Raw genomic sequence first — 55,967 nt, 5'->3', positions numbered from 1 at the left:
CTTGATGGAGGTCTGGCCGCCGCCCACGTCTTCAAACTCCACCGAACCCGCGTTGGTGGCACCCTCGGTCGCAGCCCAGGCAACCTTCTGGTCCGGCTGCTGCTCGAGGATCCTCGCCTCCCACTTGCGCTTCACGCCCGCGATCTCGGCGACCCATTCGAGGCGGTCGTCGCTGAGTTGGGTCACTTTTTTGACGCCGCCCATGAAGTGCGGAAAGTCTTCGAACTGGGTCCACTGGTTGTATGCCGTGCTGACCGGCACGTTCACCAGAATGCGCTTCTCAACCCTCGTGCTCATAGTGTCTCCTTCGTCGAAGTGAACAGATGATGGTCCGGAATCCGAAGTCATCAGCTTGCTTACTATATCGTCGACGGCGGAGTGTGGCCAGAGCAGGCAGTGCCCGGGAAGTGGTTGGGTGGGGAAAAGGGGAAGCCTCCGCGCGAATCAAAGGACTCCAGCGCGGAGGCTTCCAGCGCTCCGATTTGGGGGGAAAGAGGAGAGCTGGCACTAATGTACAGCCGGATGGACTTCCAGGAAGACGTATTCGGCCGTTTCGTAAATTCTTGACTAAACCTTGAGTTGCCGTGGCGAATCGACCGCGTCGATCAGCCGGACGAGCACATCGGAAGGCTTGCCACCGGCGTCGATCTTCACCATGTCCGCGTACTCGGGAAGTGCGCGGTACGCGTTCCGCAGGGCCGTCAGATCGGCCAGGGACTCCTCGTCCGTGCCCCGCGCCAGGATCCGCCGGTGCGCCTCTTCGGGGCTCACGTCCAGATGGAGGACCCGGTCCGGGGCCGGCAGAGTCCGGAGCAGCCAAGGGAGAAACCGTCCCTGGCGCAGGCCCCTTGCCTCGCGCAGCGCCAGCTGGCAGTGGAGGTGGCGGTCCATGACAACCAGCCCCTCGAAGCGGGTTGCCCGAACAGTGGACACCAGCACGTTGAATACGCGCATGGTGGTTTCCGCCGCGTCGGCCAGCCGGGCGGGCAGGTGGATGCCGAGCCGTGCGCTGAGCAGGGACATGCGCCGCCGGCCTGCATAGTTGCTCAGTAAGAGTGCCTTGCTGCCCTCCGCACGGGCCGCCGCAACCAGGGAACGGGCCGCCGTCGTTTTTCCCGAACCGTCGATTCCAGTCAGAACAATGAGCATCTGGCCTCCTTCCGTCTCCCTGCCCAACGTCTGGGGGCCGGGCAACGTTGCGGCTTGGAGGCGCACATCACGTTGTTAGCAGTTCCGTCCGGCCCACAGCCGGGCCGGCAGCCCTGATCCGACGACGGCGGCACCCGCCGGATCTTGCGGCGATCCTGCCGCAATGTTGCGCCGGGCTTGAGCCTGCGGCGGGACAGTATTCCCAGGGGCCGTGCAGAAGCGCCGCGGCCCCGCAAGAGACCCGCATGAAGATCAGCCAAGAGACACCACCGACTGGGACGGGCAGGTTCAATGGGGCACCGCCCGTCCCCGGCAGTTCTTACCCAACCGGGGATGGAATTACAGGGAGACGCTTCCCCGGATGACGGTGCGGCTGGTGCCGCCCACCCAGATGCTGTCGCCTTCGGTGGTGATGGTCAGCCGGCCGTCGCGGCCCAGGACGGTGCCCTGGCTGACGGTGTAGTCGCCCTCCACCACACCCGAGCCGATGAGCCACTGCGCAAGGCCGGCGTTCAGGCTGCCCGTAACCGGGTCTTCGGGGACGGCGAGGCCGGGAACGAAGCCGCGCACCTCGAAGTCCGCCGGGCCGCCGTCCCCGTAAGCGCCGATGACGCCCACGTTCAGCTTCCCCATGGCCACGAAGTCCGGCGTCAGGTCGAGCACCTGCCGGGCCGAGGCCAGCCGGATGCCGAGCCAGCCTGGGCCGTTGTCCACCCAGTTGCTGTCCAGGACCTGCTCGGGCGTGATGCCCAGGCTGGCGATGGCCAGCTCCAGCACCTCGTCTTCCACCGGACCGGAACGGCGCAGCGGCGGGGCCTCGAAGAACTGTTCGTCGGCCGTTTGGCTGATCTTGACGAGACCCACCCCGCATTCCTGCACGAGTTCTCCCGGGCGCTGCGGTTGGCCGCCGTTCTCCAGCCACGCGTGCGCGGAGCCGAGCGTCGGGTGGCCGGCGAAGGGAAGCTCGGACGCCGGCGTGAAGATCCGGAGCCGGTAGTCCGCCTCCGGTTGCGTCGGCTTCAGCAGGAATGTGGTTTCCGAAAGGTTGGTCCAGTTGGCGAAACTTTGCATTTGCTCGTCGGACAGGCCGTCTGCGTTATGGACGACGCCGACCGGGTTGCCGGGCTTGGGCCCGGGGGCAAAGACGTCGACCTGCGAGAAGGGGTACTCGTTCACGGTGGCGGGCATGCTGGTCTTTCTGTGGAAATCAACGTCGGCTGGAACTCACGTGGAGTCCCCAACTACGGTAGGCAGCCTGCCGCACTGCGCACCAGAGCCAATTCAGGAAAGTGGCCCCGCCGTGTTGGCCGCAGCAGCAGGTACCGGATAGGCAGGATCGCGGCGCAGCAGGAAGAACCGGTTGGACGCGGGCAGCCACATCAGCGTGGCACCCGCCAGCGTCAGCACCAGGCCGGCGAGGATCAAAGCGGTGAGGTCGACCGGTGCGCCTATTGCCGACAGGGCGGCGGCGACGGTCAGGAGAATGCGGGCCCAGCGCGCGCCGTGCAGCAAATGCTGCGCTGCCAATACCTGCAGGGCAGTGAGCGGGACGGCAAAGGCCACGAGATAGGGCACGGCCCAGTCCGGGATCGACTGGCCGAAGTCGATGCCTGCCACCTCCAGGATCACGGGCATCATGCCGGCCACCACGGCGCTGGCCACCCAGCAGGCGGCCGCGAGCCGGACAGGGTGCGGTATGTTTACTGGCGCAATTTTTCCGGGCTCGCGATAGCCCAACTGCTGATCGCTCAATGAAGTCCCCATTCTTCAATTTGCGTTGTTCATTCGCGGTGTTCAACTGCCGCGTTCATTTGCGGTGTTCAATTGAGGTGTTTCCGGGTTCCCGGCGACGGCCTCAGCTTACAGGCTGCCCCAAGCCGCCGGACGTAAACTGGCCTTCCGATCACTTCGAGGACCTGCTGCGAGGGCCTGCATGCTTTGGAAGCTTCTTGTCCGGTACCTGCAGCCGCAACGGCGGCTGCTGATCGCCGTCGTCGTTTTTCAGCTGGCGCAGTCCATTGCGTCCCTCTATCTCCCCACCCTGAACGCGGACATCATTGACCTTGGCGTGGCAACGGGGGACACCGGCTACATCCTGGGTGTCGGCAGCCTGATGCTGTTCATCACCCTGCTGCAGATCGCGTGCGCGGTGACGGCGGTGTACTTCGGGGCCAAGGCGGCGATGGGCATGGGGCGGGACCTGCGCGGGGCGATCTTCACCCGGGTGGGCGGGTTCTCCGAGCAGGAGGTCACCCGGTTCGGCCCGGCCAGCCTCATCACGCGGTCCACCAACGACGTCCAGCAGGTGCAGCAGCTGGTGCTGATGTCCGCCACGCTAATGGTGGCTGCGCCCATGCTCAGCATCGGCGGCGTGGTGATGGCCGTCCGGCAGGATGCCCAGCTGTCCTGGCTGATCGCGGTGAGCGTGCCGGCGCTGCTGCTCGGCGTCGGGGTGATCATCAGCCGGATGGTGCCGCTGTTCCGCCTGATGCAGCTGCGGATCGACGCCGTCAACAGGGTGCTCCGGGAGCAGCTGGCTGGCATCCGGGTGGTGCGGGCATTCGTGCGCGAGGACCTGGAGACCGAGCGGTTCGCGGGCGCCAACTCGGACGTCACGGACACGGCGCTGCGGGCCGGGCGGCTGATGGCGCTCGCGTTTCCTGTGGTGATGCTGGTGCTCAACGTCTCCAGCGTCGCGGTGATCTGGTTCGGGTCGTTCCGGATCGAGGACGGCTCCATGCAGGTGGGCACGCTGGTGGCGTTCCTCAGCTACCTGCTGCAGATCCTGATGTCCGTCATGATGGCCACCTTCATGGCCGTGATGATCCCGCGCGCTGCCGTCTCGGCGGACCGGATCGGGGAGGTGCTGGAGACGGAGTCGTCCGTGCGGCCGCCCGTGAACCCGGTGGTATTCGACGACGACGCTTCCCCGGGCACCGGTAGCCGCACCGCCCGCGGTGAGCTGGAAATGCGCGACGTCGGATTCGCCTACCCGGGTGCCGAGCGGCCGGTCCTGAGCGGCATCAGCTTCACCGCCCCGGCGGGGCAGACGACGGCGGTCATCGGCAGCACGGGCTCGGGGAAGACCACGCTGGTGAACCTCATGCCGCGGCTTTTTGACGCGACGTCCGGATCGGTGATGATGGGCGGCGTGGACGTGCGGGAGCTGCACCCGGACCTGCTGTGGGGGCACATCGGGCTGGTGCCGCAGCGGCCGTACCTGTTCTCCGGGACCGTGCGGAGCAACCTGCTGTACGGCAAGCCCGATGCCACCGAGGAGGAGCTGTGGCACGCGCTGGCCACCGCCCAGGCCGAGGACTTTGTGCGCGAGATGGAGGGCGGCCTGGACGCACCCATCTCGCAGGGCGGCACCAACGTGTCCGGCGGTCAGCGGCAGCGGCTGGCGATCGCCCGGGCACTGGTGAAGCGGCCGGAGCTGTACATCTTTGACGACTCGTTTTCCTCGCTGGACACCGCCACCGATGCAAGGCTCCGGCGGGCGCTGCACCGGGACACCGCCGGTGCCACGCTGGTGATCATCGCGCAGCGCGTCTCCAGCATCGTGGACGCGGACCAGATTCTGGTGCTCGACGGCGGCAGGATTGTCGGGCGCGGAACGCACAGTGAGCTTTTGGAGAGTTCGGAGACGTACCGGGAGATCGTGTCCTCCCAGCTGGCGGCGGAGGAGGCGGCATGAGCACCTCGAGCCGGGCCCAGCGGGCCGAGCAGACCGGCACTGCCCCCGGAACCCGGCGGCCCGACGTCGTACGCATTCCCCGGCCCAGCGGCGGACCGGGACGCGGCGGACCGTTCGCCGGGATGAACGTCCCGGCGGAGAAGGCGCTGAACTTCGGGCCGTCGGCCCGGCGGCTGCTGGGGGAGCTGCGCCCAGAGCGGGCGTGGCTGGCGCTGGTACTTGGGCTCGCCGTCGTAAGCGTGGCGTTCTCGGTGACCGGGCCGCGGCTGCTGGGCGAGGGCACCAACCTGATCTTCGCCGGCGTGGTGTCCAAAAACCTGCCGGCTGGGGTGAGTAAGGAGCAGGTGATTGCCGGGCTGCGGGCGTCCGGGCAGAACGCGCAGGCGGACATGATCGGGGCCATGACGCTGACGCCCGGCGCGGGGATCGACTTCGCGGCGCTGGCGAACGTGCTGCTGTGGGCGCTGGCGCTGTATGTGCTGGCGTCGGCGTTCGGCTGGATCCAGGCGTACTTGCTCAACGGCGTGGTGCAGCGGACCGTGTACCGGCTGCGGGAGCGGATCGAGGCGAAGATCCACCGGCTGCCGCTGCGGTACTTCGACTCGATCCAGCGCGGGGAGCTGCTCAGCCGGGTGACGAACGACGTGGACAACATCTCGCAGAGCCTGCAGCAGTCGATCTCCCAGGCGGTGACCTCGCTGCTCACGGTGGCGGGCGTGCTGGTGATGATGTTCCTGCTCTCACCGGTGCTGGCGCTGATTGCGCTGGTGACGGTGCCGCTGACGCTGGTGACGACGGCGCTGATTGCCAAGCGCTCCCAGAAGCTGTTCGTGGCGCAGTGGAAGCACACGGGGGAGCTGAACGGGCAGATCGAGGAGACGTACACGGGGCACGCACTGGTGAAGGTGTTCGGCCGGCAGCGGGAGGTGGAGGAACGGTTCCGGCAGAAAAACGCGGAACTGTTCGAGGCGAGCTTCGGCGCGCAGTTCATTTCCGGCCTGATCATGCCGGCGCTGACGTTCATCGGGAACCTGGTGTACGTGGGGGTCGCGGTGGTGGGTGCGCTGCAGGTGGCGTCCGGGGCGATGCAGCTGGGCGACGTGCAGGCGTTCATCCAGTACTCACGGCAGTTCACCCAGCCGTTGGCCCAGCTGGGGTCGATGGCCAACCTGCTGCAGTCCGGGGTGGCGTCGGCCGAGCGGGTGTTCGAGCTGCTGGATGAGGAGGAGCAGTCGGCGGAATCTACAGGTGCCGCCGCTTCCGGCGGGCGGGGCCGGCTGGTGTTCGAGAACGTCTCGTTCTCCTATTCACCGGACAAGCCGCTGATTACGGACCTGAGCCTGGTGGCGGAACCGGGGCAGACAGTGGCGATCGTGGGCCCCACCGGGGCCGGCAAGACCACGCTAGTGAACCTGATGATGCGGTTCTACGAGCTGGATGCCGGACGGATAACGCTCGACGGCGTGGACGTCACCTCTGTCCCGCGGCGCGAGCTGCGCTCGCGGATGGGGATGGTGCTGCAGGATACGTGGCTGTTCGGCGGGACCATCCGGGACAATATCGCGTATGGCCGGCCCTCGGCGTCTGAGGCGGAGATTGTGGAGGCAGCGCAGGCGACGTACGTGGACCGGTTCGTGCGTGCCCTGCCGGAGGGGTACGACACGCTGCTCGAGGATGAGGGCTCCAACGTGTCGGCCGGCGAGAAGCAGCTGCTGACGATTGCCCGGGCGTTCCTGTCCCGGCCGTCGGTGCTGATCCTGGATGAGGCGACTTCTTCCGTGGATACGCGGACCGAGCTGCTGGTGCAGAAAGCGATGAGTGCACTGCGGTCCGACCGGACGAGTTTCGTGATCGCGCACCGCCTCTCCACGATTCGCGACGCCGACCTCATCCTGGTGATGGAGTCCGGCCAGATCGTGGAGCAGGGGACTCATGCTTCCCTGCTTTCGGCGGGTGGGGCGTACGCGCGACTGTACGAGGCGCAGTTCGCGGCGCCGGCGGCGGAGGTTTAAGGGTCCTGCTGGTGCGAACGGACACTTGTGGCCCGGGGCCAGCTGGCCCGCAGACTTACCTGTGCGCGAAGCCGCCATTCTCACGCGGTCCCCCCGGCGCCAACCTTTCCTCAAGGAATACGACGCAGAGTTGATGCTGGCCGACGCGAGCGTCACTTCGGATCGAAAGGACGGCAATGAACATCAGACGCACTGCTCTTCCGGCAGCGGCACTGCTTGGGGCCCTGACGGTGGCCGGCTGCGCGGCGTCAGCTCCTTCTTCAGGGCCAGCCGTTACCGCGAACCCGGCACCGGCAGTCACGCCTGCACCCGTAGCCCAGAAATTCACGCCAGCGACCAGCGGCAAGCTCCTGGCGGCCCGGCTCATGGCACGCGCTCAGCCCAAGAGCCCCAGTGTCAAGATCACAGGGGTGCAGTGCAAGAACTTCCCAAATCTAAAGGTAGGCACCCACACCGATTGCCAGGTGTTGGCCAACGGCGCCAAGCGCGGGTACCTCGTCACGTTCACCGAGCGCGACGGCCACTACGTTCTCAAAGCGCAGAAGCTCACTTGGTAGCTGTGCGGCGCAGCCGCAAGCTACCCCCGGGAGGACCTGCCACGGACTAACTGGAGGCAGCCCAGTCTTGGTGCCGCCAAAGGACAGGACGTCGACATCGACGTCGGTGGTGAATGCCGCAAAGGAAACCCAAGATGTATGTGCTGCAGCGTTGGCCAGCCTTGCTCCGTCCAGGTGAGTTTCATGCCCGCGCGTGGACGTGAGCGCGATGCTCGTCTCCCCATCCCCAAGGCTTCGGGTCGTTCAGTTCCGGGGTGAGTTTAGGGCAAGGACATTGGCCCCGGTTCCATTGACGACGGGATATGCGGAAGCAGCTGTCCCGAATGGGCAGTGGACGACCTGTTGAAGCGCCGCCGTGTAATAAACTGCTTCGCCGTATGCGGTGACGTGGCCTTCGTTGACTGCCTGGACTGCTTCGATGATTGCCGGGTGAGCCCCTGCGTAGTCCTCGGAGGCGAAGCCCCGGCAGTTCGCGTCGTGCAGACGCCCCGCCAGTACCTGCGGGACGCCTGCTTTGGTATCGACGCTGACGCTCAGGACAGTGCGCCCACAAGGTGGCCGGCGGTGAGGGGCAAGCGCTGCCCGTTGATCTGTTCTGCCTCCAGGTGGAAGATCCGCTCCACAGCGTCGGCAAGGACACTGACATCGGTGAAGCCCGGAAATTTCCGTTCCGGCTGGGCTGCGCGCATCCGGTCATCGACCAGAGCCTTGACGACAAGGACCAACGCGGCTGAGTGCTGAGCGGTGAGGCTTTCTTTTCCTCCCTGCAGTTGCCGGAACCCGTCGGCCACGGCGAGGGTCCAAGCCTCGGCGGCTGACTTGACGGCAGCATAGGCGGCGCCATCCGCCGTTGGCGCGGAAGCGGACTGCGCGGAAACGATGGCCAGGCGTCCGGCCGGGGAAGCAGCCAAGTCATCGTAAAACGCGCGGCTGGTGTTCCTCAGGGTGGTGAGGACGCTGGTGTGCAGGAAGTCCCAGTCTGCGTCCGCCTGGCCTTTGATGCCTTCACCGCCGCGCCACCCTCCTACGAGATGGATAAGGCCATCCACGGGACCCAGATCGTTTCTGACGGACTTCGCCAAGTCTTCAACGGCTTGCAGATCCGCGAGGTTGCAGACATAGCCCGTGACGTTTTCGTAAGCGGCCGAGAGCTCCTGGACCCGGTCCTCAAGAATGTCCACGGCGGCTACGCGTGCCCCTGCCTGCGAGAGGGTGCGCACCACCGCAACGCCGGCAGCGCTTGTCGAACCGGCGACGACGACCGTGCGCCCCGAGAGGTCCTGGCTCATGCGCCTGCCTCGCCCTCAGTCTTCACAGGGCTCTTACCGGTGATCCCGGCAGTTGATTCAATGATTGGGCGCATCTTCTTCTCCAGTGCTTCGTAGAACATTGACAGGGGGAATTCGTCATCGAGGACCTGGTCGGTCAGTCCCCGGGGAGGGCCGTCGAGCGGAAGGGCGTCCGGTCCCTTGGCCCAGACAGAGGACGGGTTGGGGGTGAGGGTTTCCGAGACGAGCTCATAGGCCGCCAGCCAGTGTGCGGTCTTCGGCCGGTCGATCGAACGCCAGTAGAGTTCCTCGATGCGGAGACTCAGCTCGACGACAACGCCGGCGACGTCCTTCCAGTCGATGCTCAACTTTCCATCGGTCCAGTGCAGGACCCGGTGCTGGTGCATCCAGGCGAACAGCAATTGGCCGCCCACGGCGTCGTAGTTGCGGACCCGATTTCCGGTAATCGCGAAGCGGAAAATGCGATCGAAGATCACGGCGTACTGGACCAACTTGGCGTGCTTGCGGGCGTCCCCGGAAGCCGTTTCGTCCCGCTCGATGAGGACTGATTCGCGGAAGGCGGTCAGGTCACAGCGAAGCTCCTCGAGGGAGTACAGGAAGTACGGCATCCGCTGCTTGATCATGAACGGGTCAAAGGGCAGGTCACCGCGCATGTGGGTCCGGTCATGGATCAGATCCCACATCACGAAGGTCTTCTCCGTGAGGTGTTGGTCCTCGAGCAATTCCTCGGCGTCATCCGGCAGGTCCAGGGAAGTAATGTCGGCAGCAGCTTTTAGGACGCGACGGAACCGGGCAGCTTCCCGGTCCGCGAAAATGCCTCCCCACGTGAACGAGGGGGTGCTCCGCACGGCTACGCTCTCGGGGAAGAGTACTGCGGAGTTCGTGTCATAGCCCGGCGTGAAATCGACGAAGCTGATGGGGACGAACAGCTTGTTGGAGTAGCTACCTGACTCCAGTTCAGCGACGAAGGACGGCCAAATGACCTCGATGAGGACGGCCTCAAAGTAGCGGTTGGTGCTGCCGTTCTGCGTGTACATGGGGAACACAACCAGGTGCGGCAGCCCATCGATGCGCCACTGCTCGGGGTGGAAGGCCACCAAGGAGTCGAGGAAATCAGGTACGACGAAGCCCTCGGACGCCCACCGCTGGAAGTCCTGCACGAGCAGTTCGAGGTATTCCCTGTCGTGGGGAAGGTGCGGACGCAGGTCGTCAATTGAGCCAGTGATGATACTGACTTTCTGGCGGGCCTGGTCGTGGTTGGCGGGTTCCGGAACGGAACCGTCCGGCGCCTGAACCTGCTGCAGTCCAATGACGGCTGTCTTCAAAGCCTGCCATGCCGGGAGTTCCTTGAGGTCTTCTGCCCGGGTGCTTGTCGCTTCGGGGCTTGCGATGACAGACATGTCTTCCTTCCGTTGAGGGGTCCCGAAGAACGTAGCAATGGGTAAGCATGCATGATGACTTTTTTCTCCACACATAAGAAACTCTTGTGCTCGCGCGGTCGCTTGTCCGCCCCATTCGTTAGACATCGAGGATTCGATGGGCAACATTCGCTTCGCAAGAGGGCTCGTTCTTTCCATGTGTTAGCTTGATCACCGTCCTTCCCGGCCGGGCCCGCCGGAAAGTTCAACCCACCGCAGCTACCTTCCCGGAGGCATCATGGGACTCAGCTCCCTCACGCAAACAACTTCCACAGAAATCAACGACGATGCAGTGGCACAACCCGGCTACGCCCCAGCCACAGGGGCAGCTCGCGCCTCCAACGAAACTGCCAACGAACTCAAGCGCGGACTAAGCAGCCGCCACCTGCAGATGATCGCCATAGGCGGTGCGATCGGTACCGGACTGTTCGTGGCCTCGGGCGGCACCATATCCCAGGCGGGGCCCGGCGGTGCGCTGGCCGCCTACGCGCTGGTCGGGCTGATGGTCTTCCTGCTGATGCAGTCACTCGGGGAGATGTCGGCCAAAATTCCGGTCGCCGGTTCCTTCCAGTCCTTTGCCACCCGTTTTGTCTCCCCGTCCTTTGGGTTCGCGATCGGCTGGAACTATTGGTTCAACTGGGCCATCACTGTGGCCGCCGAGCTGGTCGCGGCGGGAATCATCATGGACTTCTGGTTCCCGGGAGTCCCCGGATGGGTCTGGGCCGGGATCTTTCTGCTGGTGCTGGCCGGGCTCAACGCCCTCTCCGCGAAGTCCTTCGGTGAGTCGGAGTTCTGGCTCTCCCTCATCAAGGTCACCGCAGTGGTGCTCTTCCTGATCGCCGGAGTGCTGATGATCTCCGGCATCCTCGGGGGTAACTCCCCGGGACTGAGTAACTGGGAAAACCGCGATGAAGTGTTCCACGGGGGATGGGTCTCGATCATCTCGGTCTTCATGATCGCCGGGTTCTCCTTCCAGGGCACCGAGCTGGTGGGCGTGGCCGCAGGCGAAGCCAAGAACCCGCGTCGCGAAGTGCCGAAAGCTATCCGCACTGTCTTCTGGCGCATCATGCTTTTCTACATTGGTGCCATCTTTATCATCGGCTGCCTGATCCCTTTCAGCGATCCGAGCCTGCTGGCCTCCGGCGAGGCCGATGTTGCGGCATCGCCCTTTACCCTGGTCTTCTCGCGCGCCGGCATCGCCTTCGCGGCGGCCTTGATGAACGCGGTGATCCTGACCGCCATCCTCTCCGCGGGCAACTCCGGACTCTATGCCTCCACCCGGATGCTCTACGCCATGGCACATGACGGCATGGCCCCGAAGATCTTCGGCCGGACCAATGCACGTGGCGTGCCGATCCCGGCGCTGCTGGCGACCGCGGCCGTGGGACTCTTCGGGTTCCTCTCCGCGATCGTCGGTCAGGGCGCGGCCTACTCCTGGCTGCTGAACATGTCAGGCCTGTGCGGCTTCATCGTCTGGGCGGGGATCGCGGTCTCCCACTACCGGTTCAGGCGTGGCTTCCTGGCCCAGGGGAACAAGCTTGGCGACCTGCCGTACAAAGCGTCCCTCTTTCCCATTGGCCCACTGCTGGCCTTCGCCCTGCTGATCCTGGTGATCGCGGGACAGAACTACGAGGCTGTGCTTGCCGGGAGGGTGATGGAGGTACTTTCCTCCTACATCGGGTTGCCGGTCTTCATCGTCCTCTGGCTGGCTCACCGCTTCATTACCAAGTCCAAAGTGGTGCCGCTGCTCGAGATGGATCTCACGGCACCCAAGGACCTCGAGGACGAACTTGGCGGCGGCACCCGGTGACCATGCTGCCGCGGGGCTACCCCACGCATTGATCGGGAGACAGGGAAGCCGGGCAAGAACAGCACCCGGCTCCCCTGTTGCCCGTGGAGGTCAATCGCAGCGGCAAGCTACACCCGCGAGGACCTGCCGCGGACGAAGTGGAAGATCAGGACCACCACGGCTATAACCAAAAGCAGGTGAATCAACCCGCCGCCAATGTTGCCGAGCAGGCCGAGAAGCCAGAGAACCGCGATAATGATGGCTATCCAAAGCAACATGAGAATCTCCCTTGTTAGTTCGCGGATGGAAACGCTAGTTCTGCGTCCCGGCCACTCCATCGGTGGTGCTTCCACATTATGCCTGGATCAGGCGGCCGGAAATAGCCACACCCCGCCTATTTGTTCAGGTAATTCCGGACAAATAAACAGCGGCTCACGACGTCGACCGCGTGTCGAAGGCCGCAGCCGATTCCCGCAAAAGGCGGGCCACGGTGTCCACAGGCAGGCTCGCTGACCGTCGCCGGTCGAACCGCCGCAGAACGATGCGCCGCGTGCCCAGCCCGGGGACGTCCAGGACGTCCACGCCGTCCTGGACGAGGCCGGTCAACGCCAAGGTGGGCACGATGGCGACGCCCTCGCCCGCGGCGACCAGTGCCAGAGCGGTCAGCGTGTCCTGGTACTGATGCACAGTCTCCAACTGGGCACCCGTTGACTCACGGAGCCGGCCGAGGACCGAAGCGTTGGCGGCTGAGGACTCGACGCCGAGCCACGGAAACGGCAGGCGGCCAAGGTCGATGTTCTCGGTGCTGAGCAGTGCACCCGCGGGAACCACCAGTTTCCAGGGCTCGTCCAGGAGGGGCTCCTCGATCATTCCGGCGCCCAGTGGACGCTGCCCGGCCGTCGTCGTCGAATCCAGTTCGATCACAACGGCGTCGAGGGCGCGCTGCCGGAGCAGCCGCATCAGGGCAGGGAAGTCGTCCTCAATCATCCGGATCTGTAATTGCGGGTACTGGACTCGCCACTCGGGCAAGCGCGGGATCACCACCGTGCGGACAAAGCTGGTGAAGCCGCCCACTCGCACCACCCCCGCGATCTTGGCCCCGCCTTCCATCCGGGCGCGGGCGACGCTGAGTGCGCGCTCGATCTCCTCGCCGGCTTCGGCTACAGCCAGGCCGGCGGGGGTCAAAACCGAGCCCTTGGGTGTGCGCACCACTAAGGCGTGCCCCGTCTCGTCCTCCAACTTATTGAGCTGCTGGGACACGGCCGAGGGCGAAATCCCCAGTTCGTCGGCGGCGGCGAGCACTCCGCCCGTGCGGGCAACCGCAAGAAGAACCCGCAGGCGGCGCGGATCGATATCCATGTTAAGTAGTTCTAAACCATGTCTTCAGCGGAATGCAATTGATCTAAAGACCCTTCGTGCTCATAATTGCTGTTAAAACTAAGGGTAAGAGACAGGCCGGACGGCTGAGCACAGGCTGTTCAGCGATGCCTGATCCCGTCGGCAATGGCGCCCCTTACTAAACGAAGACATATGGCCCGTCATCTTCACTCCGTCCAGCGGATGGCAGCCGGGCATCAACCCTGAAAGGACATCATGGAACTGCTGTGGGAAATCTCCGGTTGGGCAGGCGCTGTTGCGATTCTGAGTGCGTACCTGGCTGTGTCCATGGGTTGGCTGAAGGCCGGCAAGGGCTTCCAGACCGCGAATCTCCTCGGTTCGTGCGCTTTCATTGTCAATGGTGCATTCCACGAAGCCTGGCCGTCCGTGGTCACGAACGTTGCCTGGTTCCTCATTTCCGCGGTAGCGCTCGTTCGCATGCGCTCCCGGCAGGAGCCGCCGGTTGCCGCTGCTGACCCCCAGCACGTGCAATTTCCCGGTGTCCCCGAAACCGGCCAGATGGCCATCATTGACACGACCCAGGCTCGCTGCGCCTAAGCGGACGACGGCGGGACGTCCCGCCGTCGTCCGCTTCAGGACAATTCCCCTTATGATTTCGGTACCGCCGCTATCTAGGGAGTGACGTGCGAGGTACAAGGGTCCGGCGGAATTCCGCCGCGTGGCAGGTCTGGCTCTGGCTGATCGGAGCCGGATTCGCTGTGCTCCTTGCCGGGATCGTCTTCGGACTGCAGCAGACCGGCCCGCTCTGTGGCAGCCCGCTTTTACCGGACAGCCGTGCCGCTGAAGCATTCGACGCGCTCCACCGCGGCGCCAAAGCAGCGGCGAACTGCTACCGCAGCATCGAGGCCGCCGCGGTTCCTACCTGGATCCTGATTGCGCTGGGCGTCGTCCTGGTCTTGGCGGGCGTGGCCGTGCGGATCGTCGTTATCAGCCGGACCGCCGCCGCGATTCAGAAGGCAGGCGGGACCGGTTACGGCAGCACGCCGTAAAAGCGCCGTCTACTCATGCAGAGGGTGTCGCAGCCTCCGGGGCGTCCAAGGCTGCCCGCGCATATGATGCCGAAACCCGGCGGTAAACCGGCGTCAGAAAGGCCGCCAACGCGGCGGCGATCATGATGATTCCGGCCACCAGAAACACCAGTGCGATGCCGCGGGAGGTGCCCTCGCCCAGAAGCGGGGCCAGCTGGGCGGCGCCCTCAGCGGACCGCGCATACGGGATGATCCAGAACTGGGCTATCGGGGCAATAAGGAATGCGGTGACCGGCGCCGCGGCGGACTCGAAGGCCATGGCGAATCCGAACACCCGGCCCTGGCGGGACAGGGGGACCACCTGTTGGATGACAGTCTGCTCGGCGGCCTCCACGAACGGTATCAGAACCAGGTACAGCCAGATGCCCGCGACGTACAGCCAGGCCCACTCCCGCAGCGTGAACACTGCGCCGAGGAGCCCCATCACGGCCACGGCGATGAGTAAGGTGCGCAGCGGGTTGGCGCCGAGCCCGAATTTGCCGATCAGTGCGCCGCCCACGATGAACCCGGTGGACCCGAGCGCGAAGACGGCCCCCCACATCTCCACGGAGAACATCTCCAGCCCGTACGGATCCATCAGCGCCATGTAAACGCCGCCGATGAAATTGTTGAACGTGGAAAACAGGATGAGCGCGAACAGCCCGGCGATGGCAAACACGGCGGCGAGTGAACCGCGCAGATCGAATCCGCCTTGCGCATCAGTAGCGGCGGCGCGCAGTTCCTCGGGCATGCGCAGGGTGAGCAGGTGCGCGAACGCCATGGCGGTGAGCACCAGGGCGACGACGATGGTCCACCCCATGCCCAGCAGCCCGACGGACAGCCCGGAGAGCAGGGAGGTGACGATGAACATCAGCCCCTGCACCATGCCCACCAGCCCGTTGGCGTTGGCCCTCCGGTCCGGCTCGATGAGGATGGTTACCGTGGTGGACAGCGCGATGTTGCGCAGGTTTTCCACCACCGCCCCAACCAGGATGATCAGCGTGAACACCCAGAACCAGGGCTGGGCCAGGTCCAGGATCTGGGCTGCGGGCGTCAGGAGGAACATGACCCCGGACACCATGAACATCACCAGGGTGAACCCGGCGGCGAAGCGCATCACCGCCAGCTTGCGGTAGCGGTCCACGAAGGTGCCGAAGCTGATGCTGGAAAGGGCGATCAACAGCATGTACGCGCCGCCGACCACCCCCGTGGCGATCACATTGCGCGTCCCCAGGTACACCCAGAACGTCAGCGCGAACCAGAGGTAGCTGGTGGTGACGTTGGCAAGCGCGGTATTCACCAGGATCCCGGCGAAGGTGCGGGACCGCTGTTCGGGACTGCGCAAGGAAGTATCGACGGCGTCGGGATCGGTGAGAGTCGGAGCCTCGGCGTCCTGGACCGGGGCGGCTTCCTGCTCGGTCATGCGTCCCAGTGTACTGACGGCCGGCGGGCACGGATACGGCCCTTAACGGACGACGGCGGGACGTCCCGCCGTCGTCGGCCTGCCTCAAGTAAAGGTGCCACGGGAGGCAAATGTGGAGGATCCGGGTTCGCACCATCATAGTTAAGCTCTTGGGCTTGCACTTATGCACTTATGGGTACAGTCACCGCATGAATGCAGGACAGAAACGAATAGGGGCTTGAATTGGCAGGGAACGCAACCTTCCGACATAGCAACACCGCGCTGCTTTCGGTAAGCAGTGTCGAGGCTCCGAGGATCGTGAGCTCCACGGATTTCGACCGGAGGCTGGCTTCCACCCTGCAGCGGCTGAAGTTCCCGCCGCGGCTGCTTGAACGCGTCGCCGGCATCACGCACCGCCGCTGGTGGGCCGCCGGGACATCGTTCGATGATGCGGCGGTCGAAGCGGGCGCAAAGGCCCTGGCCGAAGCCGGCGTCGGCGCATCCGAAATCGGCCTGCTGATCAACACCTCGGTCACCCGGCGCAACCTCGAACCGTCCGTCGCGGTGAAGATCCACCACGGACTGAGCCTGCCGTCGTCGGCTATGAACTTCGACCTGGCCAACGCCTGCCTCGGATTCGTCAACGGCATGGCCCTGGCGGCCAACATGATCGACTCCGGCCAGATTAAGTACGCGATGATTGTCAACGGTGAAGATGCCCAGGCCACGCAGGAGGCCACCTTGGCCCGGCTGCAGCGGCCCGAAACCACCCGCGAGGACTTCAACCGCGAGTTCGCCACCCTCACCCTGGGTTCCGGAGCCGCTGCAGCGGTGCTGGGCCCGGCGGACGAGCACCCCGGCGCGCACCGGATCGTCGGCGGCGTGATGCGGGCCGGCACCGAGCACCATGAACTGTGCGTGGGCGGCATCGACGGCATGGCCACCGACACCAGGGGCCTGCTCGACGGTGGCCTGCGGCTCGTGGTGGACGCCTGGCACGAGGCCCAGCCCGAGTGGGACTGGGGCTCCATGGACCGCTACGTCACGCACCAGGTCAGCAATGCCTACACGAAGGCCATCATCGACGCCATCGACCTGGACCCGGACAGGGTGCCCATCACGTTCCCGCACTGGGGCAACGTGGGCCCTGCCTCGCTCCCCATGACCCTCGCCGCCGAAGCGCAAACCCTCGAAACCGGGAACCGCGTGCTGTGCATGGGCGTCGGTTCCGGCCTGAACACCGCCATGATGGAAATCGTTTGGTAGCCGCCGGCTGGCCCGGCGTGGACTGGCCCGGCGTGGACCCCGAATGGTCGCGCGAAGTTGCGGTGGCGTCCACCTCCGCCGCGGATCCGCCGGGAACGGTGCGCCGCTGGCATCTCCTGGACAATGGCGCCCAGCTCTCCCGCCGCGGGCTGACTCCCGCCGGCACACTGCTGTGCGTGCACGGCAACCCGACGTGGTCCTACCTGTGGCGGAGCCTGCTGGCCGCCGGATCCGACCCCGCACGTCCGTGGCGTGTGGTGGCGGTGGACCAGCTGGACATGGGCTACTCGGAGCGCACCGGCACGTTCCGGCGCCTGGCGGACCGGATCAACGACCTGGGCGACCTTACCGATGCACTCGGCCTGGACGGGCCGGTCGTCTCGGTGGGCCACGACTGGGGCGGCGTGATCAGTTTGGGCTGGGCTCTGGCACATCCGGAGCAGCTCGCCGGCGTGGTGCTGACCAACACCGCCGTCCACCAGCCCGCCGGCTCCGGCATCCCGCCGGCGCTGAGGCTTGCCCTGCACCCGGCCGTGCACCGCTGGGGAACGACGACGTCGGACACCTTCCTGCGGGTGACTCATTCCCTGGCCCACCCGCCGCTCGCCGCCGATGTCCGGAGCGCCTTCATGGCCCCTTACCGTGGTGCCGCCCGCCGCGCAGGCGTGGGGAACTTTGTCGCGGACATTCCCGCGGAGCCGTCGCATCCGAGCTTCCCGGCGCTCAGCGGCGTCGCCGAAGGGCTGCGCGGGCTGAAGGTTCCGGCGCTGATGCTCTGGGGGCCGCGGGACCCGATCTTTTCCGACCGGTACCTCAAGGACCTCATCAGCCGGCTTCCGCATGCGAAAGTGCACCGCTTCGAAGGTGCCGGACATCTCGTCGCGGAAGACAGGGACATCGCCACTCCTGTCTTCGAGTGGCTTGCCGAGCTGGGGCGCGACAGCGGACCTGGTCTTCAACGGACAAACGCCCCGGCCGACGGCGTCCCGCCGCTTTGGGCGCCGCTCACCGAGCTGGCGGCAGGAGCCGCCGGCGGGTCCACCGCCGTCGCGGAAATGGCCGCGAACGGCAGCGTCGCCCGCTCGCTCAGCTGGCGGGAGCTTGAACAGAGCATTGCCGCCCTCGCGGCTGGCCTGAAGGAAGGCGGCGTAGAGCACGGCAGCCGGGTGAGCCTGATGGTTCCGCCGGGCGTCGACCTGACCGTGGCCCTCTACGCCTGCCTGCGGCTGGGTGCCGTGGTGGTCGTGGCCGACGCCGGCCTTGGCCGCCGTGGACTAAGCCGGGCCGTTAAGGGTGCCACCCCGGATTTCCTCATCGGAATCGACAGGGCGCTGGCGGCTGCCGCTGTGCTCGGCTGGCCGGGACGGCGCATCAGTGTGCAGGACCTGCCGGCTGCCCGCCGGCGCCTTCTCGGCGTCGAAACCTCCCTGGCCGCCCTCGGCCGGCGCGGATCCGGCGTCAGCCCGACCCTCTCTTGCCGGGGTCCGGCCCAAGCTCCGGACCCGGATGCCGACGCTGCCGTGCTCTTCACGTCCGGCTCCACCGGTCCCGCCAAAGGCGTGCTTTACACGCACCGGCAGCTGGCCGCGATGCGGGATACGGTGGCCGAAACCTTCGGGATCAGCCCGGGCGCACGTCTGGTGGCGGGCTTCGCCCCGTTCGCCTTGCTGGGACCGGCGCTCGGTGCCGTTTCGGTAACGCCGGACATGGACGTCACTGCGCCCCGCACCCTGACGGCCCGCGCGCTGGCGGACGCCGCCGCGGCCATAGACGCCACCGTGGTCTTCGCCTCGCCGGCGGCCTTGCGCAACGTTCTTGCCACCCGGGATGGCGTGAGCGGGGGAGGGCGTCAAGCTTTGGAGGCTGTCGAATTGCTTCTGTCTGCCGGCGCGCCCATCCCCGAACCGCTCCTGGCGGAGGTGCAGCGGCTGCTGCCCCGGGCCTCGCTGCATACCCCGTACGGCATGACTGAGGCGTTGCCGGTCACCGACATCAGCCTCGAACAGATCCAGACCGCCGATGCCGAAGCTGCTGCCGGCACCGTGGCGGGAGCGGGCAATGGCGTGTGCGTGGGTAGGCCCGTGCATGACGCCCGCGTGGCCGTCGTTCCCTTGGCGGCGGATGGCACCGCACCCGGGACCGATTTCATGACAGAAGCCGGGGTTACCGGCGAGATCATCGTCAGTTCCCCGCACGTCAAGGAAGCCTACGACAGGCTCTGGCTGACCCAGCGGGAGAGCACCAGCCTGCCCGGATGGCACCGCACCGGCGACGTCGGGCACTTCGACGCCGCCGGCCGGCTCTGGGTGGAGGGACGCCTCGCGCACGTCGTGACGGCGCCCGCTGCCGTCGTCACGCCCGTGGGCGCCGAACAGGCCATCGAACGCCTGGACGACGTCGGGCTGGCCGCCGTCGTCGGGGTCGGTCCGTCCGGGACGCAGGCCGTCGTCGCCGTCGTCGAGACCGTGCCTCCCGCACGCAAGGCGGGCCCTGCTTCGCCGCAGCTTGCCGGGCGTGTCCGCGGGGCAGCCCTTGCGGCTGGCGTCAACGTCTCCGCTGTTCTCGCTGTCACCGCACAGCCCACCGACATCCGGCACAACGCCAAGATCGACAGGACCCGACTGTCCCGCTGGGCTTCACGGGTGCTGGCCGGCGGCCGTCCGGGCCAGCCATGAAGGTTCTCGTCACCGGCGCCAGCGGGCTGCTGGGGCGGGAAGTGGCCCGGCTGCTGGTCCGCCAGGGCCACGAGGTCACCACGTTCCAGCGCCGTCCGTCAGGGGTCGACAGCGCTGCGGACTTCCGCGGGTCCGTCAGGGACGATGTCGCCGTTGGTCGCGCCGTCGCCGGCGCCGAGGGCGTTATCCACTTGGCCGCAAAAGTTTCGTTCACGGGCCGTGCGGCGGAATTCGACGAGGTGAATGTCGAAGGCACGCGCCGCCTGCTCCGGGCCGCCCGTTCGGCAGGCGTGCGCGACCTGGTGCTAGTGTCGTCGCCGTCCGTGGCCAACTCGGGCGCCGCCATTGCCGGGCTGGGCGCGGAACCGGCTGACCCGGAGCATGCGCACGGCGACTACTCCCGCACCAAGGCCGAGGCGGAGCTGTTGGCACTGGCAGCGGACGCTCCGGAATTCCGGGTCGCGGCGGTGCGCCCGCACATCGTCTGGGGCCCCGGCGACACCCAGCTGGTGGAACGGGTCCTGGCACGTGCCGGCCACGGCCGCCTGCCGCTGCTCGACGCCGGGGCGGCCCTGATCGACACCACCTACGTGGATAACGCCTCCTCGGCCATCGTGGCCGCGCTGCACCGCATGGAGCACATCCACGGCCGGGCCCTCGTCGTCAGCAACGGCGAGCCCCGCCCGGTCGGCGAGCTGCTGGCAGGCATCTGCGCTGCGGGGGGCGTCCCCGCGCCGTCGTGGTCTGTGCCGGGCGGGGTTGCACGGGCGGCGGGAGCGGTGGTGGAAAAGCTCTGGACCTGGGCCGGCCGGAAAGAGGAGCCACCGATGACCAGGTTCCTTGCTGAGCAACTCTCCACCGCCCACTGGTTCGACCAGCGCGAGACCCAAGAACTCCTCGACTGGACGCCTGCCGTCTCGCTGGACGAGGGCCTGGCGAAACTGGCCGAGCACTACGGTTCCGGGTTCGCGGCGCGGGTTCACCGATCCTGAGCGTCAAGCGCACGGCTGCTCAGGAAGCTGAGGGGGAATCGGGCGAGCCAGCCGAGCTTGCTCCCGTCATTCCATGATTACCGTAGATCCCTTCAATAGGCACCCGAGGGCGGCGGACCCGTTCCCTTGGACCGTGAGGTCCTGCTCGTTGTTGGATTCCCGGGCGTAGCCGACGAGGTGCGCGTTCATGCCCGCCGGTGTAGCGCTTGAGGCACCACCAGCGGGCAGTTTCTCGGGCAGGGCATACGCCCATCGGGAAGGCAGCATTCACGCGAAATTCTTATGGCAAGGGTGCGATCTAGAGGTGTCGCGCTGGAGGACCGGCTTACGCGACTGAATGTGTCAGGTTGAGATCTGGGACCTTGGCGTGAGCGCGTCAGGTAACCAGGAAGCGGATCCTATTCTGACGCCTATTGAGCGGTGTAGCTGACGTCGGGTTGGGGGGTGCTCCAACCCGACCTCAGCCCCGCAGAGCCTCCCGCACGAGCGGCGAAGCGTTCCTCGCCGCTCGTGCCCGCCGTGCACGGCGGATGCCGACAGACTATTCGCCCCAAGGTCGTGTCTAGAAAAGCGCTTTCCATACCTCACCTATGACAGGGATAGCTGTAGTGACAATAAAGTAAATGAGTGCGGCCACCATAACCGCCGCGAGCGGGATCATCACAACCCAAAGCAGCACGCTCGATGGATGTCGCTCTGCGTTTTTTTCAACCATGGCTGTTCCCTCAACTTTCAGTCTTGGGCTACTCCGGATCTGGAGTCGTAGTAGTACTTATGGTGCTGGGCGAATCTGGGAATGTCGTGGAAATTTCCCATGTAATCACCCATTGTTTAGGCCGAGCGCCGACAGGACGGAGCGGCCCAAAAGAGGTTTTGGCTTTCCGAGTGGCTCCGAGTTTCAGCTATCGGTCAATTCGCATCCCTGCACGCCATTGCCAACACCCGCTCTTCGAATACGACACCTCAGCCCGTCCCTTCAAGACAGCCTCGGTCGATAAGCCGCTACAGCACATCGACGGCTGGCTGTCTCTCCCTGAGCAGGACTGGGATTCGAGATTGACACGGAGTTCTTCGAACGCACCGCCGTTCCCGTCGGATGGCAAAATTTCGAGCTTCACACTTTCAGTAATGGATCTGACAATGCGAAGTGAAACGGGCGGCTGCTCGTGTCTCGCAACGGGACTGTAAGAAAAGCGGTGTGTGAGGTTCCGGCCTGATCCGAAAGGAGACGGCCGTGTCAAAGTCCACGACCGAGATGACAGGGGTAATGATCGATCCTGTCACGGGAGAGATCATCGATCAGAAGGAGCTTGCGGAGCAGTTGCTCACGCAGGCCAAGGAGCAGGGCGTGAGCCTGGTAGGCCCGGGCGGGCTGCTGAACCATCTCACGAGGAATGTGCTGGAGACAGCGCTGGAAGCGGAATTGACCGAGCACCTGGGCCTTCCCCCGTTGTATGAGGCACGCGGGCGGGGATCTCAGGTGAGGGAGCCGCGGAGGTAGGCGTTGATTTCGTACTGGCGGGCTTCTCCGGCTGGAACTGCAGCGCAGCCACACCTCGCCGAGGCCTGGCCCGGCCTGCTCGACTGCCGTACCCTATGCCTCGCCCAGTACCCGCCGGCGGTTGCATCGGCCACCTTGTGCTCCCGGATCCACAGTCAGCTTATTGTCCGCTTCAGTTCTGTTGATTTACGGGTTGGGACTCGTGGCGTACGACCCGAGGGGAACCACGAATCTTAATGCCCCCGCCTGGTATTCGAGGGCCCGGGTTGCGCGGTGCCCTTGTGCTCACGGGGCGGGGCCTCAGCCCGGGGCGGGAAAAGGACCTCCGCCCCGCAGCACGGAACATGCCTGCGACAAAGACCATGAACTCTCTTGAAAACAGCGCACGCATGGCGACCGTCTTGCCGACGGTATCTCCGCAGACATCGCCGCTTATTCCTAGATTGCAGCAATGTCAATCACTGCCCGCACCTAATGGCTATTTTCGTTGTCGCCGGCCTCGCGGGAGGCCATTCCGTCAATATGCTGGTTGCATTGGCAGGCTGCTTACCAGAAAGGCCCGATCATGAGCAACGAGAACCTCCCCGACGACAACTCTGAGGTCGCCCAAAACGACGACACCCCGCTTGACCAAAGCTCTGGTAACGCTTCGTCTTCCGAGCTGGACCCTGCCTCGGGGGAGGAAGAGGGATCCCAGAGCGAACAAACCCTGCCGGACGCAACACAGCAATCAACGGACGTACCAACTCTCGAAGAGGCGGCCGCGAACATGGATCCCGGCGAAGCACGCCGCGGTGAGGAAGCCGATCCCACCGGCGACCCGGCGAACTTCGGCGGGCCTCCATTAAGCCAGTTCGATCCCGACGACCTCGAGCAGTGACTCCCACGGGCAGGTGAATGTCTGAAGATCTGGGCTGTTCCGGGCACGGTATTGCAGTCCGCGCACGAGCTCGACGCCATCACACCAATCACGCCCAGGACGAAGCACACTCGACTATAGGATCGCTCCTTTTCCCTGGTTCACGCATATCGCACGTGACGCTATAGGCGGGCGGGCCTGGGATGGGCCCATGTTGAATTCCTCGGGACGGGAACCTGCGGATGAGCTTCAGAGCGTTCTCGCGGGTTCCGAAAATGCAGTTGAGTTCCTTTCAGGACTCTCCAGCTGGCCGCCGTGGCGGTTTCCGAAGCGGCCGGTGACGAGATTGAATGCGCAGTTACCGTCAAGCTAAGGCGCAGGCCCGCCTACTGCTGCCGGCAGCAGTAGGCGGGCCGTGGAGCTTGACCTGCTGGAGCAGGCAGTAGGGGACGGCCCCTGTATCAAAGCCCTGCGCGAGATGTCGCCTGTGATCATCGACGATGTCGCCTCGGCTTCCAGGTGGCCGGAGTTGAACCGGAGATTCGCGGAGGCAGGCGTTCGGAGCTCCTTGGGAGTGCCTCTGGAAATCAGCAGCGAAGCCAGTGCGGCACTGAACTTCTTCGCGTCCAGGCCCGGCGCCTTCACCCCGAACGTCTTCGAAAAAATGCCGTGGGTTTCGCCGCAGCCGTCCACACTACCCTTACGCTGTCGGTGCGAATCGACAGCTTCCAAAACCGGGCGGAGGACCTCGAAGGGGCCCTGCAAAGCCGGACCGCCATCAATCTGGCCTGCGGTGTCATCATGGGGCAGAACAGGTGCTCCCAGGCAGAAGCGATGGAAATCCTCACCAAAGTGTCCGGCAACCGAAACCGCAAACTCCGCACAGAACTGTTCGAACAGCCTTCCGGCGGCAGCATGGAAACGCATTTCGATGCCTGATCCGGCACCCTGCCCCGGAGCCCTATTCAGCCACACGCCTGGACCCTTATTCACCCACACGGTGGAGCGGTCAGCAATAGCGCCTGGGCCGGTCCTCCAGACTACCCCCGCTCTCGCACAACTGCGTGGGTGAGCGGACCGGTCTTGAGCCGTTGATAAATGTCGGCTGCGTATCGAAGGGCCAACTAACTCAGAGCGGCGAAGCGTAGCCAGAAAACGGCGATAATTGCGATTCTGTCAGTTTGTACTCTGCGTATCCCAGTGGATGAAGCAATTCGCCACAATTCTCCCTGCCATTGGAGTCACCAAAGAACCCTAGGTGGCGGTGCCTAGCCTGGAGTCTCGATCGCATCTCTCACGTTGACCAGGCTCCCCCCATACCCTTGAAATTGATGACCGAAATAGCTCATCATTTCGCTTCATGGTGGAAAGACCGACCGATCAGCAGGCAAAGCGAGGAAAACGGTGAAGCAATGTCACATCCCCGACGACGGCGTCGCGACCTGCCAGTGCAGTTTAGATCCGCGCGATTCCCCAGGGACTCTTACGATCAACCAATTACTACTTGAGAGCCGCATCGGGCTCGAGCGTGTTCACGCATCGGATCTTGAGCGGGAGATGGCAGCGGGCGCCCTTGTTGTTGACACGCGGCCGGTCGATCAGCGAGACCGCGACGGTGATCTTCCGGGAGCGGTCGTCATTGACCGAAACGTCCTCGAGTGGCGGCTGGACCCTTCCAGCCCCCACCGGCTCCCGATCTCAGACGACCCTGCTCGGCGGATCGTGGTCGTCTGCAATGAGGGCTATAGCTCCAGCCTCGCTGCACACACCCTGCAACGGCTGGGGCTGAGCCGTGCGACCGATCTGATCGGCGGTTTCCAAGCCTGGGCAGCACTGCGCAAGCAGTCCGACTAAACAACTTGCTTGCGCTAGAGTCATCGACGATACGAAATCCAGGACGCTGGATTTTCCTCGGAACTGCAGCTTCGGTGCTGGCAGGAGTTCCTAGCCCGTCCGGTTCAACGCGGAGCGCCTTCCGGTTCTTCAGTCTTTGCACGCACGTTTAGAATGCTCCTGTGAAGCGGACTTACCACCCAGGTTCCATGGGAAAGCCTCCTGGCGTGCAGCGTAACAACGATCCCAACCAGCGACCCAGCAACGGAAGCCTCCAGTTCTGGTCCGGATTCTGGACGGTGTTCTGGACCCTCCTGTTCGGCGTGGGGGCTGCGGTTGGGTACGTGTTCCTTACCGACCGTCATCCAATCGGCCTCATCTCAATCCTGTTCTTCGTGGTCGGGTGAGTCATTGGACTGGGACTGTACCTCCCCGATCACTTCAACCGCGCTCGTAAGAAGCGTGCCGAGTTTGTGAAGGCCGGCGGTGATCCTACGGGAATTACTCCTTGGATGTTCGGCGCGATGAGGGGGAGCCTGACTGAGGACGGTGTGTGGGAGTGGTACACCCCGTCAGGCTCAAGCGGAGAGTCAAGCGCTATGTAGCCTTTCAGCATGGACCGATAGCTACACATCTAGTTGCGGGATGCCGAGAGTATCCTGGAGTCTGGCCGACGAGGCGGAAAGGGTTGCCGCATGCTAGTCAGCCGGTGCCGGTTCCAACGCACTGAGGATCAACTCCAGCCCGTAGGTGAATTCGTTGCCGTAGTCGTAGCCGGGCTGCATGACAACCTGCGTGGCGATCTCGACCATGTGCGGGTATTCCCCGGTCGCGAACCGTTCCATGATGGGGCCGGCCACCTCCGCCGTCGGCTCATGCCCTGCTATGGGCAGGGCGGCTTCCTGGAGGGCGAACCCGTAGATGTAGCTGTCGAGTAGCGAGTAGGCCCGGGCGGTCTGTTGCACGGTGAAGCCCGCGGCACGCAGTGTCCCCAGTGTCGCCTCGTGGTGCTTCAGGGTCGCCGGGCCGGGAGCCTTGCGGGATTCCAGCAGGCCGACCGCCCATGGATGCCGGCGCAGCGCTTCGCGGGCCGAGTGGGCCCGGCGGCGCATCTGTTCCTTCCACTCGCCTCCGGCCTCCGGTGTATCGATCTCGGTGAAAACGAGGTCCACGAGACCGTCAAGGATCTGATCCTTGTTAGCCACGTAGTAGTAGAGCGTCATCGGCTTGGTGCCCATCCCCTGGGCGAGTGAACGTATCGATAGAGCGGCGAGGCCGTCCCTGTCCGCCAACTCCAGAGCCTTCCGCAGTACCTTCTCGTGGCTGAGCCCCGGACGGTCCCTGCCGCCCCCGCGTCTGTCCTTCATCAACTACTCCTCCCAGCCCTTCCGCTTTCGTACACTGTACGCTACCCTTCTCGTACAGTGTACGAAAGATAACCGACCGGAACAGAAAGGAACGTTATGAAAACGCGGGAGCACCCTCAACGACAGGACACCGGGACCGTGGACGACATGCGCGCGATCGTTCGGGAAACCTACGGGGGGCCGGAGGTGCTGCGCCTGGATCGGGTGCCCCGTCCTCTTGTCAAAGGCGGCGACGTGCTCATCCGTGTCAGGGCGGCCGGCGTCGACCGCGGTGTCTGGCACATGATGACCGGCCTCCCTTACCTCGGCCGTCTGGTATTCGGAATCCGGAAACCGAAGGACCCGGTTCTGGGCCTGGATCTCACAGGAACCGTAGAAGCCGTAGGTCCCGAAGTCACGCGGTTCGCCGTCGGCGACGCGGTGTACGGCAGCGGCCGTGGCTCCTACGCGGAATACGCCGTTGCGCCCGAAGCCCAACTGGCCGCTAAGCCCGAGAGCCTCTCCTTCGAGCAGGCCGCGGCGGTGCCGGTCTCCGCGGTCACTGCCCTCCTGGGCCTGCGCGCCGGGAAGATCACGGAGGGGCAGAAGGTGCTTGTCACCGGAGCGTCCGGCGGCGTCGGCAGCTACGCGGTCCAGCTGGCCAAAGCCTACGGTGCGCAGGTTACCGGAGTCTGCAGTACCGGCAAGGTCGGGTTTGTCCGTAACCTCGGCGCAGACCACGTCATCGACTACACCCGTGAGGACTTCGCGGACGCCGGCCCCTACGACCTCATCCTGGACATCGCGGGAAACCCATCAATCTCCCGCCTGCGTCGCGCCCTAACCCCTACAGGAACGGCCGTCATCACCGGCGGTGAGGGTGGCGGGAAACTGACCGGAGGCCTGCACCGCCAGCTCGGTGCCCTGGTGCTGTCACCCTTCATCAGCCAACGGCTCACCATATTCCTCGGCCTAGTCCGCGCCGCCGAACTGCAGGACCTTGCTCCGCTCATCGAGGCCGGCAAAATGGCACCGGCCCTCGACCGAACCTTCACGCTGGCTGAGACTAAGGACGCGATCCGCTTTCTGGAAAACGGCCAGGTGTCCGGCAAGCTAGTGCTCACCATCTGAAATGCAGCCTGAGACTGTTCGATGAAGAGCTCGAGCGAGCGCTTCTTCTCCTCGTGGGTCAGGCTGTTGTCGGACCAGAGGCTGAACTCGGTGACGCCGAGTGCCTCGTAGTGGCGGAGCCGCTCGATGACCTCCTCGGGCGTCCCGATCATCGCCGTCTGGTGGAGGGACTCCGCCGTGAACTCCGGGAGGTCGGCAAACTTCTCTTCGGGGCTGGGCTCGAGGAAGCCGTCCTTCGGCGTGGTCTTGTTGCCGAACCAGGCATCAAACGTCCGGTAGAACTTGTTGATGCCCTCGGCCGGGCGCCGCCATCCGTCGGGCTCGTCCGCGGGGTGGACGTGGGTGTGGCGGAGCACCATCAGGTCCCGGCGGGGGACGCCGGGGTTGTTCTCGACGGCGGTATCAAACTTGCGTGCCAGGTCCTCGACCTCCTCGTCGCCCTTCATCAGCGGCGTCACCATCACGTTGCAGTTGGCGACGGCGAACTCGTGTGAGGAGATGTCGCGGGCAGCGATCCACATGGGCGGCGTCGGCTTCTGCAGCGGCTTCGGGACGCTGGTGAACGTGGGGAACTGCCAAACCTCGCCGTCGTGCGCGTAGTCACCTGCCCAGAGCGCCCGCACGGCCGGCACCATCTCGCGCAGGTGCTTGCCGCCGTCGACCGCCGACATGCCGCCCATCAGGCGGTCGAACTCGAACTGGTACGCGCCGCGTGCCAGCCCAACTTCCATCCGGCCGTTGCTGATGACGTCCAGGAGCGCAGTCTCGCCGGCGACGCGGAGCGGGTTCCAGAAGGGCGCGATGATGGTTCCGGCACCGAGGCGGATGCGCGACGTGCGCGCGGCCAGGTACGAGAGCTGGGGCATGGGACTGGGGGAGATGGTGTACTCCATCGAGTGGTGCTCGCCGATCCAGACGGTCGCCGAGTGTACGTTCGCGCTTCGCGGGGTCGGAGGAGGTGCCGCCTACACCAGCGGCCACGGGTAGCGCATGCCGGTGTGGTCCACCGGCAGCACCGGCTCATGCAGCAGCCGCCGCACCCGCCGCTGTAGCGCAGTGACCTCCGAGCCGTCGAGGAGTTCGGCCACCTCGGCGGGCACGGCCTCGGCGAGCGGGGCGATGTCCTCGAGCAATGCACCGGGGATGGGGTCGCCCGCGAAGTCCCAGATCACGGTGCGCAGTTTGAAGATTGCCGAGAAGCACAGCCCGTGGTCGATGCCCCACACCCGGCCGTCGTCGCCGCGCAGCACGTGCCCGCTTTTGCGGTCCGTGTTGTTGGCGACGTAGTCGAACAGGGCGATCCGGGCCAGGTCACGGTGCGTTTCCGGGACGTCGTCGTACAGAGTGAAGTAGTGCTCGCTATAGTCGCAGTCGATGAACCACTGGAGCGAGCCGATCCCCAGCGGTGCCTCCTCGCGGACGACCGTCGTCGGCACGAATCCCCACCCGAGGGACTCGCTGAGCAGGTACGCCGCGCGTTCCCGCCGGTACAGCCCGGGCTCGAAATCCGACAGCGGACGCTCTCCTGCCTCCGGCTTGTAGATCGCAAAGCCGGTGTCGTCCCCGGACGAAATCTCTACGAGGAACGTCTCGTTGCTGCTGCGCGGGATGCGTCCGATCAGCTCGACGTGGCCCTCGGCAAGTAGCGTCAGCTCGCGGTCACAGGCAGCCATGTCACGCCCGCAGCCCGCTCAGCGGTTCCGACGTCGAGTTCACCATGTGCACGGCAGGGGCCTGACCGTCCGCGTAAGAGATGGCCGAGACGGACCCCGGGCTGATGACAATCCGCTGGAAGTGGTCAAGATCCGTACCCAGGGCGTGGGCCACTACCGCCTTGATCGGGTCGGCGTGGGAAAAACAGACGACGACGCCCCCGGCGTGCGCTGTCCCCAGCACCTCGAGCGCCCCGACGATCCGCGCCTGCATCTCCGTGAAGCTCTCGCCATTGGGAAAGCGGAAGGCCGAGGGGTTGAGCTGCACCGTCTGCCATTCCGGCAGCCCGGACAGTTCGGCGAGGGCCACGCCGGTCCACTCACCGAAGTCGCATTCGAGCAGGCCGGGCTCCTCTCGCACTGCCAGTCCAACAGCGGCGGCCGTGGGTTCCGCCGTCTCCCAGGTGCGCTCCAGCGGCGAGGAGTAGACGGCGTCGACCGTAAGGCCCGCGAGCCGTTCCGCCACCCGCTCGGCCTGGGCCCGGCCCCGCTCGGACAAGTGCAGTCCCGGCGCCCGCCCTGGCAGCACCATGCCGGTTGTGGGCGTCTCGCCGTGGCGCACCAAGAGGAGGAGCGTGCTTTCCGGTTTCGACGGCGGTGATGGTGCCGACGGTGATTCTGCAGTCACAGCAATAAGCGTAGCGGCAGGGGCCCCGCCCGAGCCTGCGAGGAAGGGGGAGCCGCGGAGCGGTAGCGCTCACAGCGTGGAGGAATCTGGAGAATCCCTCGATTCCCCCCACACTCGAGGACTACCGTAGAGGGGTGAGTGATCGTCCAGATATCTTCACCGTTGGCGAACTGCGTGCATCCGGCCACGTCCACAAAGATCTGCGCCACGAAATCCGCGACAACCTGATCGCCGCGCTCGCCGCAGGGCGCGATCCGTGGCCCGGGCTGTACGGGTTCAGCCGGACCGTCCTTCCCCAGCTCGAGCGCGCCCTGATCGCCGGCCACGACGTCGTCCTCCTCGGCGAACGCGGGCAGGGCAAGACCCGGCTGCTCCGCACCCTGGCCGGGCTGCTGGACGAGTGGTCGCCGGTGATCGAGGAGTCGGAACTCAACGAGCACCCCTACGACCCGATCACCGAGCAGTCCCGCGCCCGTGCCCTCACCGAAGGGGACCGGATGCGGGTCGCCTGGCGCCACCGCTCGGAGCGCTACGTCGAAAAGCTAGCGACGCCGGATACCTCCGTCGCCGACCTCATCGGCGACGTCGACCCGATGCGCGTAGCCGAGGGCCGCCGGCTCGGGGACCCCGAGACCATCCACTACGGCCTGGTTCCCCGTTCCAACCGCGGGATCATCGCCATCAACGAGCTGCCGGACCTCGCTGAGCGGATCCAGGTGTCGATGCTCAACGTGATGGAGGAGCGCGACATCCAGATCCGCGGCTACGTGCTGCGGCTTCCGCTGGACGTGCTGGTGGTCGCGTCCGCGAACCCCGAGGACTACACCAACCGCGGCCGGATCATCACTCCCCTGAAGGACCGCTTCGGCGCCGAGATCCGGACCCACTACCCGATCGAGCTGGAAGACGAGGTCTCCGTCATCCGCCAGGAGGGGAAGCTGGTGGCCGACGTCCCGCCCGTCATCCTCGAGATCCTCGCCCGCTACACCCGGGCGCTGCGGCAGTCCCCGGCCATCAACCAGACCTCCGGCGTTTCCGCCCGCTTCGGCATCGCAGGCGCCGAGACCGTCGCCGCTGCGGCCCTGCGCCGGGCCAGCGTGCGCGGGGAGGACCAGGCCGTCGCGCGGATCATCGACCTGGAGACCGCCGTGGAAGTGCTCACGGGCAAGATCGAGTTTGAGTCAGGTGAGGAAGGCCGTGAACAGGGCATCCTCGACCACCTGCTGCGCACCGCCACGGCCGAAGCCGTGCGCGCGCATTTCAAGGGGATCGAGATGGGCCCGCTCGTGGCCGCGCTCGACGGCCACACCACCGTGACCACCGGGGACCAGGTCACGGCCCGGGAGTTCCTGCAGAACCTTCCGGCCCTCAACGGATCCGGAAACGGATCAAGTCTCTACGACAAAATCAGTGAGCGCCTGGGCGCGAAGAACGACGGACAGCGCGCCGCCGCCGTCGAACTTGCGCTGGAGGGCCTCTACCTTGCCCGCCGGATCTCCAAGGAGTCCGACGACGAGGCAACGGTCTACGGTTAAGTACAGTTTTCTGCCGGGTACAGATTAGCGAGGACAGGAGGCATCATGACCCTGCACAACCGGTCCAGGTACGGCCGGTACGCCGGAGGTCCGGATCCGCTTGCCCCGCCGGTGGACCTGGCGGAGGCACTGGAGGCGATCGCCGAGGACGTGATGGAAGGCTACTCGCCGCGGCATGCCCTGCAGGAGTTCCTGCGGCGCGGGGGCCGGAACCGCGACGGGCTCGACAATCTGGCCCGCCGGGTCCAGCAGCGGCGGAGTGAACTGCTGGGCCGCCATCGGCTGGACGGCACCCTTAACGAGGTCAGGAAGCTGCTGGACACTGCAGTGCTGGAGGAGCGCAAGCAGCTGGCCCGCGACGCCATGATGGATAACAATGACCGCGCCTTCCGCGAGATGCAGCTGCAGAACCTCCCGCAGTCCACGGCGGCCGCGGTCAACGAACTCGCGTCCTACGACTGGCAGTCGAGCAGCGCCCGGGAGGCCTACGAGAGGATCAAGGACCTGCTGGGCCGCGAGGTCCTTGACCAGCGGTTCGCCGGCATGAAGCAGGCGCTCGAGAACGCCACGGACGAGGACCGCGAAGCCGTGAGCGAGATGCTGCGCGACCTCAACGAACTGCTCGGCAAGCACCGCCTCGGCGAAGACACGGAGGCGGACTTCCAGGAGTTCATGGCCAAGCACGGTGATTACTTTCCGGAGAATCCGCAGTCAGTCGAGGAGCTCGTGGACGCCCTTGCCAAGCGCGCCGCCGCGGCCCAGCGGATGCTGCAATCCATGTCCCCCGAGCAGCGCGAGGAGCTGATGCGGCTGTCCGCCCAGGCGTTCGGCTCGGCCGACCTCATGGCACAGCTGAACCAGCTCGACGACAGCCTGCGCGCCCTGCGCCCCGGCGAGGACTGGAGCGGCTCCGAACGGTTCGGGGGCCAGGAAGGGCTTGGGCTGGGTGACGGCACCGGCGTGCTGCAGGACATCGCCGAACTCGACGAGCTGTCCGAACAGCTCTCCCAGCAGTACAACGGATCCACCCTCGACGACCTGGACCTGGACGCCCTCGCCCGCCAGCTCGGGCAGAACGCCGCCGTGACCGCCCGGACCCTCGCGGAAATCGAGCGGGCCATGCAGGACGGCGGATATTTGCGGCGTGGGGCCGACGGAGACCTCCGGCTGTCGCCGCAGGCCATGCGGCGGCTCGGGAAGTCGCTGCTGCGGGACACCGCCAAGCAGCTGTCCGGCCGGCAGGGCGGCCGGGACACGCGCGTCGCGGGCGCCGCCGGCGAGCAGACCGGGTCCAGCCGGCAGTGGGAGTTCGGCGACGCCGAACCGTGGGACGTCACCCGCACCATAACCAATGCCATCCGGCGCACCATGGCCGACGGCGGCGATCCGGGCGGCGGGCTGCGTCTGGCGGTGGGGGACATCGAGGTGACGGAGACGGAGGCCCGCACCCAGGCTGCCGTCGTCCTGCTGGCGGACGTGTCCTTCTCGATGGCTGCCGAGGGGCGGTGGGTGCCGATGAAGCGCACGGCGCTCGCCCTGCACCACCTCGTCTCCACCCGGTTCCGCGGGGACCGGCTGCAGCTGATTACATTCGGACGCTACGCGCAGTCGATGGACATCGGCGAGCTCACGGCCCTGCCGGCGTTTCGCGAGCAGGGGACCAACCTGCACCACGGGCTGCTGCTGGCCGGCCGGTTCTTCCGCCAGCACCCGTCGATGCAGCCCGTCCTCCTCGTGGTGACCGACGGCGAGCCCACCGCGCACCTGCTGGGCGACGGCGAGTCGTGGTTCTGCTGGCCGCCGGATCCGGAGACCATCCGCGTCACGGCCGCCGAGCTGGACCGGCTCGGGCGTGCGGGCACGCAGGCCACGTTCTTCCGGCTCGGCGATGACCCGGGGCTTGAACGGTTCGTCCGGCGGCTGGCCCGCCGGATCGACGGCCGGGTGGTCGCCCCAGACACCGGGGATCTCGGCGCCGCGGTTGTGGGGGAGTACCTCCGTGCCCACTTCCGCGGCCGCTATTACGACGACGACTGGGCCTCCGGGATTTAGCTCAGGCCGCTGCCAGCACGGGTGTGGGTACCGGCAAAACTGCCAGGTTCGGCGCTGCGATTTCCGGGGCTGTGAGTTTCGGCGCCAGGATGCTGAACCGGTAGTTGCGCTGCAGCGGATCGACCTGCAGCGGAAAGTGGTGGGTGCGGGCGCAGCCGCGGAGCTCCTCCATGGCCTGGGGTTCCACCTCGGCCAGGGTCATATCAAGTTCCAGTGCCAGCCCCGGGACCAGCGAGTCGGCTCGCTTCATCACGTCGTACAGGCCCTTGATGCTTTGAACAGTTACGTGACCCTGGGTCTTGACCTGGGCCTTGGCGCCGTCGAGGTCAACACTGACCAGCACCCGCAGCTTCTCGTTCACTAATTTTCTCCCCAATTTAGAAAGGGCCACCACGCTGTGGCCCCCGACTACGATAGACCAATGTGACGTGGCTAACAAGTCGCCGGGTGCGGGGCTGGGGCGACGGCCGGTTACTTCTTCTCCTCGACGGGCATTTCTGCCGTTGCCCGTTGAGTGGCGGCCCAGCTCGCAAGGACTTTCAGCGCGTCTTCCGACGGTGTATTGGGGTCTGCCGTGTACACGTTGATCCGTAGCCCGGGATCAGCGGGGAGCTCGAGCGCTTCGAAGCTCAGGTCCAGGTCCCCGACGATCGGGTGGTGGAGCCGTTTGCGGCCGGTGCGGTGGTACTTCACGTCGTGCCTGGCCCACCGGATGCGGAACTCCTCGCTGCGGGTCGAGAGTTCGCCGATCAGATCCGAGAGGTCCTTGTCGTAGGGGTTCTTCCCCGCGGTGGAGCGCAGGACCGCGACGATGTCGTCCGCGGCGCGCTCCCAGTCGGCAAAGAACTCCCGCGCCTTCGGGTTCAGGAAGGTGAACCGTGCGCTGTTCGGCGGGGTGACCTGCTCGGCCATCAGGTCCAGGTACAGCGCCCGGCCGAGTTCGTTGGCCGCCAGGACGTCGCCGCGGTCGTTGCGGACCCATGCCGGCGCCGTCGTAATCGCATCAATGACTCGCTGGACGCTCGGCCGTACTGTCTGCGGGCTGCGCTTGCGCCGCACCCGGGGGGAGGCGGTGGCCGCGCGGGCGAGGTCGAAGAGGTGAGCCGTTTCGGCGTCGTCGAGCTTCAGGGCCCGGGCAAGGGCTTCGATGACGCTGTCGGAGGCGCCGGAGAGGTTTCCGCGCTCCAAACGGATGTAGTAATCGATGCTCATTCCGGCGAGCATGGCGACTTCCTCGCGGCGCAGCCCGGCCACGCGCCGGTTCCCGCCGTAGACCGGTAAGCCGGCTTCCTCGGGCGTGATCCTGGCCCGCCGGGAGGTCAGGAATTTCCGCACGTCGTCGCTGTGTGTCATGGCATCAACGCTACGCGGCGGCTGATGCCCGAGGGAGGCACTGGCATTACCCGGAACGACAGGCACTCCCGGCCTCTGCGAAATCACGGTTGCATTGAAGGCATGAAACCCGAACTTACACTCAACAGCGGCATCACGATGCCCGCCCTCGGTTTGGGCGTTTTCCAAAGCCCACCGGAGAAGACGACGGCGGCGGTCGAGGCAGCGCTGGCGGCCGGCTACCGGCACATCGACACCGCCGCCGCGTACGGCAACGAACGGGAGGTGGGCGAAGGCATCCGCCGTTCCGGCGTCGACCGTGCGGACGTGTTCATCGAGACCAAGGTCTGGGTGAGCGACTACGGCTACGACGAGACCCTGCACGCCTGGGAGAAGGCGGTGGCCAAACTCGGCGTCGACTACCTCGACCTGCTTATCCTGCACCAGCCCGCACCCGACCGGTTCGAGAAAACCATCGCCGCGTACAGGGCGCTGGAGACCCTCCTCGCCGACGGGCGCGTCCGGGCAATCGGCGTCAGCAACTTCATGCCGCACCACCTGGAGCAGCTGCTCGCCGCGACCGACGTCGTTCCGGCCGTGAACCAGATCGAGCTGCACCCCTACTTCACCCAGAGGGACGTCCAGGCAGCCGACGCCGAAAACGGCATCCTCACCCAGGCCTGGTCCCCCATCGGCGGCATCACCTTCTACCCCGGCTGGGGCGAGGACCGCCGGAACGTGATGGAAGACCGCACTATCGCCGCCATCGGGCAGGCGCACGGCAAGAGCCCTGCCCAGGTCATGCTGCGCTGGCACCTGCAGCAGGGCCGCTCGGCGATCCCGAAATCGACCAACCCGGCACGCATTGCGGAGAACTTCGACGTCTTCGACTTCGAGCTCAGTGCCGACGAGCTCGCATCGATCGATGCCCTCGACGCCGGCGTGCGCAACGGACCGGACCCGGACGAGGCCCGCATTGAGCGTTTCGCCATGGTCATTCCCGAGGCCTGAAAACAAAGAAGAAGGAGCCACCATGGAGTACCGCCCGCTTGGCCGCACCGGCGTGCATGTCAGTCCCGACGACAACAGCTACGGCGCGCACGAACTCACCGCCCAGGCACGGCGGCGGAAACTGCCGGCTAGGCTACGTCACTGCCGTGGCGTTAGCCGGTGACCCCGTGGCGCCGGTGATGTTCAGCGGTTTGACGGTGACCAGGGCGTCCCAGTTGCCAGTGGCCTTCATGTGCCGGCTGAGCGGGCCAAGCTGCCAGAGTTCCCCCAGCGGCAGTCCGAGCTTGGCGAGCAACTGCTGGTGCATCATGCCGTGATCATTGGGCGCTGTGCTCCGGAACGGACTGGAGGGGACCGGGGGCAGGCACTCGACGGCGAAGTTGTCGGCGGCGATGACGGCCAGTTGGTTGTCCCAGGCCCAGGCGACGAACTCTGCCGACTGTTCGATGCCGCTGGCCCGGCGGCTGTCGCGCTGGCTCTCCTTTTCCCCGGCCGGGAGCGCGAGGAACCACTCGCACCACCCCGTGTGCAGCATGAGGATATCGCCGGGACGGAGGGCCACGGACTGGGCCCGGACGGCAGCCTGGATCAGGCCGAGTCCAAGAGACTCCCCGGCCGCATGGTCGATCGGCGTGCCCTGGTCCCGGCAGTATAGGTCGAGGTCCACCAGCACGCCCCGGACGACGATGGGCTGCTCGGCCCAGGTTTGGATTCCGAGGGCTGCGGTTCCCTCCCGGATGTCGTCGTCGGGCGTGCCGTTGTAGAAGCCGACGTCGTCCGCCCGGCGGTGCCGGAGCCCGTCGATCTGGCTGGAGCCCTGCAGGTAGTAACCGTCGAGGAAGTCGTCTCGGTGGGCTGGGTGCGCGGAGTAGATCGTGTGCCGGGGAGCCCTTCGCTTCAGGGACATGCCGGGGTCGAACGCGTCGGCGGGGTAGTCGAGGCCGAAGACGGTGCCGGTCCGGACGCAGTCCGCGGCGTCCCGGACGGAATCAGGCTGGATGAAGGACGGCGTACCGCGCTCGGCGTCGGGAAACAGGCCCCACGAGGTTCCCGCGAGGCGCCCTTCCCGTTCCAGCAACGCCACGTAGGAGGGATAGGTAGTGCCGGATTCCGTGGATGTCATGGGGTGCGGGCTTCCTGCTGCGGGTTGTTCTGTTTCGCCGAGGTCTTGTAGCTGAGGAGGAAACCGGCGATCGCGCAGACGGACGCGGCGATGCACGCGGGGCCTTTGACGGCTTCGTTGAGGACTGCGAGCCAGTCGCCCTGCCCGGTGATCAGGGCCAGGGCCTGGCCGGCAACGAAAACTATCCCGGCGATGAGGAGTACCGCCAGGCTGATCACGAAGACGGCGTTGATGGTGTGTCGTAGCTTCTGCATTTCGACGCTTCCTTAGGTCGGCAGGACGCCGACGGCGATCAGCACGCCGATGGCCAGCAGCGGCAGGGCGTAGAGGACGAACAAGCGGGCAAACGTCTTGTACGGATCAACATCGGCGATGCCGCACGCGACGTAAAGCGGAGCACCACCGGGCGGCACGGCCGCCTCGCAGGAGGAGAAGACCAGCACGGCGACTGCCGCCGTGGTGGCCGGAACGCCGGCGGCCACCAGCGTCGCCACACCCACGGTTCCGACGGCGGCCATGGTCGCCGTCGCGGACAGGGGTGCCGCCACAGCGATGACAATCAGTCCGATCAGGATGGCCAGCAGCCACAGCGGCAGGTTGAACTGGTTCAGGAGTGCCGTCATTTGTTTGGGCAACCCGGTGGCGGCCAGGGCGTTGGCGCCCGCGAAGGCGAAAACCACCGTGACGCCGACGACCCCGAAGCGCGGTGCGGACTGCTGCAGGAAGTCCCAGTAGGCCTTCCTGCCGCGGGGCAGCCTTTTCCGTCCGAGGATGATTCCCGTGAGGATCAGGACCACAGGGATCCAGACGATGACGCTGACGGTCTTGGCCACGTCCGAGCCCGTCCAGTCCGAGAGGGTATCGGCGATCGGGCCGGAGGTGAGGATCAGCGGGACGGCCACCACCACGAACAGGATCATGGTGGCCCAGCCTTGGGCGAACGCCCGGCGGACGGGTGTCCGGTGCGCCGGGTCGAGGGGTGCCATGTCGCTCTTGCGGATCAGCACGTAGGTGACGATCAGGCGGTGCAGGAAGCACCAGAGCCCACCGATCAGCAGGGGTAGGACGAGGTCGTTGACCTTTAGCAGCGGCCCGACGGTGGAGGATCCCACGAGGACGAACATGGAGGCGCTGAACGGGAACGTGATGCCCATTCCCGCGTTCCCTGCCACGAGCGTTGCCGCGGACGGTTTGTCGAGGCGGGACTTTTCCATCCACGGGATAGTCACCGAGCCTACGGTCGCGGCGATCGCGGCTTGATTGTGCACCACGCCGCCCAGGCCGGCCGACGCGACCGTGGAGACCCAGGCCGGACCGCCCTTGACCCCTCCGATCAGGGAGTTAAGCAGGTCGATGAGCCGGTCCAGCACGCCGGTCCGTTCCAGCAGGTACCCCATGAAGACGAACGCCATGGTGGCATAGACGATTTCATCGGTGATGGCGTCGTAGAACGCGTCCCAGCCGACCTGGCCGGCGGCCCCGGTAAACGGAAGGACAACGAGGAATCCGAGGAGCATCGCTTCGCCGACGCTGCGTTTGATGACAGTCGTCCAGAGCAGAATGACAGCCAGATAGGCTCCGAGTGCCCAGATGCCGATCATCGGGCTGCTCCTTTGGGGTGTTCGTTTGCTTCCGGATTCATCGTTGACTCCCTTTTATTGATTCTGCCTCATGCGCGTTCAGCGCAGGGCGGCCTCCGGTGCCGGTGCCGCAGCGATGCGCGTCAGCGCAGCAGCCGAAGCGACCGTCATTTCTGCGGGGACACCGAGTTCGGCAAGGTATTGCGCAGTGTCCTGCATTTCCCGCGAACGGCGCACGGCGTGCTTGGACGTTCCCTCGAGGAACCTGTCGATGACGGCCTGGCCGTCACCGGCGAGCTGGCGGGCGATCTGCTCCCGGATCCAGCTTTCAAGTCCGGCTGCCTGGCCGGCGGTGACCGCTTCCACCACCACCGATGCCAGGCCCTTCATCAGGACGCTGCGCAGCAGCTTGTGGGACATGGCCGCCCCCGGCCCGCCGTCGGCGATTTCGACGTCGACACCCAGCGGCGTCAGCAGCTGCGCCACCGCAGCAGATCCGGGACCGCTGACCATGAGCGGCGTTTTGGCGCCCAGGGCGGCGACGGGCCCAAGGATCGCGACGTCCGCAAAGCTCGCCTGGCCGGGCAGCTGGCCGAGCTCCTGCATCACAGCGGGGGATGAGGACGTGAAGTCGGCATAGGTGCTGCCTGCCGGGAGCACCGGCAGGCACTCCGTGGCGACGCTGCGGGCAGCGGCCGCGCCGGTGAGCACCAGGACGATGTCCGCGCCCTTGCAGGCTTCGGCGGCGGTGGCTGCCCGGGACGTTCCCTGCGGGGTGGCGGTGGCCACCGGGTCAAACCCGGTGACCTGGTGGCCCGCGGCGGCGAGTGCTTCCGCGTAGGCCGCACCTGCTTCGCCCAGGCCGATGATGGTGCACTTTGTCATGGGATGTGTTTCCTTACTTACTGGCCGCGGGCGGCGACGATCGACGCCCGGCGGTTGGTTTCGTCGGCGAAGACGGCTTCGGCGGCTTCCGCCACCGCCTCGGCCTGCTCCAGGGGGATGACCACGACGCCGTCGGAGTCACCGATGATGATGTCGCCGGGCAGGACGGGAACGCCGCCGAAGGCGACGGGGCCGCCGATGCGGTGCGGGCCGTTCTTGTACGGGCCTGCAGGGGTGACCGCCCGGGCGAAGACCGGCATGCCGATCTCGCCGAGGGCCTCGGCATCGCGGGCCGCACCGTCAAGGGCGAAGCCCGCGATGCCGAGGTTGATGGCGCGCTCGCCGATCAGTTCGCCCAGGAGGGCGCGGGACGCGTCGCCGCCCCCGGAGACCACGATGACATCCCCCGGCTTGGCCAGCCCCAGGGCCTGGTGGATGCCCTGGTTGTCCCCGGGGCGGGTCCAGACGGTGAAAGCGGGGCCCGCGATTTTCGCCCCGGGCCAGATCGCCTGGATCGCGGAGTCGGCAACTCCCAGCCGGTCCATGGCGTCACCGATGTTGGCGGCGGGCAGCTTGGCCAGCCGGTCGACCAGTCCCTGGTCCGGGCGGGTGAAGGAGGTGTCCTGAAGGGCGGGGGTGGTCATGGCGGTGTCTTCCCTGGTGGTGTTGGTATGGGCGTGGATCGGTGGGGTGTACGCGGGCGGGCTAGTCCTTCTTCTGGACTTAGTCTTTCTTTTGGACCATCGGCAGAACCTTCTTGAAGTCCGCCTCCTGTCCTGCCCAGAACGTCCCGTAGTCCTTGCCGGAGAGGTAGCTGGTCTGCAGGCCGAGGTCGTTCATCTTCTTGACGACCTCCGGGTCCTCGATGGCCTTCTTGAAGGCGGCCTCGAGCTTCTTGGCGACGGCGTCCGGCAGGCCGGCGGGGGCGGAGTAACCGCGGGCGGTGCCGGCCTCGACGTCGTAACCGCTTTCCTTGAACGTGGGGACGTCCGGAAGCGACGGGGACCGCTCGGCGGTCATGATGCCCAGGACGCGGGCCTTGTTCTGCTTGGTCAGGTCTGTGACGTCGCTGACGTTGGCCACCAGGATGTCGACGTGCTTGCCGAGGAATGCCGTGGTGGCCTGAGAGGCTCCTTCGGAGAAGTGCACCGGTGCGAACTCGGCGCCCGTGGTTTCCTGGATCTGCGCAAGCGCGAAGTGCTCGCCGGTCTGCAGACCGGTGGTGCTGGCGGTCATGGACTTGGGCTTGGCCTTGGCCGCGTCCAGCAGTTCTTTCAGCGTCTTGTACGGGCTGTCCGGTTGGACGGCGATGACGGCCGGATCAATGACCTGGCGGCCCAGCGGCTGGAAGCTGCTGCGGGTGTATTTCGCGCCGCGGGCGGGGTCCAGGGGGGACACGACGACGGACGGGGAACCGGTGGCGCCGATGGTGTAGCCGTCGGGCTTGGCGCTGGTCAGTTGGGTGTAGCCGATCTGGCCGCCGGCGCCAGGCTTGTTGATGACCTCGACGTTGGTGCCGAGTTCCTTCTCCAGGACGGGCTGGACCAGGCGGGCTGCGGTGTCCACGGCCCCGCCCGAGGAGAAGGCGACGACGAGGTCAATGGACTTGCCCTTCTTGGGGAAGTCGCCGCCGGCTGCGGAGGTTGCGCCGGAGTTGGCACCGCACCCGGTGAGGGCGAGCAGGGCGGCGGCAGCAATGGCTGCGGTTACTTTCTTGCGAGACATGTGTCTTCTCCTTCGAAGAGATTGTTTGTTGGTTGAGGGGAGCGCGGGTTGGGGTCTAGGTTTCGGGGTCGTCGGTCAGGGCCTTGGGCTTGCGGAGCTTCAGCAGCGGGCTGCAGATGATCAGGAGCCCCAGTGCGATGAGCACGGCCGAGATGGGGCGGTTGAGGAAGATACTGAAGTCGCCCTGGGAGATTTCCAGTGATTCGCGCAGCGACCGTTCCATCAGCGGGCCCAGGACCAGGGTGAGGACCATGGGGGCCAGCGGGATCTCCAGGTGCCGAAGGGCCAGGCCCAGCAGGCCGAAGCCGATCATCACGAAGACATCGAAGACGCTGAAGTTGATGGTGTACGCGCCGATGACCATGAAGAGCAGGATCAGCGCTGTCAGGATCGGAGCCGGGACCCGCAGGATGGAGGTCCACAGGCCAACCAGTGGGACGTTGAGGAGCACCAGCAGGAGGTTGCCGATGAAGAGGCTGGCGATGATCGCCCAGGCAATCTCGGAGTGCTCGGTGAACAGCGTCGGTCCCGGGGTGAGGCCCTGCTGGAGGAAGGCACCCATGAGGACGGCGATGGTCGGCGAAGCAGGAATGCCGAGGGTGAACAGCGGGATGAGCGCGGCGTTGGCATGGGCGTTGTTGGCCGTCTCCGGCCCGGCAACACCTTCGACGGCGCCCTTGCCCAGTTCGTTCCGGTGCTTGGAGAACTTCTTCTCGGCGCCGTAGGAGAGCAGGGACGCGACCGATCCCGTCATGCCGGGTATCAGGCCGAGGCCGAAGCCGATGCCGGTTCCGCGGGCCATGGACGGTGCGCTCCGGCGCCATTCGTTCCTGGTGGGCAGGAGGGACCGGAAGCCGGGGGCGTGCACGACGGTTGACTCACCCTTGCGGTAGGAGAGGATCTCGGACAGGCCGAAGACGCCGACGATGACGGCCACAAAGCTCACGCCGTCCAGGAGCCGGTCCATGCCAAACGTGAAGCGGGGTGCGCCGGCCACAGGGTCGATGCCCACCATGGAGATGAGCAGGCCAAGAGCTCCGGAGATCAGGGCCTTGACCATCGATTTGCCGGCCAGCGCCACGAGCAGGGAGATGCCGACAACCATGAGGGCGAAGAACTCCGGGGGACCGACGAGCAGGCCGAGTTCGCCCAGGGGTTTGGCGGCAGCGACGAGTCCGAGGGTGGCGATGGTGCCGCCGACGAAGGAGCCGATGGCGGCGATGGTAAGGGCCGCACCGGCCTTGCCCATCTTTGTCATCGCGTGGCCGTCGATGGTGGTGATGGCCGATGCTGCTTCACCCGGGGTGTTCAGCAGCACGCTGGTGATGGTTCCCCCGTAGGCCGTGCCGTAAAAGATGGCACAAAGCATGATGATCGAGCCGGTGGGGTCCATGTTGAGCGTGAGCGGGATGAGCAGGGCGACGCCGGCCACCGGGCCGATGCCAGGAAGGACGCCGATCACCGTGCCCAGCAGGCAGCCCAGGAACGCGAAGATGAGGTTCTGCCAGGTGAGGGCGGCCGCGAAGCCGTTCAGCAGTTCGTTGAGGGTGTCCATGTCTAGAGTCCGATCAGGTTCAGGACGGGGATGGATGAGACCGGAAGTGCCACGTTCAGTCCGTAGTTGAAGGCGTAGAAGGCTCCGACGCTTCCGGCCAGGGCGGTGAGCAGTGCGGACAGCCAGCTCCGCTTCCCCCGGATCTTCAGGTGGTACATGAGGAAGAGGAACATGCTCAGCTGGAAGCCGAGCAGGTCCAGCAGCGCTGCCAGCAGCACGAGGCTGACGACGACGGCGAGCACCAATCCGCCGTCGGCCCCTTCACCCGTTGTGCTGGGGCGCTTGAGCTCCTGAAGCAGCCACAGGACCGACATCGCGGCGAGCACCGCGCCCATGGCGAACGGGAACAGCCCGGGGCCGGGACCCAGCGAGGTCCAGAGGCCGAGGCCCACCGAGCTGACTAGTACGTAGGCGCCCAGTGCCCCGAAGGCGGCGATCCCGGCCAGAACGCTGCGCGCTGGCCTCGCCCGGGTGGGGGACTGGGTCATGGTCGACTCCGTTGTCATCAAAAATGCCTTCCAATTGCTTTCATAGAATGAAAGTGTCTTACATCAGAAGAAATAGTGACACGGCCCACAGGTGCTGTCAAGCGGGGTGGCAGGGCGCAGAAGTTACATAGAATGAAAGGATGACGGTCACCAATACGCAGCCCAGTACTGCAGCGGACGACGGCGGCAAGCCCTCCAACATGCGCTCGCTGTCGCGGGCCATGGAGGTCTTCGCGGAACTGCAGCGGGCCGACCGGCCCCAGCGGCTCAGCGATCTGGCGCGGAACTGCGGCATGAGCCTGCCCACCACGCTGCGCATCCTGCGGGTGCTGCAGGATTTCGGCATGGTCAGCCAGACCGACAAGACATACCGGATCGGCCCGGCCGTGCTGCCCGCGGCGCGCAGCTACATCGAGAACGACCCCCTGGTGACCGCGTCCCGTCCGGTGCTCCAGCAGGTGGCGGCGCAGACCGGAATGACCGCGTCCTTGTACACCCGGCTGGGTTTCGAGCGCATCCTGGTGGTCCGCGTCGACGGCGACGCCCCGCTCCGGTACGACATGCCGCTGGGCAAGCGGCTACCCCTGACCGTCGGCGCTGCCGGCAAAATCCTGCTGGCCGGGGCGCCGGACGAACATCTCCAGGAAGTGGTGAAGGGGGCGGTGGCAGCCGGGCATGAAGAGCCCAGCTTCAGCCTGGCCGAGCTCAAGGCCCGCCTGCCTGAACCGGGAACCGACTACGCCTACTCGGCGGATGAGCGCGCCACGGGAGTGCTCTCGGTGGCGATGGCGATCAACAGGTCAGGGCTGCCCAGTGAATCCGTCGCCCTGACCAGCCCGGTGGAAGCTGCCACCGAGAAGGGGCTCAAGGCAGGGGTGCCGGAACTTCGCCGCGCTGCGGCCCGGCTGGCGGAACTGCTGGAGGGCACCGTCTACTGATCGTTTGTTGACCGGGCAGCGTCGTGACGTGCGTGGTCGAGACGATGCCATCGTCGCACGGAGAGGTGGGTCCCTGAATGGCAGGAATGCCGGCGGCAACGGTGGAGGTGAGTGCCGCCGTCGTCCGTGCCCTCATCCGGGACCAGCGGCCCGACCTCGCAAGCCGCTCCCTGATCCGGGTTGCCAACGGCTGGGACAACACGACCTTCCGGCTCGGTGACGACCTGGCGGTCCGGCTGCCCCGGCGCGACGAAGCCGTGCAGCTGATCCTGCACGAGCAGCAGTACCTTCCCGGCATCGCAGGCCGGTCCCCGGTGCCGGTTCCTGTGCCCGTCCATGCCGGCTGGCCGACGTCGGACTTTCCTTGGCCGTGGAGCATCGTCCGCTGGGTTTCCGGCACCGCTGCTGTGGACGCCGGACCGGCGGACCGTGCGCCTGCCGTTGACGGCCTGGCCGCCTTTCTCAGGGCGCTTCACGTGCCCGCCGCCGCAGGGGTTCCGGTGAATCCGGTCCGTGGGGTGCCGCTGCTGGACCGGAACGCGGTGGTGCACGAACGGCTCGGGGACCGGGACCGCTACCCGCAGTCGGCAGAGCTGATGGCGGTATGGGCGCAGGCCTGCGCGGCTCCCGTCTGGGACGGTCCGGCGATGATGCTCCACGGGGACCTGCATCCAGCCAACATCCTGCTCGCGGCCGACGGGTCGCTGGCCGGCGTGATCGACTTTGGCGATGTGGGGGCAGGGGATCCCGCCGTCGACCTTGCGGTGGGATGGTTGATGTTCGACGCCGGCGCCCGCCAGCGCTTCATCGGCGCCTTTGGCTCCTCGGTGGACGGGTGCAGCTGGACGCGCGCCCGCGGCTGGGCCTTGGTCCTGTCCACCGCCATGCTCAGTAACTCCGACGACAACCGGCCGATGTTCTCCGTGGGGGACTTCGGACTCCGGCAGGTCCTGGCGGGCTGACCTGCGTTGACCGCCCATCTCATAACGAATTGATAAGTTTGCTTACCACTCATGGTGGGCGACCCTAAACTTGTTGCATGGACCCGCTGGTATCGATCGGATTGGTGTTCGTGGTGGCGCTGCTTTGGCTCGCCGTTCCTGTGGTGCTGCTCTCGAGGATCAATCGGGATGCGAGGCGGGCCTGGCGGCAGCAGAGGAAGGCGCTGCGCATGAAGGAGCGCGACAGCCATAAGAGCCATGTCCCAAAGCGAGCTGTGCTGGCGCGGAAGCGTGGGCTCAAGGCTGCCAGGCGTCGTTCCGAGTCGAAACCGCCGGCGCTCCCGTCGGGCAGCTAAGCCTGAAATGTGCTTGTCCGCTGCCCGGGCGGCGGTAGGGTGGGGCGCATGGAGATGCGCCTTGAAGTTGTGCAAGTGCCGGTCGCTGATGTGGACGCGGCGAAGTCGTTCTACGTGGACAAGCTGGGCTTCGTCCTGGACCACGACGTGGAGCACATCCCCGGCATGAGGGTGGTGCAGCTGACGCCCCCCGGATCCGCCGCCTCGATCGTCATCGGCACGGGAATGACCGGCATGGCACCGGGAAGCCTTGAAGGGCTGCAGCTCGTCGTGCCCGACATTGGCGCAGTGCGCGCCGAGCTGCTGGACCGCGGCGCGGGCATCAGCGAGGTCCAGGACATGGGCGGCGTGCAGTTCGCATTCCTCAGCGATCCGGACGGCAACCGCTGGGTCCTTCAGGGCGCTACGCCCCCGGAGATCAAGAGCGCGCACCTGGACCCCTCCGCTTCGTAGCTGCATCGGGTGATCCGATGGGTGATCCCTTTTGACCGAGACGAGGGGTCTGCGTGGACACACGGACCACTGATCGTCGGCGTGCCATGGGCGCCGCCGCAGCGGCTATTGTGCTCGCATCCGAACTCACGGACGGGTTGGGCGTGCGCCTGGTTTGCGCGTTCGTCGACCCGTCCGGGTACCTGGCCGAATTCGACACGCTTGGCCGGCAGCACCGGCGCCTCGGCAATCGTCGCGTCGGAGGTCTGATAAGAAACGTGCACGCCTTAACGCCCTGCGCTTCTTCCTCAACCAGTTCGACTACGAAGGGAAGGGCACCTCCGTGGTCTACGAACCTGACCCGCTCATCGTGCGGCGCGGCCGAGACGCAGTGGGCGACTGACCGTCGTACGGTTCTGCAGCCGCTTTGCGGCTGGTTAGCCATCCCGGCAGGGCGGCGTCCAGCGCGTCTGAACGTGCGGGGGAGAGGTCGCCATGGCGGAACTTGTACCGCTGGCTGCGCAGCCACCCACCGAGTTCCTTTTCAGGCCCGGTCACGCCGGGTGCGGTGCGGGGCCACGGCTGTCCCGCGGCCCGGTACGCGGCCAGCTGCTGCAGATGGTCCTGCCATTGTTCATCTTCCCGGGCCTCGCGGGGCTTGCGCCGCCAGTCCGGCAAGACGGACAGACCTGCCCCGATGACTGGGTTCAGGATGCCGGCGTCCGCATCACGACGGCGGCGCCGCAGCCACTGGGCGAGTTCCCGCTCCACCTTGTCCTCGGCGCTGCGTGAGGGGTAACGGCCTGTCGCCTCGACCATGGCGAGCAGCTGATACAGGCGCTTGATACCGGGCGCCGCGTTCCTGGCGGCATCGTCCACTGCTGCGCGGTGCTCTGCCTTCAGACCGGGGTCTGCGGCTTTGGCTGCCGCGAGGTGGGACGCGACGGCGGAGACCTTGACCCGGGCCAGTTCGGCGATTTTCTTTCGGGACAGGCCCCTGCGGTACATCAGGGTCCACTCGGGATGCGCATCCCCTGAGCTCTTCAAGGGTCCGACACGTTTCTGATCCGCCACGGTCACGACGTCCTGTCGAGCAGTTCGGCGTGGTGCCGGGCCGCGGCCACGAAATCGTCCAGATCCTGCCGGACCCGTGTGCGGACCGGGCGGCCCCGGCGCAATGTGGTGATGCGGACAGTTTCACCGTCACGCAGGTCCCCGTCGATCTCCGTGATACCCGAGTTCCAAACGGTCATGTTGCCCGAATCCGTCAGGACGTCCCACACGGTAGAGAACCGTGCGTTGATCAGCGCCTCGGATGCATGGAGAGCCATTGGCCAAGGATAGGCACGGGGGACCCCGCACCCGGCCGGGATTCCCGTACGTTTCATCGAACGTTCATCTTGACCGACCCGGCAGCAAGCACGTAGATCCCGCTGTCGCGACTGGGTGCGCTGCATACTGGACGGATGGGGGGACATGGATCGGCTGGGTTCGGGAAGAAGCGGAAGCCACAGGAAGTGTGGTCGGACTGGCAGGCCGCGGATGAGGCAGGAGACGCCGGTTGGGCCGAAGCCCTTGCCTCCGAGCTCTTGCAGCTGACTCCGCAGTCGTATTTCAGCTGGTTCCAGGCGGGTCTCCTGTCCAAGGCCCGTCGCAATTGGCCCGAAAGCGCGGAGCGGAATGCCCGGGCGCTGGAACACTTCACCCCCCAGGACGCCGAAGCGTTCGACGGTGCCAATCCCGCAGCCTGGAACTTAGGTATTGCGGCAACAGCATTGGGTGACTGGGCCACCGCCCGGCGGGCGTGGGTAGCCTATGGCTTTGACAGCTTCGGGGCCGAAACCGGCATCATCGACGTGGATTGCGGGCTGGCCCCGGTCCGGCTCAATCCCGACCAGCCCAGCCTTCCCCATCAGGCGCCGCCTACCTCCGGTACTGCCGAGGTGGTCTGGTGCTGGCGCCGGAGTCCTGCCCACGCTGTTATTTCGAGTGTTCCCCTGCCGGAATCCGGGCACAGGTTCAGGGACGCCATCCTTCACGACGGCGAACCCAAAGGATCCCGGCTGCTCGGCGATCAAGAAGTCTCCGTCTTCGATGAGCTTGAGCGGCTGGACGAGTCCGGGCTGCCCACGTGGCATGCGCAGGTCAGCGGAGCAGGCTCCGACGATCTCGAGGCGCTGTCTGACCTCTTCGGACCGCGCGGACGCGGCGTCGATGACTGGTCCGGGATCAGGCTTATGTGCTCCGCCTGTTCACACGGCGCACCCCGGGACGACCATGACCATGCGCCTGCAAACTCAGAGGCTACGCGGCTTGGCCTTGCCGGTCATGAAAGTCTCCTTGGCGAAGTGATGGAGGCCTGGCTGGACAGCATGCCCGGCATCGAGGTCCACAACCTCGAACTGCTCGGGTAACAAAGAACCTCACGTAGCCCGAAGGTCATCGAGCAACTGTTGCAGATGCTCCGGCTGTTCGATGTTGGCGAAGTGGCCGCAACGCGGGATCGTCTCCAGCCGGACGTGCCGGACGAAGGCGGCCAACCGGATCAAGTCAGACTGCGGCGTGAACACGTCGCGGTTTCCGCGCGTCGCCAGCACCGGACAGCGGATGGCGCGCCATTGGCCAAAGTCGTAGTGGTCGGCGGCCCGGACAGCCGCGTCGAAGCTGGCGGGCCGGGCATCGAGCGCAAGCCCGCGGATCACGTGGCCGGGGACTGCTGCCGGGCGGGTGAAGAACGGTGACATCAGCAGTTCCATCACCGGTGTGGCGCCTACAGCCCGGATCAGTTTCGATCCTGACATACCGAAGGCCGCCATGGAGCGCATGGTGAGCAGCATGCCCACAAACGCCGGGAATCTTGAGAGGCTTCGCAGCGGCCGCCGGGCGGCCTCGGACACGGCGAACGTGGTGGCCGAAATGGCTGCAACGGTGGCAGCGGACTCCGGCCATTTCGCCGCCAGATGCAATGCCAGAAAGCCTCCCATCGAATGGCCCACCAGGTTCCACTGCCGGTAGCCGAGTGAATCCAGTATTTCGACGACGGCGCGCCCCATCGCTTCGACGCTGAACTCGTCCAACCGGACGCCCGCCGTGGATTCACCCCAGCCGGGCAGATCGATGAGGACGCGGTCAATGTACGGTGCCTTGGACAGCAGCGGCTGGAACGTCGTCCAGGATCCCGCGGCGCCGTGAAGGTAGACCTCCGCTGCCGAGCGCGCCGGGAACCCGCGCCCGAGACCGCCCCCGCTAGCCTGCTGAACACGCACTGAGACGGGACCCAGCTCCGTGGAAACAACGCGCCGCTGTAGCGCGGGCGCTCCGGTGCGGGCGGTTTCCTGCTGAATGCTGATAGTCATCTGCTGCTCCTGTGCCTCTGGAAGGTATTCGGAGCTGGGGGAGAACCGGACGGGAACCCTATCCACCCGAACCACCGGGCGTTAGGATGCTGTGTGACTTTCACCCATGGATACGCGGCCAACGGCGACCTGCGCATGTACTACGAGGTCCACGGCGACGCGACTACCGACAAGACGCCGCTGCTTCTCATCCCCGGCGGCGGCTCCACCATCCAGACGAACTTCGCCAGCCTCATCCCGCTCCTGGCAGCAGAGCGGCAGGTGATCGCCGTCGACGAGGAAGGCCACGGCCGTACCGCCGCGACCGACCGGCCGCTCACCGCCGAGAACTCCGCCGGCGACGTCCTGGCGGTCCTCGACAAGCTGCGGCTGGACTCGGTGGACGTGCTCGGCTTCAGCGCCGGCGGCCACACCGCCCTCGCCCTGGCCATGCAACACCCGGCCAGGGTGCGCCGCCTCATCGCCGCCTCCACGTTCTTCAGCCGGGATGCCGTGCCCGCGGAGTTCTGGGAGGGCATGAAGTCTGCCACCCTGGACAATATGCCCGCGGTGTACCAGGACGCTGACCGCAGGCTCAATCCCGAGCCCGGGCACCTTGAGCGGCTGTTCGAGCTGGACCGGCAGCGCATCGTTGGCTTCCCCGGCTGGTCCGAGCAGGAGCTCGCCGCGATCACCGCGCCCACCCTGGTACTCTGCGCCGACCAGGACGTGATGGACCCCGAGCACGCCGTGCGGATGTCCCGCACCATCCCCGATTCCCGGCTCCTGATCGTGCCCGGCGGCCACGGCGACTACCTCGGCGAACTCGCCGCCAGCGACGGCGACCTCCAGCCCATGCTCGCGACCCTCCCGTTCCTTCAGCGCTTCCTTGATTCGTAAGGAGTCAGTCCCGTCCCTGCCAGGTGCAGATGTCCACCACGTTCCCCTCGGGGTCGATGAGGGACACCCACGCGGGCGCGTAGCGGTCGCCGAGGACACGGCCGCCTGCGGCCAAGATCGCGTCGATCCGCGCCTGCGCCTGGTCATGCGGAACCGAGACGTCCATGTGGATCCGGTTGCGCGGCGGGACGAACTTCTTGTCCTGGAACCACGCGGGCGGGCCGATGAGGTTGGGTTGGATCAGGTCCTCGTCCCCGACCACGACGTAACCCAGCGCCGCCCGCCAGAACTCCATGACGGCCGGCCGGTCCTCGGCGTCGAAAGCCAGCTGGACGTGCTGCACGGCCGACGGGTCTGCTTTCAGCCCAAGCCGAGCGGCAACGCCGGAGATGCTGCGGGCAAGCTCGAGGTCGCGGTCGCTGAGCCCAACACCGGGCGTGATGACCTGGACTGTGACGGTGTCCGGCCGCAGGTCCACGAGCGGGGCGTGGCCGAGCGCTTCCGCAGCCTCCGCGATCGCGGCAACAAACTTGGCGCCGGTGGCGAAGTCCCCAGTCTCGTAGAGTGTTTTCGCGCCCCAGAAGAGCACACGCCAGTCCGCGACGCCGTCGGCGGATGAGAAGTCTGCATCGGAAATCTGTGTGGCCATGCCCCCACTATTAGGACTCCGGGAGCGGCGGTCAATGGCCCTGCCCCGGTAACTAGTAGGCTTCTTCCGGTTGGCTTTGGCCATCGCGTCATTGGGAAATCTGTTGGGGGAAAATTTCATGAAGTACCGCTGGGCCACTTTCACTGCCGTGGTTGGAGCACTCCTGAGCCTGGCGGCAGCGCCAGCTGTCGCGGCGCCTGACGAAGCCATCTACATTTACGGCACACCGGTCCGGGTGGCCATTGCTGCAGACGGCACGGCCTATCTCGGCAATTACGGCCAGGGTGGTGGTGTCTTCGTGGTTCCCGCCGGTGAGACCAGGGCTAGCCGCACTATCAGCACGGGGGGCCACTCCACCACCGGGCTCGCGCTCGGTCCGGACGGCACGCTCTACGTGGCCACGGCGGACGGGGACCAGAGCGCGGTCGGCGTCATCCCGGCCGGGGACGCAACCATGGCACGGACCATTCCGGTATCCGCCGGGCGTCACCCGCTTGCCGCCGGACCAGACGGAACGGTGTACGTGGCCAACCCCGAGGGCAACACCGTCTCCGCCATTGCATCGAACGGGACGGCGGTGGACCGGACCATCAAAGTCGGAGCGGGCCCGGCGGAAATAGCGGTAACGAAGGACGGAACCGCGTTTGTGACCAACCAGACCGCCGGCTCGGTCTCCGTGATCCCGGCCGGGGCGGCCACCGTCTCAAGGACCATCGAACTGGTCTCGGACACCGGGACGTCGGAGGAGCCGCACGGCATCGCAGCCGGACCCGACGGAACCGTTTACGTAGCCGACATCAAGTCCAACGACATCGCCGTCATCAAACCCGGCGCAGACACCGTGGCTGAACGGATCTTCGTCGAAGGCGGACCGCAGGATGTAGCCGCCGCACCGGACGGCTCCCTGTACGTCACGAGCCTGCTGGCCCAGAAGCTGTCCGTCATCCGTCCGCAGGCCACGGAGGTGGCCGGCTCCATCCCCACCGACGGCGCACCCGGCCACCTCGCGGTGGCCCCGGACGGTTCCGTCATCGTCATCAGCCCCGGCTCCGGCGGCCGCGGCGCGGTGGTCAGGTACTCCGCGGCGGCCCTGGCAGGGGCGTCGCAAGGTTCGACGACGGCAACGTCGGCGGCGTCCGGGGCGCCGACGGCTGCTGCACCGGCCGCAACCACGTCCGGGGATACGGCGGCACAGTCAATTACACGCTCTTGGAACGCCCTGCCGGCCGTGGCGGGCGGGGTGGCGGCCGCCGTCGTCGCCGTCACCGTTTGGATTTTGCTGAATGGCCGACGCCGGAAAGCCGGGCCGGCTGCCGGCGTCAGCCAGGCCGGGTAGCTGGCTGTAACATCGTTCACATCCGTCTCTTGAAAGGGGAGCAGTGCGCGCAACGGTCAAGGACGTCGCGCGCCGTGCCGGAGTTTCACCTAAGACTGTGTCGAACGTGATGAACGGCGTGGTGCCGGTCAGCGGATCCACCCGGCTCAAGGTGGAGCAGGCCATCCTCGAACTCGACTACGTGCCCAACCTCTCCGCCCGGGGCCTCCGCAACGGCAGGTCCGGCGTCATTGCCCTGGCGCTGCCGGACCTGGCCACACCCTACTCCGCGGAGATCGCCCACCACGTGGTGGAGGTTGCCCACGAACAGGGTTGGAGCATCCAGATCGAGGAAACCGGCTCCGATCCCGCCCGCGAATACGAACTGATGTCCCGGGCGCGGTCCAACCTCATCGACGGCCTGATCCTCAACCCTGTGGTGCTGGACGAGAGCGCCGTCAAAGTGGGTGTCTCCCTGCCGCCGGTGGTCCTGCTGGGGGAGGTCTCCCAACAGCTTGCCGACCGGGTGTGGGTGGACAGTGTTGCCGCCGCCCGCGACATGACCCTCGCCCTCGCCCGGACGGGCCGGCGCCGCATCGCCGTGCTCGGAACCGCCGAGGGCCGGCACTCGGCAGCGGCAGTTCTGCGCACCCGCGGCTACCAGGCCGCGCTGGAGGAACTCGGCATTGATCCTGATGACTCGCTGCTGATCCCCTGCGAGAAGTGGACGCCCCAGACGGCGGCGGACGCGCTCTCCTCCTACCTTGATTCGAATCCGCTCCCGGATGCGTTGTTCTGCTTTACCGACTCCATGGCCATCGGCGCGCTCAGCGTGCTGTGGAAGCGCGGCATCAAGGTTCCGGAGGAAGTCGCCGTGGCCGGCTTCGACGACATCGCCGACGGGCAATATGCCGTACCGTCGCTGACCACCGTTTCCTTCGACAAGCGCCTGGTGGCCAGCGAAGCCCTGCGCCTCCTCACCGAGCGGATGGCGGACCGCGCCGGGGGGCAGCGGGTGGTCACCGTCGACTACAGGATTGTGGAGCGGAACAGCACCGCCTCTTGAACCGAGACTCGGGCTAAGCGAGACCGCCACCTCACATTGTTGGCGCTAACAATTTTGTCTTGTGTCCCGTTTTACAACGATGTAATGTGAGGTCTGCGTCACACGCCAGCCTCTACCGGATCCGGGATGCAGCGAACCGGAACGGCTGGCGCGGTGCCACAAGGATTACTTTCAGCGGACCCATCCAAAGGAGTGACGGGTGAAGCAGTTTGATTTTCTCGCCGGGAAACAGATGTCCGGCAAACACGTGTCCCGGCGGCAGCTACTGGCAGGAACCGCGGCCCTGGGCAGCGTGTTTGCCGCAGCCGGCCTCACGGGCTGCGGCGGAACCGCCTCGGCAGCGTCTGTCCGGGACATTGCGTTCTGGCACCTGCTGTCCGGGGGCGACGGCATCAAGATGCAGGCCATGATCGGCGCGGCGAACGGGGCGAACCCCGGCTTCAAAGTCCACCCGACCGTCCTGGCGTGGGGCCCGCCGTACTACACCAAGCTGGCCATGGCGTCGGCCGGCGGCCGCCCGCCGGAACTGGCCATCATGCACGCCAGCCGGGTCCCCGGCTACGCGCCGGGCGGACTCATCGACCCTTGGGACATGTCCCTGCTGGCCGAGCACGGTGTGACGGCCGAGAGCTTCGCCCCGAGGATCTGGGATAAGAGCCAGCACGGCGGCCAGGTGTTCTCAATCGCCCTGGATTCGCATCCGTTCATCATGTTCTACAACACCGACATCGCCGACAAGGCGGGAGTGCTTGACGCCAACGGCCAGCTGCAGGACGTGAGCTCCCCGCAGGAGTTCCTCGCCATGGCCCGCGAGATGCAGAAGGTGACACAGGCGCACGGCCTGTCCTTCGGCTATCTGGGCAGTGGTTCGCAGATGTGGCGCCTCTTCTACACGCTCTACAAGCAGCACGGTGCGGACATGGAACTCACGCCGGGCCAGCCGATGAAGGCCGACCGGGATGCCGCCGTCGAATCCCTGGAATTCATGGCCTCACTGTTCGACGACACCGTCGCCGCAAAGAGCGGGGACATCGGCACGGGCATCGCCGAATTTGCCCGCGGCGGTTCGGGGATGCTGTTCAGCGGCGTCTGGGAACTCCCCACCTTCAAGAAGGCGGAGCTGCCCGTCGGTGCCGCCACCATCCCCACGCTCTACGGGACCCCGGCCTCCTACGCGGACTCGCATTCCTTCGTCCTGCCGCGGCAATTGAATGTCGACGACGGGAAGCGGCGTGACGTGTACAAGTTCGTCAGCGACATCCTCAAGGGGTCGCTGTCCTGGGCCGAGGCCGGCCACATCCCGGCCTATCAGCCCATTGTGCAGTCGCAGGCCTACCGGGACCTCACGCCCCAGATCCACTACGCCAACGCCGCGGACATCATCGCCTATGACCCCGAGTCCTGGTTCAGCGGCTCGGGTTCCGACTGGCAGACGTACTTCGCGGAAAACGTGCAGAACGTACTCCTCGGCCGCGACAAGGCCGCCGACGGCTGGGACGCCTTTGTCCGCCGCACCAACACCCTTCTTTCCCGGCCCAACCCGGTCTGAGGCCACTGAGTATCTGAGAGCACTGAGCATCTGAGACCACTGAGCGACAAAGGAGTCCCATTGAGTTCCTTAGCAACATCCGAAAGTGCTGAGCAGGCGCCATCCCTGCCCGGCCAGTCCCGCAGAAACCCGTCCCGGTGTATCCAGGCTAAAAAGAGCCCGTTCAGCACGGCGCAGTCCAGTCCCCGCCGGACCCGGGACAACCTCAATGGCTGGGGCTTTGCCGCCCCGTTCCTGGCGTTCTTCCTGGTCTTCCTCGTCTGGCCCCTGCTCTATGGCCTGTACATGAGCCTGACCGGCAAGTCCCTTACCGGGGCCAATGACAGCCTGATCGGCCTGGCCAACTACGCCGAAGCCCTGGCCGACGCCGACATGTGGCACTCCCTCGGCAACACCCTCTACTTCACCGTGATCAGCACGGTTCCGCTGGTGCTCGTCGCCCTGGTCATGGCGGCACTGGTCAACGTCGGGCTGCCGGCCCAGTGGCTGTGGCGGCTCTCCTACTTCGCCCCGTATTTGCTCGCCTCCACAGTTGTCTCCCTCTTCTTCTCCTGGATGTACAACCCGCAGCTGGGGCTGATCAATGACTCGCTGGCGAAGATCGGGCTCCCCAAGGTGGCCTGGCTGAACGACCCGAACGTGGCCATGTGGGCCATCGTCATCGCCACGCTGTGGTGGACGGTGGGCTTCAACTTCCTGCTGTACCTGGCCGCCATGCAGAACGTCCCTGCCCAGCACTACGAGGCCGCGTCGCTGGACGGGGCAGGCGCCTGGCGGCAGTTCTTCTCCATCACCCTGCCGCAGCTGACGCCCACCACCGTGATGATCGTGCTCCTGCAGATCCTGGCCTCACTGAAGATCTTCGATCAGGTGTACCAGATGACGGCCGGCGGCCCCGCGGGTTCCACCCGGCCCGTGGTGCAGTACATCTTCGAAACCGGGTTCACCGGCTACCGGCTGGGCTACTCCGCAGCCATCTCCTACATCTTCTTCGGGCTGATCGTGGCCGTCTCGGTCATGCAGTTCCTCATCGCTCGCCGCAGGAGTGCATAACCATGGCAACCCAAACCCTCACCCGTCCCGCCCTTCGCGGCACGTCCGCCACCCAGCTTCGCCAGCCCCGGAAAAAGATGACGGCCGGCAGGGCCGCCGTCCTTGCGGTGGCCGCGATCCTCGCCGTCCTGTGGCTGATCCCCTTTGCCTGGGCCACGGTTACCGCTTTCAAGAGCGAAACGGACGCCGCGGCGCCGAAAGTAAGCTGGATTCCGCCGTCGGGCTTTACCGCCGATGCGTTCGTCAAGGTGTTCCAGGACGGCAACATTCCGCTGTGGACGTGGAACTCCCTCTACACCTCCGCGGCCATCACCGTGATTACGCTGGCCATCTCCGCGCTGGTGGCCTACGCCCTGTCCCGCATCGACTTCCGCGGGAAGAAGGTGCTGATGACGGTGATCATCGCGTCCATCATCATTCCGCCGCCGGTGCTGATCATCCCGCTGTTCTACCAAATGGTGGCGCTGCACATGATCGACACGTCGT

54 protein-coding genes and 4 pseudogenes (2 of these 58 cut by a window edge) are annotated in these 55,967 nt (G+C 66.1%); 31 read left to right on the top strand and 27 right to left on the bottom strand.

All coding sequences use genetic code 11. The annotated features are described in order from the left end of the window. The 4 genes from G9E11_RS19565 to G9E11_RS19550 all read right to left on the bottom strand — a co-directional run. Positions 1-297, bottom strand: the 5' end (the start) of a protein-coding gene (locus G9E11_RS19565; RefSeq protein ID WP_190608925.1) for an SRPBCC family protein. It extends 663 nt beyond the left edge of the window; only the first 297 of its 960 coding nucleotides appear in the window; the start codon lies at positions 295-297; its stop codon lies beyond the left edge, outside the window. Between the two features lie 270 nt (positions 298-567). Beyond that, positions 568-1,149 (bottom strand): AAA family ATPase, encoded by a 582-nt coding sequence (locus G9E11_RS19560; RefSeq protein ID WP_190608923.1) that lies wholly within the window; start codon positions 1,147-1,149, stop codon positions 568-570. A 339-nt stretch (positions 1,150-1,488) separates the two neighbouring features. Continuing rightward, positions 1,489-2,337 carry a PhzF family phenazine biosynthesis protein gene (locus tag G9E11_RS19555; RefSeq protein WP_190608920.1) on the bottom strand — a complete coding sequence of 283 codons (849 nt, stop codon included), beginning with the start codon at positions 2,335-2,337 and terminating at the stop codon, positions 1,489-1,491. Positions 2,338-2,430: 93 nt separating this feature from the next. After that, complete coding sequence (locus tag G9E11_RS19550) at positions 2,431-2,901, bottom strand: hypothetical protein (protein WP_190608918.1); 471 nt, start codon at positions 2,899-2,901, stop codon at positions 2,431-2,433. A gap of 181 nt (positions 2,902-3,082) precedes the next feature. Between G9E11_RS19550 and G9E11_RS19545 the strand changes: the two genes are divergently transcribed. From G9E11_RS19545 to G9E11_RS21295, 3 genes are all read left to right on the top strand, one after another. Further along, positions 3,083-4,846 carry an ABC transporter ATP-binding protein gene (locus G9E11_RS19545; protein ID WP_190608916.1) on the top strand — a complete coding sequence of 588 codons (1,764 nt, stop codon included), beginning with the start codon at positions 3,083-3,085 and terminating at the stop codon, positions 4,844-4,846. Next, positions 4,843-6,858 carry an ABC transporter ATP-binding protein gene (locus G9E11_RS19540; RefSeq protein ID WP_284691196.1) on the top strand — a complete coding sequence of 672 codons (2,016 nt, stop codon included), beginning with the start codon at positions 4,843-4,845 and terminating at the stop codon, positions 6,856-6,858. The genes G9E11_RS19545 and G9E11_RS19540 overlap by 4 nt, the downstream gene beginning before the upstream one ends. A gap of 176 nt (positions 6,859-7,034) precedes the next feature. Continuing rightward, complete coding sequence (locus G9E11_RS21295; RefSeq protein WP_246469062.1) at positions 7,035-7,415, top strand: hypothetical protein; 381 nt, start codon at positions 7,035-7,037, stop codon at positions 7,413-7,415. Positions 7,416-7,948: 533 nt separating this feature from the next. Here the strand turns inward: G9E11_RS21295 and G9E11_RS19530 are convergent. Both G9E11_RS19530 and G9E11_RS19525 read right to left on the bottom strand, forming a co-directional pair. Then, a complete protein-coding gene (locus G9E11_RS19530) occupies positions 7,949-8,704 on the bottom strand; it encodes an SDR family NAD(P)-dependent oxidoreductase (protein WP_190608913.1) in 756 nt (251 codons plus the stop codon). Further along, positions 8,701-10,104: a DUF6421 family protein gene (locus G9E11_RS19525; RefSeq protein ID WP_190608910.1), complete on the bottom strand. Its 1,404-nt coding sequence runs from the start codon at positions 10,102-10,104 to the stop codon at positions 8,701-8,703. Before G9E11_RS19525 ends, G9E11_RS19530 begins: the two co-directional genes overlap by 4 nt. Before the next feature lie 256 nt (positions 10,105-10,360). Here G9E11_RS19525 and G9E11_RS19520 point away from each other — a divergent pair, with 256 nt between their 5' ends. Then, positions 10,361-11,932 (top strand): amino acid permease, encoded by a 1,572-nt coding sequence (locus tag G9E11_RS19520; RefSeq protein ID WP_246469061.1) that lies wholly within the window; start codon positions 10,361-10,363, stop codon positions 11,930-11,932. A gap of 107 nt (positions 11,933-12,039) precedes the next feature. On the opposite strand, the gene G9E11_RS19515 is transcribed toward G9E11_RS19520, so the two are convergent. Beyond that, positions 12,040-12,189, bottom strand: coding sequence for a lmo0937 family membrane protein (locus tag G9E11_RS19515; RefSeq protein WP_104137503.1), 150 nt, complete (start codon positions 12,187-12,189; stop codon positions 12,040-12,042). Positions 12,190-12,343: 154 nt separating this feature from the next. After that, positions 12,344-13,270, bottom strand: coding sequence for a LysR family transcriptional regulator (locus tag G9E11_RS19510; protein ID WP_190608907.1), 927 nt, complete (start codon positions 13,268-13,270; stop codon positions 12,344-12,346). A 234-nt stretch (positions 13,271-13,504) separates the two neighbouring features. Here G9E11_RS19510 and G9E11_RS19505 point away from each other — a divergent pair, with 234 nt between their 5' ends. Beyond that, a complete protein-coding gene (locus G9E11_RS19505; RefSeq protein ID WP_190608905.1) occupies positions 13,505-13,846 on the top strand; it encodes a CBU_0592 family membrane protein in 342 nt (113 codons plus the stop codon). 86 nt (positions 13,847-13,932) lie between these two features. Next, entirely contained in the window at positions 13,933-14,298 is a 366-nt protein-coding gene (locus G9E11_RS19500) for a hypothetical protein (protein ID WP_190608903.1), read from the top strand. Positions 14,299-14,311: 13 nt separating this feature from the next. Here G9E11_RS19500 and G9E11_RS19495 read toward each other — a convergent pair whose 3' ends face one another. Next, positions 14,312-15,739, bottom strand: a complete 1,428-nt coding sequence (locus G9E11_RS19495; protein ID WP_190608901.1) for an MFS transporter — start codon at positions 15,737-15,739, stop codon at positions 14,312-14,314. Between the two features lie 222 nt (positions 15,740-15,961). Between G9E11_RS19495 and G9E11_RS19490 the strand changes: the two genes are divergently transcribed. From G9E11_RS19490 to G9E11_RS19455, 9 genes and pseudogenes are all read left to right on the top strand, one after another. After that, positions 15,962-16,984 carry a 3-oxoacyl-ACP synthase III gene (locus G9E11_RS19490; protein WP_190608898.1) on the top strand — a complete coding sequence of 341 codons (1,023 nt, stop codon included), beginning with the start codon at positions 15,962-15,964 and terminating at the stop codon, positions 16,982-16,984. After that, positions 16,978-19,659, top strand: a complete 2,682-nt coding sequence (locus G9E11_RS19485; RefSeq protein ID WP_194718360.1) for an alpha/beta fold hydrolase — start codon at positions 16,978-16,980, stop codon at positions 19,657-19,659. Before G9E11_RS19490 ends, G9E11_RS19485 begins: the two co-directional genes overlap by 7 nt. Then, positions 19,656-20,651, top strand: a complete 996-nt coding sequence (locus G9E11_RS19480) for an NAD-dependent epimerase/dehydratase family protein (protein WP_190608894.1) — start codon at positions 19,656-19,658, stop codon at positions 20,649-20,651. The genes G9E11_RS19485 and G9E11_RS19480 overlap by 4 nt, the downstream gene beginning before the upstream one ends. Before the next feature lie 1,267 nt (positions 20,652-21,918). Continuing rightward, positions 21,919-22,092: pseudogene (locus tag G9E11_RS19475) on the top strand (IS256 family transposase); the annotation flags it as partial. A 625-nt stretch (positions 22,093-22,717) separates the two neighbouring features. Next, entirely contained in the window at positions 22,718-23,032 is a 315-nt protein-coding gene (locus G9E11_RS19470) for a hypothetical protein (protein WP_190608892.1), read from the top strand. A 394-nt stretch (positions 23,033-23,426) separates the two neighbouring features. Continuing rightward, positions 23,427-23,600: pseudogene (locus G9E11_RS21590) on the top strand (GAF domain-containing protein); the annotation flags it as partial. Between the two features lie 80 nt (positions 23,601-23,680). Continuing rightward, positions 23,681-23,950, top strand: a complete 270-nt coding sequence (locus tag G9E11_RS21560; RefSeq protein ID WP_311764424.1) for an ANTAR domain-containing protein — start codon at positions 23,681-23,683, stop codon at positions 23,948-23,950. A 465-nt stretch (positions 23,951-24,415) separates the two neighbouring features. Continuing rightward, positions 24,416-24,865, top strand: a complete 450-nt coding sequence (locus tag G9E11_RS19460) for a rhodanese-like domain-containing protein (protein WP_311764423.1) — start codon at positions 24,416-24,418, stop codon at positions 24,863-24,865. Between the two features lie 206 nt (positions 24,866-25,071). Continuing rightward, positions 25,072-25,251 (top strand): hypothetical protein, encoded by a 180-nt coding sequence (locus tag G9E11_RS19455; protein WP_190608890.1) that lies wholly within the window; start codon positions 25,072-25,074, stop codon positions 25,249-25,251. A gap of 291 nt (positions 25,252-25,542) precedes the next feature. Here the strand turns inward: G9E11_RS19455 and G9E11_RS19450 are convergent, their stop codons facing one another. Continuing rightward, positions 25,543-26,211, bottom strand: a complete 669-nt coding sequence (locus tag G9E11_RS19450; protein WP_190608888.1) for a TetR/AcrR family transcriptional regulator — start codon at positions 26,209-26,211, stop codon at positions 25,543-25,545. A gap of 96 nt (positions 26,212-26,307) precedes the next feature. Between G9E11_RS19450 and G9E11_RS19445 the strand changes: the two genes are divergently transcribed. Next, complete coding sequence (locus tag G9E11_RS19445) at positions 26,308-27,321, top strand: NAD(P)-dependent alcohol dehydrogenase (protein ID WP_246469060.1); 1,014 nt, start codon at positions 26,308-26,310, stop codon at positions 27,319-27,321. Between the two features lie 146 nt (positions 27,322-27,467). On the opposite strand, the pseudogene G9E11_RS19440 reads toward G9E11_RS19445, so the two are convergent. From G9E11_RS19440 to G9E11_RS19430, 3 genes and pseudogenes are all read right to left on the bottom strand, one after another. After that, positions 27,468-28,187 (bottom strand): annotated as a pseudogene (locus G9E11_RS19440) (LLM class flavin-dependent oxidoreductase); the annotation flags it as partial. A gap of 99 nt (positions 28,188-28,286) precedes the next feature. Then, positions 28,287-28,994, bottom strand: coding sequence for an SCO1664 family protein (locus G9E11_RS19435; RefSeq protein ID WP_190608886.1), 708 nt, complete (start codon positions 28,992-28,994; stop codon positions 28,287-28,289). Position 28,995: 1 nt separating this feature from the next. After that, a complete protein-coding gene (locus tag G9E11_RS19430; RefSeq protein WP_190608884.1) occupies positions 28,996-29,661 on the bottom strand; it encodes an MSMEG_4193 family putative phosphomutase in 666 nt (221 codons plus the stop codon). A 134-nt stretch (positions 29,662-29,795) separates the two neighbouring features. Here G9E11_RS19430 and G9E11_RS19425 point away from each other — a divergent pair, with 134 nt between their 5' ends. After that, the gene (locus G9E11_RS19425) at positions 29,796-31,196 is read left to right on the top strand and encodes a sigma 54-interacting transcriptional regulator (protein WP_190608882.1); all 1,401 of its coding nucleotides are present in this window, start codon (positions 29,796-29,798) and stop codon (positions 31,194-31,196) included. A 45-nt stretch (positions 31,197-31,241) separates the two neighbouring features. Beyond that, on the top strand, positions 31,242-33,248 hold the full coding sequence (locus G9E11_RS19420) for a vWA domain-containing protein (protein WP_190608880.1): 2,007 nt from the start codon (positions 31,242-31,244) through the stop codon (positions 33,246-33,248). Position 33,249: 1 nt separating this feature from the next. Here G9E11_RS19420 and G9E11_RS19415 read toward each other — a convergent pair whose 3' ends face one another. Continuing rightward, positions 33,250-33,609, bottom strand: coding sequence for a hypothetical protein (locus G9E11_RS19415; RefSeq protein WP_190608877.1), 360 nt, complete (start codon positions 33,607-33,609; stop codon positions 33,250-33,252). Positions 33,610-33,719: 110 nt separating this feature from the next. Next, positions 33,720-34,601, bottom strand: a complete 882-nt coding sequence (locus G9E11_RS19410) for a helix-turn-helix transcriptional regulator (protein WP_190608875.1) — start codon at positions 34,599-34,601, stop codon at positions 33,720-33,722. 102 nt (positions 34,602-34,703) lie between these two features. Here G9E11_RS19410 and G9E11_RS19405 point away from each other — a divergent pair, with 102 nt between their 5' ends. Then, the gene (locus G9E11_RS19405) at positions 34,704-35,591 is read left to right on the top strand and encodes an aldo/keto reductase (RefSeq protein ID WP_190608873.1); all 888 of its coding nucleotides are present in this window, start codon (positions 34,704-34,706) and stop codon (positions 35,589-35,591) included. Positions 35,592-35,724: 133 nt separating this feature from the next. Here G9E11_RS19405 and G9E11_RS19400 read toward each other — a convergent pair whose 3' ends face one another. The 8 genes from G9E11_RS19400 to G9E11_RS19365 all read right to left on the bottom strand — a co-directional run bounded on the left by G9E11_RS19400 (position 35,725) and on the right by G9E11_RS19365 (position 42,965). Continuing rightward, on the bottom strand, positions 35,725-36,714 hold the full coding sequence (locus tag G9E11_RS19400) for a cyclase family protein (protein ID WP_190608871.1): 990 nt from the start codon (positions 36,712-36,714) through the stop codon (positions 35,725-35,727). After that, positions 36,711-36,968 (bottom strand): hypothetical protein, encoded by a 258-nt coding sequence (locus G9E11_RS19395; protein WP_190608869.1) that lies wholly within the window; start codon positions 36,966-36,968, stop codon positions 36,711-36,713. The genes G9E11_RS19400 and G9E11_RS19395 overlap by 4 nt, the downstream gene beginning before the upstream one ends. Before the next feature lie 12 nt (positions 36,969-36,980). Next, positions 36,981-38,315 carry a TRAP transporter large permease subunit gene (locus tag G9E11_RS19390; protein WP_190608867.1) on the bottom strand — a complete coding sequence of 445 codons (1,335 nt, stop codon included), beginning with the start codon at positions 38,313-38,315 and terminating at the stop codon, positions 36,981-36,983. Positions 38,316-38,393: 78 nt separating this feature from the next. Next, a complete protein-coding gene (locus G9E11_RS19385) occupies positions 38,394-39,179 on the bottom strand; it encodes an NAD(P)-dependent oxidoreductase (RefSeq protein ID WP_190608865.1) in 786 nt (261 codons plus the stop codon). A gap of 17 nt (positions 39,180-39,196) precedes the next feature. After that, entirely contained in the window at positions 39,197-39,823 is a 627-nt protein-coding gene (locus G9E11_RS19380) for an RraA family protein (RefSeq protein WP_190608863.1), read from the bottom strand. Between the two features lie 79 nt (positions 39,824-39,902). After that, on the bottom strand, positions 39,903-40,904 hold the full coding sequence (locus G9E11_RS19375) for a tripartite tricarboxylate transporter substrate binding protein (protein WP_190608861.1): 1,002 nt from the start codon (positions 40,902-40,904) through the stop codon (positions 39,903-39,905). A gap of 55 nt (positions 40,905-40,959) precedes the next feature. Then, positions 40,960-42,459, bottom strand: a complete 1,500-nt coding sequence (locus G9E11_RS19370) for a tripartite tricarboxylate transporter permease (RefSeq protein WP_111905673.1) — start codon at positions 42,457-42,459, stop codon at positions 40,960-40,962. 2 nt (positions 42,460-42,461) lie between these two features. Beyond that, positions 42,462-42,965: a tripartite tricarboxylate transporter TctB family protein gene (locus tag G9E11_RS19365; RefSeq protein ID WP_190608858.1), complete on the bottom strand. Its 504-nt coding sequence runs from the start codon at positions 42,963-42,965 to the stop codon at positions 42,462-42,464. Between the two features lie 122 nt (positions 42,966-43,087). Between G9E11_RS19365 and G9E11_RS19360 the strand changes: the two genes are divergently transcribed. From G9E11_RS19360 to G9E11_RS21290, 5 genes and pseudogenes are all read left to right on the top strand, one after another. Further along, a complete protein-coding gene (locus G9E11_RS19360) occupies positions 43,088-43,885 on the top strand; it encodes an IclR family transcriptional regulator (protein WP_190608855.1) in 798 nt (265 codons plus the stop codon). A gap of 77 nt (positions 43,886-43,962) precedes the next feature. Next, positions 43,963-44,847 carry an aminoglycoside phosphotransferase family protein gene (locus tag G9E11_RS19355; RefSeq protein ID WP_190608852.1) on the top strand — a complete coding sequence of 295 codons (885 nt, stop codon included), beginning with the start codon at positions 43,963-43,965 and terminating at the stop codon, positions 44,845-44,847. 77 nt (positions 44,848-44,924) lie between these two features. Further along, positions 44,925-45,182: a hypothetical protein gene (locus tag G9E11_RS19350; RefSeq protein ID WP_190608850.1), complete on the top strand. Its 258-nt coding sequence runs from the start codon at positions 44,925-44,927 to the stop codon at positions 45,180-45,182. 48 nt (positions 45,183-45,230) lie between these two features. Next, positions 45,231-45,635, top strand: a complete 405-nt coding sequence (locus G9E11_RS19345) for a VOC family protein (RefSeq protein ID WP_190608848.1) — start codon at positions 45,231-45,233, stop codon at positions 45,633-45,635. Positions 45,636-45,873: 238 nt separating this feature from the next. Beyond that, a pseudogene (locus tag G9E11_RS21290) lies at positions 45,874-46,017 on the top strand (polyphosphate kinase 2); the annotation flags it as partial. Here the strand turns inward: G9E11_RS21290 and G9E11_RS21555 are convergent. After that, positions 45,963-46,688, bottom strand: coding sequence for a helicase associated domain-containing protein (locus G9E11_RS21555; RefSeq protein ID WP_190608846.1), 726 nt, complete (start codon positions 46,686-46,688; stop codon positions 45,963-45,965). The pseudogene G9E11_RS21290 and the gene G9E11_RS21555 overlap by 55 nt on opposite strands. A gap of 2 nt (positions 46,689-46,690) precedes the next feature. Further along, positions 46,691-46,945, bottom strand: coding sequence for an SRPBCC family protein (locus G9E11_RS19335; protein WP_190608843.1), 255 nt, complete (start codon positions 46,943-46,945; stop codon positions 46,691-46,693). 135 nt (positions 46,946-47,080) lie between these two features. Here G9E11_RS19335 and G9E11_RS19330 point away from each other — a divergent pair, with 135 nt between their 5' ends. Further along, the gene (locus tag G9E11_RS19330) at positions 47,081-48,028 is read left to right on the top strand and encodes a tetratricopeptide repeat protein (RefSeq protein ID WP_218625945.1); all 948 of its coding nucleotides are present in this window, start codon (positions 47,081-47,083) and stop codon (positions 48,026-48,028) included. A gap of 9 nt (positions 48,029-48,037) precedes the next feature. On the opposite strand, the gene G9E11_RS19325 is transcribed toward G9E11_RS19330, so the two are convergent. Beyond that, a complete protein-coding gene (locus G9E11_RS19325; RefSeq protein ID WP_190608839.1) occupies positions 48,038-48,970 on the bottom strand; it encodes an alpha/beta fold hydrolase in 933 nt (310 codons plus the stop codon). Between the two features lie 93 nt (positions 48,971-49,063). Between G9E11_RS19325 and G9E11_RS19320 the strand changes: the two genes are divergently transcribed. Next, positions 49,064-49,849, top strand: coding sequence for an alpha/beta fold hydrolase (locus G9E11_RS19320; protein ID WP_311764422.1), 786 nt, complete (start codon positions 49,064-49,066; stop codon positions 49,847-49,849). A 4-nt stretch (positions 49,850-49,853) separates the two neighbouring features. Here the strand turns inward: G9E11_RS19320 and G9E11_RS19315 are convergent, their stop codons facing one another. Next, entirely contained in the window at positions 49,854-50,498 is a 645-nt protein-coding gene (locus G9E11_RS19315; RefSeq protein ID WP_190608837.1) for a VOC family protein, read from the bottom strand. 118 nt (positions 50,499-50,616) lie between these two features. On the opposite strand from G9E11_RS19315, the gene G9E11_RS19310 reads away from it, so the two are divergent. The 5 genes from G9E11_RS19310 to G9E11_RS19290 all read left to right on the top strand — a co-directional run. Next, positions 50,617-51,834 carry a Vgb family protein gene (locus G9E11_RS19310; RefSeq protein WP_190608834.1) on the top strand — a complete coding sequence of 406 codons (1,218 nt, stop codon included), beginning with the start codon at positions 50,617-50,619 and terminating at the stop codon, positions 51,832-51,834. Between the two features lie 43 nt (positions 51,835-51,877). Beyond that, positions 51,878-52,879: a LacI family DNA-binding transcriptional regulator gene (locus G9E11_RS19305; protein WP_190608832.1), complete on the top strand. Its 1,002-nt coding sequence runs from the start codon at positions 51,878-51,880 to the stop codon at positions 52,877-52,879. 199 nt (positions 52,880-53,078) lie between these two features. Continuing rightward, positions 53,079-54,428, top strand: coding sequence for an extracellular solute-binding protein (locus G9E11_RS19300; RefSeq protein ID WP_190608829.1), 1,350 nt, complete (start codon positions 53,079-53,081; stop codon positions 54,426-54,428). Between the two features lie 141 nt (positions 54,429-54,569). Beyond that, the gene (locus G9E11_RS19295; RefSeq protein ID WP_190609194.1) at positions 54,570-55,481 is read left to right on the top strand and encodes a carbohydrate ABC transporter permease; all 912 of its coding nucleotides are present in this window, start codon (positions 54,570-54,572) and stop codon (positions 55,479-55,481) included. A 2-nt stretch (positions 55,482-55,483) separates the two neighbouring features. After that, a protein-coding gene (locus tag G9E11_RS19290; RefSeq protein ID WP_190608827.1) for a carbohydrate ABC transporter permease crosses the window boundary here: on the top strand, positions 55,484-55,967 show its 5' portion. Its footprint extends 413 nt past the window's final position; only the first 484 of its 897 coding nucleotides appear in the window; it begins with the start codon at positions 55,484-55,486; its stop codon lies beyond the right edge, outside the window.

It is taken from the genome of Arthrobacter ipis, from assembly GCF_014694315.1.
GTDB classification, from domain to species: Bacteria; Actinomycetota; Actinomycetes; order Actinomycetales; family Micrococcaceae; genus Arthrobacter; species Arthrobacter ipis.
The sequence above is the reverse complement of the archived record's forward strand: the minus strand, read 5'-3'. Positions and strand labels throughout refer to the sequence as shown.

What these genes read in the sequence shown, in the direction of transcription:
- G9E11_RS19560 (WP_190608923.1), bottom strand. Translation starts at nt 1,149, where the DNA reads ATGCTCATTGTTCTGACTGGAATCGACGGTTCGGGAAAAACGACGGCG.
- G9E11_RS19555 (WP_190608920.1), bottom strand. Translation starts at nt 2,337, where the DNA reads ATGCCCGCCACCGTGAACGAGTACCCCTTCTCGCAGGTCGACGTCTTT.
- G9E11_RS19545 (WP_190608916.1), top strand. Translation starts at nt 3,083, where the DNA reads ATGCTTTGGAAGCTTCTTGTCCGGTACCTGCAGCCGCAACGGCGGCTG.
- G9E11_RS19540 (WP_284691196.1), top strand. Translation starts at nt 4,843, where the DNA reads ATGAGCACCTCGAGCCGGGCCCAGCGGGCCGAGCAGACCGGCACTGCC.
- G9E11_RS21295 (WP_246469062.1), top strand. Translation starts at nt 7,035, where the DNA reads ATGAACATCAGACGCACTGCTCTTCCGGCAGCGGCACTGCTTGGGGCC.
- G9E11_RS19530 (WP_190608913.1), bottom strand. Translation starts at nt 8,704, where the DNA reads ATGAGCCAGGACCTCTCGGGGCGCACGGTCGTCGTCGCCGGTTCGACA.
- G9E11_RS19525 (WP_190608910.1), bottom strand. Translation starts at nt 10,104, where the DNA reads ATGTCTGTCATCGCAAGCCCCGAAGCGACAAGCACCCGGGCAGAAGAC.
- G9E11_RS19520 (WP_246469061.1), top strand. Translation starts at nt 10,361, where the DNA reads ATGGGACTCAGCTCCCTCACGCAAACAACTTCCACAGAAATCAACGAC.
- G9E11_RS19515 (WP_104137503.1), bottom strand. Translation starts at nt 12,189, where the DNA reads ATGTTGCTTTGGATAGCCATCATTATCGCGGTTCTCTGGCTTCTCGGC.
- G9E11_RS19510 (WP_190608907.1), bottom strand. Translation starts at nt 13,270, where the DNA reads ATGGATATCGATCCGCGCCGCCTGCGGGTTCTTCTTGCGGTTGCCCGC.
- G9E11_RS19505 (WP_190608905.1), top strand. Translation starts at nt 13,505, where the DNA reads ATGGAACTGCTGTGGGAAATCTCCGGTTGGGCAGGCGCTGTTGCGATT.
- G9E11_RS19495 (WP_190608901.1), bottom strand. Translation starts at nt 15,739, where the DNA reads ATGACCGAGCAGGAAGCCGCCCCGGTCCAGGACGCCGAGGCTCCGACT.
- G9E11_RS19480 (WP_190608894.1), top strand. Translation starts at nt 19,656, where the DNA reads ATGAAGGTTCTCGTCACCGGCGCCAGCGGGCTGCTGGGGCGGGAAGTG.
- G9E11_RS19470 (WP_190608892.1), top strand. Translation starts at nt 22,718, where the DNA reads ATGAGCAACGAGAACCTCCCCGACGACAACTCTGAGGTCGCCCAAAAC.
- G9E11_RS19450 (WP_190608888.1), bottom strand. Translation starts at nt 26,211, where the DNA reads ATGAAGGACAGACGCGGGGGCGGCAGGGACCGTCCGGGGCTCAGCCAC.
- G9E11_RS19445 (WP_246469060.1), top strand. Translation starts at nt 26,308, where the DNA reads ATGAAAACGCGGGAGCACCCTCAACGACAGGACACCGGGACCGTGGAC.
- G9E11_RS19435 (WP_190608886.1), bottom strand. Translation starts at nt 28,994, where the DNA reads ATGGCTGCCTGTGACCGCGAGCTGACGCTACTTGCCGAGGGCCACGTC.
- G9E11_RS19420 (WP_190608880.1), top strand. Translation starts at nt 31,242, where the DNA reads ATGACCCTGCACAACCGGTCCAGGTACGGCCGGTACGCCGGAGGTCCG.
- G9E11_RS19410 (WP_190608875.1), bottom strand. Translation starts at nt 34,601, where the DNA reads ATGACACACAGCGACGACGTGCGGAAATTCCTGACCTCCCGGCGGGCC.
- G9E11_RS19405 (WP_190608873.1), top strand. Translation starts at nt 34,704, where the DNA reads ATGAAACCCGAACTTACACTCAACAGCGGCATCACGATGCCCGCCCTC.
- G9E11_RS19400 (WP_190608871.1), bottom strand. Translation starts at nt 36,714, where the DNA reads ATGACATCCACGGAATCCGGCACTACCTATCCCTCCTACGTGGCGTTG.
- G9E11_RS19395 (WP_190608869.1), bottom strand. Translation starts at nt 36,968, where the DNA reads ATGCAGAAGCTACGACACACCATCAACGCCGTCTTCGTGATCAGCCTG.
- G9E11_RS19390 (WP_190608867.1), bottom strand. Translation starts at nt 38,315, where the DNA reads ATGATCGGCATCTGGGCACTCGGAGCCTATCTGGCTGTCATTCTGCTC.
- G9E11_RS19385 (WP_190608865.1), bottom strand. Translation starts at nt 39,179, where the DNA reads ATGACAAAGTGCACCATCATCGGCCTGGGCGAAGCAGGTGCGGCCTAC.
- G9E11_RS19380 (WP_190608863.1), bottom strand. Translation starts at nt 39,823, where the DNA reads ATGACCACCCCCGCCCTTCAGGACACCTCCTTCACCCGCCCGGACCAG.
- G9E11_RS19375 (WP_190608861.1), bottom strand. Translation starts at nt 40,904, where the DNA reads ATGTCTCGCAAGAAAGTAACCGCAGCCATTGCTGCCGCCGCCCTGCTC.
- G9E11_RS19370 (WP_111905673.1), bottom strand. Translation starts at nt 42,459, where the DNA reads ATGGACACCCTCAACGAACTGCTGAACGGCTTCGCGGCCGCCCTCACC.
- G9E11_RS19365 (WP_190608858.1), bottom strand. Translation starts at nt 42,965, where the DNA reads ATGACAACGGAGTCGACCATGACCCAGTCCCCCACCCGGGCGAGGCCA.
- G9E11_RS19360 (WP_190608855.1), top strand. Translation starts at nt 43,088, where the DNA reads ATGACGGTCACCAATACGCAGCCCAGTACTGCAGCGGACGACGGCGGC.
- G9E11_RS19355 (WP_190608852.1), top strand. Translation starts at nt 43,963, where the DNA reads ATGGCAGGAATGCCGGCGGCAACGGTGGAGGTGAGTGCCGCCGTCGTC.
- G9E11_RS19350 (WP_190608850.1), top strand. Translation starts at nt 44,925, where the DNA reads ATGGACCCGCTGGTATCGATCGGATTGGTGTTCGTGGTGGCGCTGCTT.
- G9E11_RS19345 (WP_190608848.1), top strand. Translation starts at nt 45,231, where the DNA reads ATGGAGATGCGCCTTGAAGTTGTGCAAGTGCCGGTCGCTGATGTGGAC.
- G9E11_RS19335 (WP_190608843.1), bottom strand. Translation starts at nt 46,945, where the DNA reads ATGGCTCTCCATGCATCCGAGGCGCTGATCAACGCACGGTTCTCTACC.
- G9E11_RS19330 (WP_218625945.1), top strand. Translation starts at nt 47,081, where the DNA reads ATGGGGGGACATGGATCGGCTGGGTTCGGGAAGAAGCGGAAGCCACAG.
- G9E11_RS19325 (WP_190608839.1), bottom strand. Translation starts at nt 48,970, where the DNA reads ATGACTATCAGCATTCAGCAGGAAACCGCCCGCACCGGAGCGCCCGCG.
- G9E11_RS19315 (WP_190608837.1), bottom strand. Translation starts at nt 50,498, where the DNA reads ATGGCCACACAGATTTCCGATGCAGACTTCTCATCCGCCGACGGCGTC.
- G9E11_RS19310 (WP_190608834.1), top strand. Translation starts at nt 50,617, where the DNA reads ATGAAGTACCGCTGGGCCACTTTCACTGCCGTGGTTGGAGCACTCCTG.